Consider the following 57,671-nt stretch of genomic DNA (forward strand, 5'->3'; position numbering starts at 1 on the left):
CAAACAGCTGGGCCATCGGCACGATTTCCTCCCGGCGCTCACGCAGCGGCGGAATGGTCAGCGGCACCACATGCAAGCGGTAGTACAAGTCTTCGCGGAAGCTTTTTTGGGCGACCAGCTGTTTGAGATCTTTGTTCGTCGCGGCCACGATACGGATATTCGCCTTTTTCACTTCAACGCTGCCCACTTTGCGAAACGTATTCTCCTGCAGCACTTCCAACAGCTTGGACTGCACGTGATAGGGCAGCTCGGCGATTTCATCGAGAAAAATCGTACCGCCTTCGGCTGTCTCCAAAAGCCCCCGTTTCCCCTCAGCCTTGCCGCCGGTAAAGGTGCCCGCCTCATAGCCAAACAGCTCCGCTTCGATCAAGCTGTCCGGCAGCGCACCGCAATTCACTGCCACAAACGGCCGCCCGCTTCGGGAGCTAACTTGGTGGATCATCCGTGCCAGCATGGTTTTTCCGACACCCGATTCGCCCAGCAAAAGCACGGTCGAATCAACATTGGCGATCTTGTGTATAATATCAATGATTTTTTTCATTTTTGGCGAGCGAATCAGCGCATTACGTTCAAGCTGAAGCCGATCTTCTTCATTCGGCTCCATCTGGATCATGTCCAGTCTGCTGATGACCAGCAAATAATCAAGCGTCATCACCTGGCGTGGAAGCTTGACGATGGATAAGAGAAGCGTTCGTCCGCTTGGCGTATGCATAACCGTCAAGGTGTTGTTCAGATTGGGAGCAGCCTCGACGACGCGCTCCCACGGCAGCTCCATGACATGCATGCCGACCGTAGCGAACGGTTCCGGCGAAATCCCGAACACGTCTGCCGCTTCCCCTTGCCAGCTCAGCACTTGATTGTGATGGTCGACGTAAATCACCATCATATTCGTTGAATGGACCATTGGCACTCCTGTCCTCTTCTCTCCTGCAGGAATTGATGATTTTTTTCATCTTCGATGATAATTTTCATGAACATTCGCGTAATCATTGATAATCGAGCGCGCAAACTCTATTAAACTACATTTTGATGATTTTTTTCATCGAACAATATGTTCATTGTAGCAAAAAACGTGATGAAATCAATCCTTCTGCTTTTGGCACAGCGCTTGCATTTATGCAAGACAAGCACGATAGACGTAAAAGCACTTTTGTTTCATTCCCACCAAGAAGGAGGTCCATCCATGCGCATCGCCATGGCTCAATTCGCCCCGCACCTCGGGGACAAAGAAGCGAACATTCATCTCATGACCCATTACCTAAACCAAGCCAAAACGCAGCAAGCCGACCTCGTCATTTTTCCTGAACTAGCTCTTACCGGCTATTCGGTCGGCGAGCAGTTGGGTACGATTGCAGAAACGACGGAAGGCCCGTCCCTTGCAACGTTTAAGGAACGGTGTAAAGAACTGGGCATCGCCGCACTCGTCTCCTTTCCCGAGCGAAATGGGAACCGCTTTCATATTTCGAGCGCCTATATTGACGAGGACGGAACAATCGCGGGTGTCTACCGCAAAACCCATCTCTTCAGCTCCGAGCTGGATTATTTTACGCCGGGCGATGAGTGGCCCGTCTTTTCAACCAAGCACGGCAAAATCGGCATGATGATCTGTTACGATCTGGAGTTTCCAGAGGTTGCCCGGCTCCTGCGCTTGAACGGTGCAGAACTGATCCTGGTCAGCACCGCAAACATGGTGCCGTATCAAAACTACCAAAATATCTACATGCAAAGCCGCGCGATGGAGAATGAAGTTCCCCTTGCAATCTGCAATCGGCTTGGCACGGAAGGTGATCTGATCTTTTTCGGCCATAGCATGGCGGTTGACCATGAAGGCAGAATCGTACTGCACATGGGGGATAAAGAAGACGTACAGACAGCGGACATTTCCCTTAACAGCGAGAAAGATACGAAGCTGAATTATGCGGGCAACCTGCACCCGTTGATTCGCCAATCCTTGCTGACCTCTTTGAAACGCACCTAATCTAGGAAAGGATGAGTCTTGATGGAACAGAATCATTCTTCTTCACTCAAGCGGACATTGACTTTGACTCCGCTTGTCTTGTTTGGACTAGCCTATATGGCCCCGATGATCGTTTTTGGCATTTATGGCGTGCTGGCTGAATCAACGCATGGCCTGGTTGCCACCGCCTATGTGATCGCGCTGATCGCGATGCTGGTGACGGCCTACAGCTATGGGCAAATGGTACGAGCCTATCCGGTATCCGGTTCCGCTTACACCTATACGCGCAAGTCAATCCATCCCAACCTCGGCTTCCTAGTCGGCTGGTCCGTCCTGCTCGATTACGTCTTTTTGCCGATGGTCATCTGGCTGATCGGCAGCGTTTATCTGCAGGCCGCGTTTCCTACCGTACCGACCTGGATTTGGATCATCGCCTTTATCGTCATCACCACGGCAATTAATATGATCGGGATTCAAGTCACGGCCAATGTCAACTTTCTCATGATGCTATTTCAATTTCTCGTTATTTTGCTGTTCTTGATTTTCTCGATTTACAGCTTGCTGCACGGAAAAGGAATGGGCACGCTGTTTTCGGCAGATCCGTTCTTCAACGGACAGGTTCCGATTACGACTGTGCTGGCGGGTGCGGCGGTCGCTTGTTATTCCTTCCTTGGCTTTGATGCGGTCTCCACGCTCTCAGAGGAAACGATCGATCCGGAAAAAACCATCCCGCGCGCCATCATGCTGATCGCGCTCTTAGGCGGGGCCATTTTTATCGTCGCCTCGTATTTCAGCTATTTAGTGTTCCCGGATTACACCAAATTCACCGATATCGATTCTGCTGGCTTCGAGATAGCCCGGTTTATCGGCGGCAACCTGTTCAGCGCGCTTTTCATCGCCGGGCTGATCACCGCTCAATTCGCTTCCGGCTTGTCGGCGCAAGCCAGCGCGGCACGCATGCTGTTTGCCATGGGACGCGACTCGGTGCTGCCAAAACGCATCTTCGGCTTTATTTATGAGAAATACAGAACCCCGCTCTTCAATTTGTTCATCATCGCGATTATCGGGTTGCTGGCTTTAGTCATGGACGTCTCCACATCCACGTCCTTCATCAATTTCGGTGCTTTCGTAACGTTTACGTTCGTCAATTTTTCGGTCATCGGGCATTATTACTTCAGGGAACGCCAGCGCGGCGGCGGCAACTTTTTCCGATACTTGCTAATCCCGCTTATCGGCGGCTTGCTCGATTTGTGGCTTTTGGTCAACCTCGATATCCATGCCATCACACTCGGCTGTATCTGGGCGGTAATTGGAATCGTGTATTTGTTCTTCCTGACCGATTTCTTCCGGAAAGAACCGCCAGAGCTTTCGTTTGAAGAGGAAAAGTAAAAGTAGCCCTCCTGTTACACAAGCAGGAGGGCTTTACTATGGTCTTCATTAGTCGTCAGCAACCAAGATCCTAATTATTTCTATTGAAAAAAATTTTAATTCAGTTATACTTTCTTACATACAAATGCATAGCTTTATCCTCATCACGTTCGATGAGGTAGAGGTCGCGGCTTTTATCAGTATGTTGCACGAGGTCCAGAGAAAGATCAGAGACTGCAATAGAAAGGAAACGCCGCCGAAGTCTTGTTTGTCACTCTGGACAAGCGGGCTGGGGCTGTACTCGAAAGGGGCAGAACTGTCACGTTTGCTTTACGCCTGAAGCAAACGTGTTGTGCTATCTTCAGTGAAGGTTTGGTGGGGATTTGTAACGATACCGTTCTATCCTTTGATGACGGTATTTTTTATTGCTCCGGCCTCCTTCTCAGCAACAAAATCTATTTGAGAGGTTGTGACCGTACTCACATGGCAACACCGCAAGCACCACGACATACTACTGGCACCGCACCGCAGCTGAAACGCGGTCTGCAGGCGCGCCACCTGACGATGATTTCGCTGGGAGGCTCCATCGGAACAGGCTTGTTTTTGGCAAGCGGCGCTTCCATTCACGATGCTGGACCGGGCGGCGCGCTCGTCGCATATCTGGCCATCAGCATCATGGTTTACTTTTTGATGACGAGCTTGGGCGAAATGGCGACCTTTATGCCAGTAGCCGGCTCCTTCTCCACCTATGCCACCAAATTCGTCGATCCGTCGCTCGGATTTGCACTCGGCTGGAATTATTGGTACAACTGGGCGATTACGATCGCCGTCGAAATATCAGCAGGCGCACTTATTATGAAATTTTGGTTTCCATCTGTCCCCTCACTCGTCTGGAGCGCTTTGTTTTTGCTTCTGATGTTTGCTTTGAACTACATGTCTGTCAAGGCGTACGGCGAGGCCGAATATTGGTTTGCCCTGATTAAAGTGGTTACTGTCATTGTCTTTATCGTACTGGGCTTGCTGATGATTTTCGGCATCATGGGCGGCGAAGCAGTAGGGTTCAAAAACTTCACCGTTGGCGATGCACCGTTCAACGGCGGCTTTATGGCGATTCTTGGCATCTTTATGGTGGCAGGCTTCTCGTTCCAAGGAACTGAGCTTGTCGGGATCGCCGCAGGGGAAAGTGAAAATCCGCGCCAAAACGTGCCGAAAGCGATTCGCCAAATCTTTTGGCGCATCTTGCTCTTCTATATTCTCGCCATTCTCGTAATTGGTCTCCTGATTCCGTATACGACGGAAAACCTGGTGAATGGAAATATTGAAGACGTGGCGATGAGTCCGTTCACGCTTGTCTTCCAGAAAGCCGGACTCGCGTTCGCCGCTTCCGCTATGAACGCGGTCATTCTTACCTCCGTCCTGTCGGCAGGGAACTCGGGCATGTACGCATCGACTCGCATGCTGTTCGAACTGGCCAAAGACGGCAAGGCACCGAAATGGTTCATGAAGCTGAACCGCGGCGGTGTTCCGATCAACGCGCTTCTCGTCACCACCGTAATCGGCATGGCAGCATTTCTCGCTTCCTTGTTCGGTGACGGCACAGTTTACATCTGGCTCTTGAATGCATCTGGTATGTCCGGCTTCATCGCTTGGCTCGGCATCGCGGTCAGCCACTACCGGTTCCGCAAGGCATATCAGCTGCAAGGACGCAACCTGTCGGCGCTGCCATACCGGGCGAAATGGTTCCCGTTCGGACCGATCTTTGCGTTTATCGTCTGCTGCATCGTCATCATCGGCCAAAACTACACCGCCTTTACCGGCAGTGAAATCGACTGGAACGGCATCCTGGTTTCCTATATCGGACTTCCGCTGTTCCTCTTGACCTGGTTGATTTACAAATGGGTGAAAAAGACGAAAGTGGTCCGATTGGAAGACTGCGAATTTCGCGAATGGAATAACGATTAAAATGAAAGAAGACGACCTGCCAAAAGGTCGTCTTTTTTGTATAGGAGCGTCATTGGCCCTGCTTTTATCCATTTTCTACGTGCGTGCTTCTGATTTGAGCGCGTGTGGCTTGTAACGGAGGATGGCAAACAAATGCGGCAGCTCTTCATACGGGAGCGGCTTGCTCACCAGGCTTCCTTGCATGTAATCACAGCCGAGCGCGCGCAAATAATGGAGCTGCTCGTACGTTTCCACACCAGCGGCCGTCACGGGCAACCCGAGCTTGTGCCCCAGTGTGATCAGCGACTGGATGATCGTGTTGCCAGTTTTGTCTGCTCCGATCTCCCCAATGAAAAGCGGATCGATTTTGAGCCGATGAATAGGTAGCTGCTTCAATGAATGAAGCGATGCATACCCTTTGCCAAAATCGGCTAGACAAAGCGTCACGCCTATCGCCCGCAGCTCCTCCCCCAGCTCGTTGTGTACATCTCCGCCCGTGCACAGCTCATGCTCTCTCACTTCCAACACAAGTGAATCGGGCGTCATCCCGGTTGCCCGCAGTACACGTTTCACTTCTTCCCAAAAGGCCGGCTGCTTGAGTGATTTGAGCGAGATTGGGATTGCGATGACAGAGTGCGGAAGATGCAGCTTCTGGATCTCTCTGTTTTTTTCACATGCCTCTTTGAGCATCCACTCCTCAATCTCCCACATCAACCCGGCATCGGCTGCAATCAGGAGAAGCTCATCTGCCAAAACCGTGCCTGCCTCCGGGTGCTCCCACCGGATCGATGCTGCAAAGCCACGGATGTCTCCGCCAGGCAACGCAAATTGCGGCTGAAAGGATAAGACAAATTCGTTCCGCTGCAAGGCACCGTCGATGTGTTCCTCCAGCATGGCTCTGCGCTTGACCGCCTGGTTCATTTCCTGCGAGTAGTGCAACGCATGATTTCTCCCCGTTTCTTTCGCCTGCAGCAATGCCGTGTCCGCATTCTTCAATAGCTCGATGCTGTTGTCGCCATTGTATGGATAAAGCGCTGTTCCCGCGCTGAACGTCACTTTCACCGGTATTCCTTTGACGAAAAATCCTTTTGAAAAAAGCCCGTAAATGCGCTCCACCAGTCGGGCCAGCTCGTTTTTGCTCGCGACATCTTCAAAAATGATGCCGAATCGGTCCGCTCGGATTCGGCTAACCGTTCCTGCCTCTTTTACATATCGCTGTAAGGTATAGCTGATTTTGCGCAGCAACTCATCTCCAAACAAGCTGCCTCTCGCTTCGTTGATACGTTCAAAATGGTCCAAATCGAGCATGACGACAGCAATGCCCGCATCTTTTCGCCTTGCTTTATAAACCAGTTTGTTCAACTGCTTGACCAGCCGGGTGCGGTTCGGCAATCCCGTCAAAGAATCGCACTGTCCTACGACCTGACAGACTACATACAAAATGACACCTATTACAAGAATGCTCTCGATCATTGTTGCGCCCCCTGAACATATAACTCCCGGCTATCATTATGCATAAGAGGCATTAGAAAAGTTCTGTTAAGAATGTGAGGAATCTATGAAGTTCCTTAACATTTTCCCCGCATATAGGAAAGCGTTTTTGTCCCTCAAATTTTACAATGGGGTCCGCTGTCTTATGCTATGCTGATGATAGATATGATCATTGGACAGTAGGATGGCTAATGTCCGAAACGATGCTTGCCCTCATTCTCAAACGACTTGAAGTGCTGGATGAGCTAAAACAGATCGTCTTCTCACTGCGAGATGGTCAGGAAGAGATTCGAGCGGAAATGGAAGGCCTAGCTGTATCACTTTCGGTAGGGGAAATCGCGGGGAGAGTGACCGCGATCGAGAGTGAGATGCGTGTGATGAAAGCAGATATTGCCGAGCTGAGAACCGATGTCGCGCAGCTCAAACAAGATGTCTCTAACTTGAAAAACGAAGTTGCCGAGCTCAAACAAGACGTCGCCGAGCTGAAAAACGGTCAGCTTCGGCAGAACGACATGCTCGCTACCCTCTCCTATCGTACCCTCGATCATGAAACGCAGCTCCGCAATCTACGCCGAACCGCAAACTAAACCGTTCATTACGAGCAATAAAAAAACAGCGCAGCCATCATCGCAAACTCCCGATGACCACTGCGCTTTTGCTTATCCGAATCGACCAGAAATATAATCTTCCGTACGCTTGTCGACTGGGTTTTGATAGATGCTGGAGGTCCGGTCATATTCGACCAGTTCACCATTTAAAAAGAAACCGGTGGATTGTGAGATGCGCGCCGCCTGCTGCATGTTATGCGTAACGATCACGATCGTATACGACTTTTGCAATTCACCGAGCAGCTCCTCAATTTTGGCTGTCGAAATCGGGTCCAGAGCGGACGTCGGTTCATCCATCAGCAAAATTTCCGGATTGATCGACAAAGCTCTGGCGATACACAGCCGCTGTTGCTGCCCGCCCGATAAGCCATACGCCGGTTTTTTCAGCATATCTTTTACTTCATCCCACAACGCGCCTTTTTTCAGGCTGGTCTCAACGATTTCATCGAGTGTGGAACGCTTCGTGATCCCATGCAACCGTGGCCCGTACGCCACGTTATCATAGATGCTTTTCGGAAATGGATTGGGCTGCTGGAACACCATGCCCACATTTCTCCGCAGCAGCTCTGTGCCGATCTCGGTTTGGTAAATATCCACACCAGAAATTTTCACCTGACCGCTGATCGTGACCCCGGCGATCATGTCGTTCATCCGGTTCAACGTCCGTAAATATGTCGACTTTCCGCACCCTGACGGCCCGATCAAGGCCACAATGCTCCGCTCCTCGATGTCCATCCGGATTTTTTTCAACGCATGATGCTTTCCATAATGTAAGTCCAAATCTCTCACTTCAATGATTGGCACAGTACAAGTCGCTCCTTAGCGCATTTTGAATTTGCGTTCACTGATCCATACCGGAATTCGCAAAAGGAAATTGAGCAGCAGCACGACAAACACCAGGACTGCTGCCGATTTGTCCGCGATTTCCCGCGCGTCCTCGACGATCGCTTCCGATTGGACATACCACAGGTGGACCGCCAGTGTTTCCCCGGGCGAGAACAGGGAGAAATCCCACATCGCCCCGGATGTCGTCGTTCCCGCTGTCAAGATGATCACAGCAGACTCCCCGTACGCTCGACCGGCCACAAGGGAAATCCCCGTGATGATGCCGCTCAGCGCCGCTGGCAGAACGACCGTGCGGATGCACTGAAATTTGGTCGCTCCCATCGCATAGGAAGCCTCACGCAGTTCTTTCGGCACCGCGCGGATCGATTCTTCTGTCACCCGCGTTAGCACGGGCAAATTGAGAAACGCCAAGCTTACAGCACCGCCGATGATGGTGAGGCCGACCTGAAAATAACCAACGAACAGCGCCAAGCCGAACAAGCCGAAGACGATCGACGGTACCGATGCGAGGCTTTCCACGCACATGCGAATGAAGCCCGTGAACCGATTGGAAGGCGCGTATTCCGCCAAGTAAATCCCCGCCCCGATGCCGATCGGCAGCGAGCACAGCAAGGATAGCGCCAAGACATAAAAAGAGTTGAACAAGACAGGTCCGATACCGCCGCCTGCATCAATCTCTTCCGGCAGCTTGATCAAGAAATCCCACGTGATTGTGGGCAAGCCTTTGCTCAAAATCGTATAAAGCAGCCAACCGACCAGCGTGATTGCCCCGATCCCCATCGCCCAGAACAAAATGGTCGCTATGCGGTCAAGAAAGCGGGAAAAGCCGTTTTTGCGAGAAAGCACTTGTTTGCTCATTTACGCAGTCTCTCCTTTAGGGCGAATCAGACGAATGATGGCAATCAACACGAGAGAAAGGAACAAGAGCAAAAAGGCCATCATGTACAACGAATAGTTCCACGTGGAATCAAACGGTACATTGGAAATCTGCATGACAATGTTGCTCGTCAAAACCGATGTAGGCACAAACAAACCCGTCGCCAGCTGCGCCGTATTGCCGATGACCATGACCACAGCCATCGTCTCGCCCAGCGCGCGCGCCATCCCCAAGATGATTGCTGTTACAATCCCTTTTCGCGCCGCCGGCAAGACGACACCAAAAATCATTTGCGTGCGCGTTGCGCCAAGCGCATAGGCTGCGTGGCGATATTTCCCGGGAACGAAGCTGATTGAATCGTCGCTAATCCGCGTGATCGTGGGCAAAACCATGATCGCCAAAACGAGCGCTGCTGCCAAAATCCCGTCCCCCATCTCTTGCCCCGTCACTTCACGGATGAACGGAATCAAGACGGTCAATCCCAAATAGCCATATACGACCGACGGAATCCCGACCAACAGATCGAGTACGGGACGCAGAATGCGTTTGACCCAGGTCGGTGCGATTTCCGACAAAAAGATGGCGATCCCGAGCGATAGCGGCGTCGCGATCAATAAGGTCAGTGCCGTCAGCACCAACGTGCCGAAAATGAAAAGAAATGCACCGAACTGATTGTTTTCCGGCACCCATTCGGCCGAAAACAAAAAGGTCGTGAGCGGTACTTCCTGAAAGGTGAGAAATCCTGTTTTGCCGACGAAATAAATGATTGTAAAAAGCGTGACGCAAAGGATGAATCCGCTCCCCAGGCAAAAGAGCTTAAACAGCTGATCCGAAATGCGGGCGCGGACGGTGCGGTCCAACCACGACGTCTTCTTGCCCTGCTCTAAAGAAAAGGACGATCGCGGGTTCACCGACGCTTTTTCAACTACTTTCTCCATAACCCCTACCTCCTGCTATGTAACCACGCGGGTGACCGCTTGACTTAGAAACGCGATCAGCCCCATGTGCACTACAGGGGCTGATCGTGAACAATCGCTTGCATCGATTTTTGCTTATTTCATGCTGGCAATCGGGATGAATTTCATTTTTTTCAAAGAACCTTGTTGGAAAGCAGCGCTTTGTACGTAATCAATAAATGCTTTTGTGGCACCTGTTGGCTGGCCTTTTGTCATGTAGTAGCCGTAAGCCCAGATTGGGTATTTTTTGTTGATAACGTTATCGACGGTTGGATCAATGCCGTTGAATTTCAGTGCTTTTACATCTGCCTTTACATACACCAGGTCGATATAGCCAATTGCGTTTGGTGTTGTGCTGACCGCTGTGAACATGTCACCACTGGATTTCACTTCTTTGTAGTTCGCACCGCTCTTCATGAATTCTTTGTTGTTCAGCGCTTTGATTTGGTAGTTAACGCGTGTGCCGGAACCGAAAGCGCGGTTCACAACGATGATCGGTGCATTGGCGCCGCCAACGTCTTTCCAGTTGGTGATTTTGCCGGAGTAGATGCCTTGGAGCTGCTCGCTGGTCAGGTTGCTGACCGATACGTTTTTATTTACGATCGTAGCAAATGGGATAACTGCTACTTTGTGGGCAACCAACCCAGGAAACTTTTTGAAGCCAGGTACATCTGTCGACGCATCCCAGTCGCACGCGCCGATGTCTGCGATGCCTTTTTGCACGGATTGTGGGCCTGTTACCGAACCTGCGCCGGAAGCCGGAACCGAAACAGCTGGATTGAGCTTTTTGAATTCAAGCGCCGCCTGTTTGGTCAAGGGCAAGAGAGCTGTAGAACCAGCAACAACTACTTTGCCTGTAGCAGCCGCGTTCGCTTCAGTTGGAGCCAAACCGCCTGCAGAACCGATTAACAGGGCTGCCGTAACAGCCAAAAACGTAAGCTTTTTAAACATTTTCATGGAATAATAACTCCCTTTCTCACACCTATTATTTCGTTACGTCAACAAATTTGCCGCCAGACAAGACTGCAACTTTTTCCCCTGTTGCGGTTGCTTGCGTTACCGCGATTTGCTTGGCATCCGCAGAAACAACAACCTGGATCGTTGCATCCGGTACATCCCATTTCTTCACTTTTACGCCGCTTGCGCCATCCACTTGGTACACTGCTTTTTTGCCCGCTTTATCGGCAGCCAGTACAAACAGGTGGCCATCTGGCGTTCCGATGTTTTGCAGCACGTTTAAGTCAGTCAAAAGGTCTTTTGTTTCTTTTCCGTCCAATGTGACCAATTTCAGTACAGAAGGCTGGTTTTCTTTTTCCATATCTGCGCTGACATAAGCAACGCGCCCGTTGTGCAGCAGCGTGACGAACGATTTGTTATCGGATTTGCTTGTCAGCTGTAACGCTTTGCCATCCTTAACCGTCGTATCAAATACGAAGAGCTGCGGCTCCGTTCCGTCGAGATTCAGTTCCACTTTCGCCTGTTCAACGGATTCCACATTGTTTTCCTTGACCGAATCAGCCGTCAACATGCCATCTTTCTCAACGACGTACACCAATTTGCTGCCATCCTCGGAAACCTGCAGATCGGATTTGTAATTGACTTTGTCATCAAGCACGGCGCTCACTTTTCCGTCGGCAACCGTCAACTGCGCGATTACGTTCGCTTTATCCCCTTGGATAAAGTAGAGCTTGCTTCCGTCCTTGGACCATTGCAGATCAGCCTTGTAGCTCTTGTCCTCGCTTGCTTGCTTTGCAGTGTGAGTCGCCAAATCGACGATGAACACCAGATTGGCGTCATTGGTATACGCCGCGTATTTTCCGTCTGGGGAAACCACCAGATCAGCTGCATCGCTTGTGCCGCCAACGACCGGTGTGTATGTACCTGCTGGAACTTGGACCGTGAAGTCCTGCTTGCTCTCTTCGGTGATGTGTGTGACCAGAAGTGTGCTCGCGCCGATCCAGCGCGGCGTACTGCTGAAGCCTGCTAGCACATTGACAGGCGCAGCAGCTACTGTTTTCACGTTGACAGCTGCTGGCTTGGCCGCTTCGGCAGCATGAACCAATCCCGGGGTGACAACTGGCAAGGAGACTGCCAGCGCAGACGTAAGAATGACACCAGTGACAAAACGTTTCATCGATTCTCCTCCATATGAACAAGCATCATGATTCCATGGCTTTACTGTACAGGGCGAATATTAATGAAAATATTGGTATTTGTTAACAATTGTTAGAATTGTGTAAATCATTTATTGGAAAATACTGCACTTTCTTTAGTCGCCCTTCATATCAGAACCACTCAGATAAAAGCCTTTGTTCGTCACGGTCTTGATCCAAAGCTGTCCGTTCGACGCCTCCCCCAGCTTTTTGCGCAAATTACAAATATGCACGTCGATGACCTTGCTGGTTGCTTGGATACGATTGTCCCAAACGGAATGAATGATTTGCTCCCGGCTTGTGATCTTCTTTTGGCTTTTGACCAAGAGCTCCAACAGCTTGCTCTCAATCCTAGTCAACTGCAAGGAGTACCCTCCCCATTCAAAGGAACGCGCTTCCATATCTAAATGAATGTAAGGGCCTGGAACATGATGGGCTTCCTCCTTACGCTTGAGGATGATACGAATGCGGGTCGCCAGTTCCCGTTCGGAGCATGGCTTCACCTGATAGTCATCCGCCCCGAATGCTAAGGCATTGACCAGATCCTGCTCATCCCGCGAGTTAGTCAGCACCACAATGGAGGCATGCGGATATGCGCGCCGGTACCGAATGACCAATGGAGCTGATGTTGTACCTTGGCTGTCGATAATGATGAAGACGACCTCTGTTCTGCTCTCGGAACCTCTCTCCTTCAGCAGATGAAGGGAGTGAACTTTGAACTGCTCACGAAGCCGTTTGTACGTATTTGCTTGTCCGTCAACATAGATTCCCCTTCTCATCGAGTCCCTCCGAAATAACTTTGCATCAAAGTAAGAGTGTACCGAGAAAAGGTTAAGGTTTTTTAAACGCAGTGTGTAAAGTTTCCATATTTTTGTTAAGACGATGTTCACAATTCCGGCTGATTCTTGAAACGCCTACTTTTTCCTTCATTCGGCCTATTTCTGTAGCATCAATGCCACCTTTGGTAATCAATGGTATAATGGCTTATTAGCGGGAGGTGATATGTCGGGAAAGGATCGACTGTAAAAGAAGAAATGGCACGTTCCCATACCGTATACGAGCGGTATTCATGCATAAATCGGCTCATTGGGTCGCATCGTGCTCCTACCGTACGATCCAATCGCATGCTTTTGAGGGAACACCGCATGTCTGGCAAGACCAGCGGCGGGGAAAATGAAAATGGCAGGTGAAATTTACGTGAAAATGATCAGAATCATAGCACTGTTCGTATGTATGTGTTTATTTGCGCAGCAAGCTGTATTCGCGTATCCTGTGCTTCAACCGGCAGGCGGAGCGAAGGCTGCCGGTTCCTGGGGGAATGGGCTGCTTGCTGACGCCGCTTCCGTGACGAAGATCGCGATCCAGGGCGATTTTCGATATTCATCCTCATCCGTGACACTTAGCGTGAAAGCGTATGACAGCAACAATACCGAGCAATCCATCGGTCCCAACGATGTCACGTGGTCGACATCCGACGCAAACATCGCTGTGGTCGACTCCAAATCCGGTATCGTCTCCTTCAAGGGAAGAAACGGCGTTGTCAAGATTACCGCCAATTATTTGGGAAAAGCGTCCGATTCCGTTTCCACCACGGTAGCCAACACGGGGCTGAACGATCTTCTTTCGATCCAGATCACCGGCACCATCAGAGGCGATGAGACATCTCCAATTGCACTCGGCGCATTGGGTACGTTCAAAAATGAATCCGGTTCGATTCCGCTCTACGCGGTCACATGGACCTCAAGCGATTCCAACATCGCTTCCGTCGATCCATCAGGAGTGGTGACGCTAAATCAGAACGGAAGCGTAACAATTACTGCGGAGTACCAGGGCAAAAATGCGACCTTGAACGTTACCGTCCCTGTCACCTTAACAGCAATCGCAATCAACGAGTCGCTTGCCTACAGCACAACGCCTGTTCAACTGACGGTCCGCGGCACCTACAACAACGGCACGGCACAAAATGTGAGCGGCACAACATGGGCATCGAGCAATCCGAGCGTTGCTTCAGTGGATGGCAATGGCAGAGTCACCTTCACCGGTTTGAACGGGGCCGTCACGATCACCGCTTCCTATCAAGGAAAAACGGATAGCGTATCGACGACGGTGAACAACTCCCTATCGCTTATTTCCATCACGATTGTGCAATCTTTGTCTTACAGCGCCACACCGGTCGCACTCAGCGTTAACGGCTACTATGCAAACGGCAGCTCACAGCCGCTGGTAGGGGCAACATGGACATCGAGCAATCCGTCTGTGGCGACAGTGAACTCACTGGGGCAGGTCACTTTTACAGGAGCAAACGGCGCTGTCACCATCACCGCCTCCTATAACGGGCTGACGAATTCCGTCTCCACCATCGTGGATCGTCCATCGACCGTACAGCTTGTTTCATTGGCGATCAATACGCCATTCGCCTATAGCAATTATCCGGTTCAATTGACGCTGATCGGCGTGTATTCCGATCGTTCCACCCAAACGCTGACCAATGCGTCGTGGGCATCAAGCAGTACCGCTGTCGCCACCGTCGATGCCAACGGACTCGTGACTTTTACCGGCGCGAACGGCTCCGTCACCATCACGGCGACCCACAACGGTCTGAACACTTCCGTTTCAACGACGGTCAACCGCACCCAGGTCAATTTGACCAAAGTGACGATTTTTGGCTCGATTTCCTACAGCTCAACGCCCGAAAAGCTGGTTGCGCTCGGACATTACTCCAACAACACCACCGAGATTTTGCAAAATGCCAACTGGACCTCCAGCAACACGGATGTGGCGACCGTCAATAACAAAGGGGAGGTGACCTTCACCGGAAAGGACGGCTCCGTCACCATCACAGCGGAATACCAAGGCTTCAAGGACTCTGTCAGCACAGTGGTCACCTCGGGGGAAAAACCGACCTCAATCTCGATCACGACGTATTTTGAGTACGATGAAGATCCTTATCCATTAAAGCTGTACGCGACCTACAAAAACGGCAATCGCGTATTGGTCGACAGCAATGCGATCACATGGAGCTCAGACAATACGAGTGTCGCGAAGGTAAGCTCAAACGGCACGGTGACCTTTACCGGAAAAACGGGCCGTGTCATGATTACCGCTTCCTACAAAGGATTGACAGACTCGGTCAGCACCAAAGTCGATTCAGATACGGTGGAAAGCATCTCCATCCGGGAAAATTTCGATTACGACAACGACGACGTGGAGCTAACGGTCCGCGTCAGATACAACGATGGCTCTACAAAGGTGATCAGTTCGTCGAAAGTGACATGGTCCTCCGACAATACACGCGTAGCGAAAGTAAACTCCAAAGGGGTCGTCACCTTCACTGACAAAGAAGGAAAGGTCACCATTACCGCAAAATACGAGGGAAAAACCGATAAAGTCAAAACGACCGTAACCACCTCCGACATCCGGGACAAGGAACGGTCCAGCTCTAGCGGTTCCAGCTCCGGTTCGGGCTCCAGCTCCAGTTCGGGCTCAAGCTCCAACAATTCGAGCCGCAAACCTTTTGCCAGCTCGGTCATTGACTCCTCCTCTGTAGAATGGAACATCTCGACACTTGCGAAAAACATGAACTCGATGCGCGTAAGCGACTTCTCTGACACCGCGTACCACTGGGCACGCAAGGAGATCAAACTGGCGCGCGGCTTGAATTTGACAAAAGGCGAGCCGAACGGCACCTTCAAGCCGGACGCATTCATTACCCGCGAAGAATTCGTTGCGTTGATCTGCCGTGCCTTCCAGATCAATCCCGCATCGTACGGCAACACGTTCCGCGACACCCAAAACAGTTGGGCGAAAGGCTACATCGCCGCACTGGCAGCCAAGGGCGTGGTCAAAGGCAATCAGGACGGCACCTTCAAGCCGGAGAGTAACATCACCCGTGCCGAAATGGTCACCATCATTTCCCGCTTGCTCAATTCGCGGGAGCTACCTGATTACGGCAGCGTCTATTTCTCCGATACGCAAAATCACTGGGCGAAAGATACGATTTCGCAAATCAGCCGCGCTGGCCTGGTGAAGGGAACCGACTACAACCGGTTTGCCCCTGAAGCAAATACGACCCGCGCAGAAGCGATCGTCATTTTGCTGCGGACGCTGCGTTTGAGTCCGTCGATCAATACCGCGATCTCGTCTGTTCTGTAAACCCGACAAGTCCCCTCATTGGGGACTTGTTTTTTTGCATCAAACAAAACAAGCCGCCTCCTGCGAGACGGCTTCCTTCTTATTCATAACGTAAAGCATCGATCGGCTTGAGCTGCGCCGCTTTTCTTGCCGGATACACCCCGAACACGACACCGACGATCATGGATGACATGAACGCATATAAGACAGGTGCAAAGCTGATGGCAATCGTCATGCTGGCCAGCTTTCCGACCAAATACGCCGCTCCGATTCCCACCAAGATACCTACGATGCCGCCCAAAAGACTCAACGTCACCGATTCGATCAAAAACTGCCGTAAAATATCGCTCCGCTTGGCCCCAATCGCTTTGCGAATCCCGATTTCTCGCGTCCGTTCCGTCACGGAGACGAGCATGATGTTCATGATCCCGATGCCGCCAACCACGAGGGAAATCGCTGCGATCCCCGACAACAGCGCCGTCATGATGCTGCTCACGCCTTGCGCGGTCGTCAAGATATCCGTCTGCGATCGGATCTGGAAGTCGTCTTCCTGGCGAGGCCGCAAATTGTGTGCGACGCGTAGCGTATTTTGAATGTCGTACTGCGCTTTCTGCATCATGTCGGAAGACGATGCAGAGACATAGAGGGTACTGATGTTTCTGCCTCCGGTCACACGGCTCATGGCTGTTGTAATCGGAATGATCACTTTGTCGTCATTGTTTGTCATGCCTGAGCTACCCTGGCTTTTCAACACACCGATGATCTCAAACGGAATCTTGTTGATCTGGATCGTTAGACCGATCGGGTTGATGCTACTGTCCCCGAACAGATTGGTGATGATTTCCGAACCGATCACCGCCACATTGGCAAGGCCCTTCACTTCAAAATGGTTAAAAAATCTCCCCTGCTGCACCTCGGCATTGCGCACCTGCGGAAACGATTCATTGGTTCCTTCCAAGGACGTCGAATAGTTTTTACTTTTCCACACGAGCTGTCCCCTGCCATTCACGCTTGGTGCTACGCCTGCGATCGACTCGTTTTTCTCCAATGCTTCGACGTCCGCGAGCTTGAGCGTGTTCATCGAACCTGCGCCCAAGCTGACTCCGCCCTGCTTCGCCTGACCAGCCGTGACAATTAAGAGGTTGCTGCCCAGCCCGTTGATCTGCGAGGCCACATTCGCCTGTGCGCCCTCCCCGATGGAAACCATTGCGATCACAGCGGAAACCCCGATGATAATGCCCAGCATGGTCAAAAATGCGCGCAATTTATTCGTTCTAATGCTTCGCAAGGAAACCCGTATGCTTTCCGCGAAATTCATGTGCTCACTTCCTCAAGATGGGCCCATCGTCTCTGGGTAACCAATTCATTTGCAATAATCTGTCCGTCGCGAAACCGCACGATTCGTTTGGCATATTCCGCAATGTCCGGCTCATGGGTGACGAGAATAATCGTTTTCCCCGCTTCATTCAGCTGCTGGAATATGTTCATGATTTCGATGCTCGTTCGCGTGTCGAGCGCTCCTGTCGGTTCATCCGCGAGCAGGATCACCGGATTGTTGACCAGCGCCCGCGCTATCGATACCCGTTGCTGCTGACCGCCAGAAAGTTCGTTCGGCTTGTTGTGCAGCCGATTGCCCAGTCCCACGCTGACCAGCGAGGCGATCGCCCGCTCGCGCCGCTCTTTTGCGGAGACGCCCCCGTACAACAGGGGCAGCTCCACATTTTCCACAGCGGACGTCCGCGGGAGCAGATTGAAATTTTGAAAGACGAATCCGATTTTCTGATTGCGGATGACCGCCAAATCATCATCATGCGCCTCGGAGACCGGAAAGCCGTCCAAGTAAAACTCGCCCGATGTCGGCTTATCAAGGCAGCCGATCACGTTCATCATCGAGGATTTCCCGGAGCCGGATGGTCCCATGATCGCGACGAAATCGCCTTCTTCAATGGTCAGATTCACGCCGCGCAGCGCCTGGATTTCCTGATCGCCAATCGTGTAGATTTTTTTCAGCTCTTCGATTTCGATGACCGTCTTCATCCTAGTTCCTTCCTCTCGAGCCGCCTCCGCCGCCAAAGTTGCCACCTCCGCCGAAGCCACCTCCGCCAAAGCCTCCGCCTCCGAAACCGCCCATTCCAGGCATGCCGCCTTGGTTTTGGCGCGAGCTTGAGCTAGATGAACTCGAGGTGTTTTCCATCGTCAGCACGACTTGCTGGCCTTCTTCGAGACCTGAGGTGATTTCCACCATATTGGAGCTGTAGTACCCGATTTTCACTTCCTTGAAGCGATACGGGAAGTTTCCGGCTCTGCTGCTTCTGGATTTCCCATTCTCCTGCTGCGTTCCTGTTGTTGATCCATTATTTCCTGTGGCCGTCGTTCCCGTTGATGTATTGGAAAGGTAGACCCCGTCTTTACCATTCTGCGTTTTCAATGCGGCTGCCGGAACAACAAGCACGTCTTTGTGCGTGCCGACCACAATGGTCACATTGGTCGTCATGCCGGTTTTCAGCAAGCCTTCTTTATTGTCGACCGTCAACAGCACTTTGTAGGTTGTGACGTTCGATTCCGTGCTCGCCTCTGGATATACCAGCGTCACTTTTCCTGTGAAAGTCTTGTCCTCATACGTACTGGATGTAAATGTCGCGTCCAATCCTTCCTTCACTTTGCCAATGTCGCTTTCGCTGATTTGCGCAAGCACTTCCATGCTGCCGGAATTGGAGTTGTCCATGATGATGAACGGTTTCGACGGAGCTTCACCCATGTTTCCGTTCACTTGCACGATGACGCCGTCCATCGGTGCGACAATCGACAGCGACTTGAGCGTCGTTTTCTCTTCCTGCAAATTCGCTTCCGCCTGTTCGACCGCTGCTTGCGCCGTCTGAATCGCCGACACTTCCGGACCTTGCTTGGCGTCGTTTAATTCCTGCACCGCCGTCTCGTAATTCGCTTGCGCTTCCTGCAGGCTACTCTTCGCTTGCGCCTGGGTTTGCGTGCTTTGCAGCGTTGTGTTGTCATAATCGATTTTGGCTTGATCCAGGCTTTTCACGGCTTGATCGTATTCGCTTTTGGAAATGATCCCTGCGTCATACAGCTTTTTCTGTGTGTCAAAATTATTTTGCGCATCTTGCAGGTTCGCTTTTGACTTGGTCAGATCATTTTGCGCTTTTTTGATGTCAAAACCGCCCTTCGCCGAGTCGAGTTCCGCCTGCGCCTTGGTGACATTCGCTTGCAGCGCGGCCATCTCGGCAGCGGTTTTGGTTTTTTTGGCGTCATCAAGCTTCGCCTTTGCCGAGAGCAGATTCGCTTCCGCCGCCTTTACCTTCACTTTGCTGTTCGTATCATCCAGCGTCGCGAGAACTTGGCCCGCTTTTACATGGTCGCCGACTTTGACGTTGATTGCGGTGAGAGTTGCCGTCTCATCCGATGGCGAAAGAGAGATCCGCTTGGATGCCTGCACCGTACCTGATGAAGTGACCGACTCCGTCACATCGCCCCGCTTCACCGTGGCAAGCTGCATAAACGTATTGGTCGTTTTCGTTGTCATGATTTGATAAACATAATAGCTCCCTGCTAGAAAAAGGGCGACGCAAATCAGACTGATGATCAGCTTTTTTCGTTTTTTCGATTTTAAAATAGTAGGTAGGTTCCCCCTAATTGCTTCAGCCATCGTTGCTTTCTCCTTCCAACACGCATCTGGTGTATGAATCGTTCTTTATGTAACTGTACGTCAGATTTGTTTCAGGAGAATGTCAAAAAGGGGGGGAATTCCAAAGCAGGGGATTGGCTTTGGTGGAGGTGAGGGGATTCGGGAAAAAAGCGTCGCTGCGCTGTTAGCATGCCTGCTGGGGGTCGGGGTGGCCGGCTCTGCAGAAAAAAAGGAACCGCGCAACAATGCCACTCGCTGCGCGGCGGGAGTATCTCAGGATGTATGCTGCGCGAAAGATGTTCCTTTTTTTCTGCAGAGCCTGGGCGGCATGCTCAAGGCTGCGCACCGCTTTTTTCCCGAATCCCTGGCTGCTGCCCCTACTTTGGAATTTTTCGGGATAGGGATAGGAAAAACAAAAAAGTATAAGATTCAAAGAAAGAAAAAAGACAATATGGTTATAATTGCTCCCATATTGTCTCACTTGCTTTATTCATCTTTTGGCATGCGCAGCATGAATGCCGTGCCTTCTGGTGAGCTTTCTTTCAATTCGAGGGTTCCGCCTAGCGCTTGGGCCATTAATCTGCTGAAGGGCAGGCCTAAGCCGAGGCCGCGGACTTTGTGTTTTTTCTCCTCGCCGCGGAAAAATTTTTCGAAGATCATCGTTTGTTCTTCGGGCGGGATGCCGCGTCCGTTGTCTTGTACATCGATGCAGATTTGCCCATCAGCTTCATAGAGGCGAACCTCGATCTTGCCGTCGTCTTTGGTCGCTTGCTTGGCGTTGTTCAGCAAGTTATACAAAATTTGCTGTACCCGCAGCGCATCTGTTGCTGCAGTAATGTTGGCGGAAGGAATCGATTTTTCCAGCTGAATCGTATTTTCATCCTGCATGATGTGCCATTGGTAGGTGATCTCCTGCACCAATGAGTTGATGTTCAACGTTTCTTTGTGGATGGTAATTTCGCCGACCGCAAATGTGTTGAATTCCAGCAAATCTTCGACCATTTTGCGAAGCTTGTTTGTTTCCTTGGAACATATATCGAGAAATTCCTTTGCCTCATCCCCGGTGACAATATCGTCGCGCACCGCCTGAACCAAGCCGCTGATCGATGTGACCGGCGTTTTCAATTCATGTGTCACGCCAGCCAAAAGCTCGGTCCGCATCATTTCCAGATGCCCCAGTCGATCGGCCATTTCTTTAAAGGAGTGGACAAGCTCAAACAGTTCCTTCTCCTTGCTGTCTTTGTCCAGATGAATATCATAGTTACCCGCCACAATCTGCTTGGCGGCGTTGACCACTTCCTTGATCGGTTTGGCTAGCTTACGCGTCAAAAGGTAAATGACGACCCACCCGAGCAAAGCAAGCGCCCCCAGCATAACAAAAAGCAGCTGATAATCGCCAAGATTGCGCTTGATGTCTTTTTCCGGAGACATCAGCACGACCCACCCGATCGTCTGGTTGTTACTTTCGATTTTGCGCTTAACCACGTACATCTGCTCGCCATGGCGCATCGTGATTTGATCGACAGTCTGGTCGTTCCCCAGTAGTTTATCAATAGTGCCGATTAATTCGTCAGGAAACTTGCGCGGCGGATTGGTCAGCATGACCTGTTTATTTTTATCAAGAACCATCAAAAAGGGCTGTCCATCGAATTGCAAAAAGGCTCGCTGCCTGTCAAAAATCGGCTTTAAAAACGGTCCGACTTCGATTCGGCCGTTTTCGTCAACGATCCGTTCGGAGATTTCGGCTGCCATAAACCGCATGACATCGAGGCGACGCTGTTTTTCACTATAATTGATCCATAAGGTCGCGACGACGCCGAACACAACCAATCCGATGACCAGCGTGATGAGGTAGCGGGTCGTCCAATAGTTTAAGAGAGATGTGCGCTGTTGTTTACTCATAGACACAGAATTTATACCCCAATCCCCGATACGTGCGGATTTCCCCTTCGGAGACGGGCCAGTTTTGCAGCGTTCGTCTGATACGTGTGATCGCCAAATCTACGGCGCGGTCGCTACCCTCGTAATCCATGCCCCATACATTTTCGATCAGCTGCTCGCGAGAAAACATTTGATTTTGATTTTGCGCAAGGAACAAAAACAATGACAGCTCACGCGGATTAAAATTCAATTCGATTCCGTGCAATGTCACCGTGTGTGCGACGAAATCGACCTTCAAGCTGCCGAAATACTTGGTTTCATCGGCCTCCATCACTTGTGTGGAGCGGCGCAGCACAGCTTTTACCCGTGCGACCACCTCTTCTGCGATGAAAGGCTTGGTCATGTAATCGTCGGCGCCTTGGTTCAGCCCGTTCAGCTTTTGGTTAATCTGGCCGAGCGCCGTCAGCATGATGACGGGACAGGCGCTTTTTTCGCGGATATATTGCAAAATGCTCCAGCCGTTTTGCCCGGGGAGCATGACATCGAGCAGCACGAGGCTCGGATTGATCGCATCGAACTTTTGCAAGGCTTCATCACCGGTGAAAGCTTGCTCCACGTGAAAACCTGCCTTTTCCAAATATGCTTTCAGCACACGCGAAATCGTCAGCTCATCTTCGACGATCAAGATGCTTTTCATTAGCTCTCCCCTCATTTCTTACCGCCATTATACACGAAAATCCCCGATATCAATCGAGGATTTCCGGGTGTGTGGTTTCTGTCGCTTTCGTCTTGCCAGGGACCGTTTGCTGATTATTCAGCAGCTTGTTCTTGTGCTGGCGGTTGTGGAATGCTTTGCAGCTTGGTCAGCATTTCAGTCAGCAATTCCTTCACTTTTTCTGCGTCATCCGCAGCAGCCGCATCCTTCACTTGTTTTTCCAGATCGCCGATGCCATTGCCTTTGTGCTCAGGGAATTTGATCCCGAGTTTCTCAATTGCGGCTTTCGCTTCTTCTTTTGTCAGCGTGCCGGCTTTCACCTGTGCTTGGATGTCCTCCAGCTTTTGTTTGGTCGCATCATCGAGATTTTGGCCGAAGAAGCCGTCTTTGTGCTCATGGAATTTGATGCCGAGCTTCTCGATTTCCGCTTTCGCTTCCTCTTTTGTCAGTGTACCTGCTTTTTCTTGGGCTTTGATGTCTTCCAATTTTTGTTTCGTCGCGTCATCCAGCTTTTTGCCGCCGATGTCGCCGTCTTTGCGATCATGGAATGTCACCCCGAGTTTTTCCATTTCCGCTTTCGCTTCTTCTTTTGTCAATGTGCCCGCTTTTTCTTGTGCGCGAATGTCTTCTACTTTTTGTTTGGTTGCGTCATCGAGCTGTTTGCCGCCGAAATCGCCGTCTTTGTGATCATGGAAAGCCACCCCGAGTTTTTCCATTTCCGCTTTCGCTTCTTCTTTTGTCAATGTGCCCGCTTTTTCTTGTGCGCGAATGTCTTCTACTTTTTGTTTGGTCGCATCATCAAGCTGTTTGCCGCCGAAATCGCCGCCTCTATGGCCAAAGAATTTGACGCCCAATTTTTCGATTTCTGCCTGTGCTTCCTCTTTTGTCAGCGTGCCTGCTTCTACCTTCGCTTTGATTTCATCCAGCTTCTGCTTGGTTGCACCGTCCAGCTCTGGACCTTTGCGGTCTTTCAGGCTGTCCATTTTTTCAAAAATCGCTTGGAAGTCTTCAGTCAAATCCGGGCTGTATTTCGCGATGATTTTCAAGAGCTCTTCTTGATTCGCTTTTCTATCTTCAGCTGTTTGTCCAAATTTTTGATGCACAGCTTTCGCTTGTGTGGTTGTCGTTGTATCGTTCGTTGCCGCAAATGAAGATGCGGTTGGTGCCAACGCTGTTAGTACAATTGCTGCTGCCATAATTTTCGAAACTACTTTTTTCATTCTGACCAAACTCCTTTAAGTGTTTTTTAGGAGAAGTGATCTCCTTTACAATTCATAGCCTACATAAGAAATATTTCAGGAAGATGTCAAGGAAAAATTTGATTTTTATTTGTGAGAAAAACTGGTTGCACGTAAAAGAAAAACCCGCATCCCCAACCGGGAAAACGGGTTTTATTCCAAGCGCTTCACAGACTCCCGGATACGCAGCTCTGGCACAAGCACGCTCTTATCCGGCAACCGGTCTGTCCCTTCCAATGTTCCAATGATCTTCTTAGCAGCCAATCGGCCGATTTCCCCAAACGGAATGGCAATGGTGGTCAAGGGAACCCGCAGCAAATGCAAATTCGGGATATTATCGCAGCCGATGAGCGATACATCCTCCGGTATGCGGAGCCCTTCCTGTCTAAGCGCCTCCATTGCGCCGAGCGCCATCAAATCATTTGCGGCAAAAATGGCAGTCGGTCGACGCGGTGATTGCCGCAGCAGCTGCCGTACGCCGTTCAAGCCTGATTGCTGATCGTAATCGCCCTCTACCGCCAGCGATTCGTCGAAAGCAATGCCCGCCTCCGCCAAAGCATCCCGATAGCCGTTTAGCCGCTCCTCCGCCATGCCCAAACCGGGTGTGGCTCCGACAAAGCCGATGCGGATATGCCCCATCTCAAGCAAGTAACGCGTCGCCATGTATCCGCAAAGATGGTTATCGACCGATACCGCTAACGTATGGTCAGTGGTAATCCCGCGAGTGACGACAAGCGAGGGAATGGTGCTCGTTTCGAGCAGGCGGGACAAATCAGCGTCACTTCTCTGTGTGCCGATCAAAATTAAAGCGTCAGCCGATCGGCTCTGGATAATTCTACTGATCGTTTCCTCTTCTTCCTCCACCCGTACAATCGACAGCATCGCATGATAGCCGCGCCCCCCGAGTTCGGTGGCGATCGCGGTCATTACGTCAAACGTAACAGGGTTCGCGATTAGATCGCTAGAAGAAGGCCCACAGACGACGATGCTAACATTACGCGTGCTATTGGTCACCAAGCCTTTAGCGATCGGACTTGGAAAATAATTTAGCTGTCTGGCGGCTTCCATCACGCGCCTCTGCGTCTCAGGCTTTACGCCATATTTGCCGTTTAGCGCATTGGATGCGGTCGAAACAGCAACTCCCGCTAATTTTGCCACATCTTTGATCGTTACCACTCGGTCCTCCCCAAAACAGCGACTCTATTTTTTTCCGCGCTTGCGAAACGTTTTCATATAACCCGATTATAGCACCCTCCCCCAGACCGTCAAATCTACCTCAAGCTTGGTCGCATTTCTCATTTTTTCAAAACTAGTTCATCGCACTGTCCAAGCCAGCTCTTTGCGCATCTAATAGAGAAGCAACAATGAGGAGGTGATTTTCATGGCAGTTCGTCCTCGCCCCACTCGATTGAAAGGCCCTGTGAAACAGATCAGTGTCGCCAAGCTGAAAAACCTGGTTCGCTCTACCCAACGCTTCAGACGGTTCACCGTCGTATGGTGCAATGGGAATGGCGTTCCATTTAACACGACCGGCTTTTTTGCGATCGCGCGCTTTCCGGATGGAACCTTCATCCAAGCCACCCGTTTTGACAGCTTCGGTGTAGCGGTATTCTCCCGCCTTCGCACGCCGCTCCGCTCGCCGATCGTCATTACCACGTTCAACAGCGCTGGCGTTTTGTTCCGCACGCGGAATGTTCCAGCAGGTGTTGCAGCATTCGTTATCATCGGCTAAAAAAGAGCCGGGGTTTTCGCGCCCCGGCTCTTTTTTCTATTGGACCACAAATTTGCTGACTTCTGCCCGCAGATTGCCCGCCAGTTCTTTGAATTCCAGCGAGTTATGGAAAATCGCATCCATGGTGCTGAGCTGTTCATCTGTAATCGTTGCGATTTGCTGGGAACCCGCGGCGGCCTGCTCCATGATGCCCGAAATTTCCTCCACCTGATCCAGCACTACGCGCGAATCGTGATTCAAGGCAGCGTAGATGGAACGCATTTGCTCGACGTCCCGCTCCGTTTGCTCGACATGACGGACGATTTGATGCAGTGCCTCCCCGCCTTTTTCAATCATCTTCACCTGATCATCAATCGAGTGGATATTTTCCTCCATAGCGGAAACGGTCGTACTAATCTCGTTTTGCATCGTATGGATGAGGCCGGCGATCTGTTCGGCAGCCTGCTTCGTCTCCTCAGCCAGATTGCGCACCTCGTCTGCGACCACAGCAAAGCCTTTGCCATGCGATCCGGCCCGTGCCGCCTCGATCGCTGCGTTTAAAGCAAGAAGATTCGTTTGCTTGGAAATCTCCTTGATCGTCGTCACAATGCCGCCGATTTCATTGGACCGCGCCTCAAGCAGCCGGATCGATCGAGAAGACCCGGCGTTCATCTGATTGATCACCATCAAATGGTCGATCGCCACCTTCATCGATCGCATCCCTTCCGTTGCGACAATCGTAGAGGTTTGCGCGCTTGTTACCGTATCCTCCGCTTTTTGAAAGCCCGCCATCACCTTTTGCTGTGTGCCCTCCATTTTACTGTATATATCTGTCGCATGCTCCGATAGCTTGCTAGACCCTGCTGCCATTTCATTCAATGTATAGGCAATTTGCTTGCTCGTTTCATTGGAGTAGCTCGCCCGATCAGACAAAAATGTGGAGAGATCGACGATGCGTCCTTCCTGCGCCAAAATGTGCGAAACGATGATGCGGAGGTTCGCCAAAAAGTCGTTGACGGCTCTCGCCAGCGTTCCTAGCTCATCCTTGCTGTTGATTTGAATCTGGCGGGTGAGGTCGCCACCATTATCGGCAAGCTCGCCCAGCTCCCGCTGCAGCTTTTTCAACGGACGGGTAATTTGCCAGGAGAGCAGGAGGGCCAGGGCTACTCCCACCAAGATCGCCGTCGCCGACAAGATGCTGATCCAAACCACCGCTGATTTGGCGGAAGCCACGGAAGAGCGCGTGGAAGCGTATGCTCCTTTTTCGTTGATGTCGACCAGCTTTTGCACGATTTGGCTGGCTTCCTCCCATTTCGGATGGATCGTAATGTAATCGAGATTGGCAAAAAGCGTATCCCCCAGCTGCGATTTATCAATAATCTCCGGTACTTTGGCGCTGAACTCCGCCCAGTTTTCCCCGAATGACTGATATAGTTTCTTTTGCTCGGCCGTATCCATCATCGTTTCATACTGTTTGCGGTACTTGTCTAGTTGCGTCATGGAAGCTTGCAAAAGCTCCTTTTTGGCGTCGATATGGTCAGGCTGCGATTCGAGCGTGATTTCCAGCACAATGCGGGCGATATTGGAGACTTCCGTTTGAATTTTCCCGAGCACTGACACGCTCGGCACCCATTTCCCTTCGATCACTTTCGCTTGTTCCCCTGCCTTGACGAGAATCAGATAGGAGAGGCTGCTAATCAGAATCAACAGCAGCAAAACAGTAGAAAATCCGATAATGAGCTTGCTCTTTATACTCAAGCGACATGGCCCCCCTTATGTCGAATGCTGGAAGATTTTACTCTCTCCTAAACTTTACTCAATGAAAGCTAGTTTTCTTGTGGAGAGTACGTAAATCTATGGTAAATTTTTCATAGGTCGATGAGCCCCCATCATGCCGCCACGTGCAAAACGAAAAGCGACGCCCGATTGCCAGACGCCGCTTTGCCGCTATTCTCTTTATTCCTGGACCGCGCCTTACGCGAGCCTCCATTGTGCGTACCATTCCTTAATGTCCTCATTCACTTCTGAATCCAGCTCCGTTTGCCATCTGGTCGCAAGCAGTGAATACTGTTCGTCTACAGCCGCTCTGTTGCCCGTCGCATCATACAGCTTCATCAGCGTCGTGTAGCTCTCCTCATCGAGCGGGTAGAATTGCTGAATGCGCAGATGGATGCGGATTGCCTCTTGTAGCATCCTGTGCTCGCGATAAAATCGGCTCAGCTTTTGGGCTAGCTGCAGCCATAGTCGCCGCAATCGTTCCCGTTCATGCTCGGCCCATATATACTCATAGTCACCGTAGTAATCACCTGTATATCGCTCCAACAGCTGTTCGAAAACATGTCGGTTGTCTGTCCTGAGTGTACCTGCCTGTTTGACTGAATGTTCCCATTCTTCCGTTTCGAAGCGCGCCTCATCGACCGTCAGCTTGTAGCCGGTTTCGAGATTTTCGCGATTGATCGAAAGGAAGGATGCCAATCCGCACCGCTTGACCGTTTGCCGAATCAAATAGATCGTCGTGTACAGCTGTGTCATGCCTTTTGCCGCATCACAATCGGGCCAGAACAGTTCGAGCACCGTGTCATTTGCGATCATCCGATTCCGGTGATGGAGCAAGTAGGCGAACAGCTCTCGTGCTTTGGCCGTCCGCCATTTGATGGATTGCGGCTCCGTTCCTGGTACCTGCAGTTCAATGCGGGTGAAGCAATTGATCCTAAGCAGCGGTTCTGGTTCAGCCGGTTTGATTTCCGCTGGTTTCGGCTGAGTGCCTTTGAAGCGTTCTTTTAGCCGCTGTATCGTTTTTTGCAAACGTTTCAACTGAACCGGCTTCATGACATAATCGAGCGCGCAAAGATCGAAGGCATCCACCGCATATTTATCGTAGCCGGTCACGAACACAATCTGAGCAGCAGGTAGCAGCGCCTGAAGACGCTCCCCCACTTCCAAGCCATTCATCTGAGGCATGTTGATGTCCAAAAATACGACATCCGGTTGCAGCGCTTTTGCCCGCTCAAGCGCTATCGAAGGATCGGTGAACGTTTCGATCACATCGATTTCATCCATGTCGCACTCCAACATTCTCTTCAAATGAAGCAATGGCATTTGTTCGTCATCTACCAGCATCGCTCTCATCCAGAATCCCTGCCTCGTTAATCAAATCATTTCCCCGCACTATGGTCCTTTTTTCCTAACCGATCGAGCGTCATTCCTCTCAGTGTACCATCAAATAGCGGTTGCCTCCACCATTCCCTTTTGACCTTGCGAGAAAAAACAGGTAAGCGCAAGCCATCTCGGAACTATGAATGAGGTACCAACATATTTCTCACGATCTCTGCAGAAAGTAAAAAGGTGCCAACATCCTTTTACGAAATGGGAGGTCGCCTTGTGGAAATCGACGATTATATCCCCGTCACCTCGGTATCGAGCGGTCAGGGGGAAGAGGTCGGTCATGATCTGTATTGCTTTTGCATCCAAGTGGTAAACGTCTGCTTTGTCGGCAATCCCGGAAAGCCTGATGGATGGGTCCTCGTGGATACCGGCATGCCGAAATCGGCTGACTTGATACGTTCCGCTGCGGAAGAGCGGTTCGGTCCAAATGCCCGCCCACGGGCGATCATTCTCACCCACGGTCATTTCGATCATATCGGGGCTGTTCGCGAATTGGCCCAGCACTGGGACGTTCCTGTGTATGCCCATGAACTGGAGCTGCCCTATCTCACGGGAAAAGCCGATTATCCAGAACCAGATGCAACCGTTGAGGGCGGCCTCGTCGCTAAGATGTCACCCCTCTTTCCGAATGAAGGAATCGACATCTCCGACCATTTGCAAAAACTGCCTTCCGACGGTAGCATCCCGAATATGCCTGAATGGAGATGGCTGCATACGCCAGGACACGCACCCGGCCACATCTCCTTGTTCCGCGAGAAGGACCGCATGCTCATTGCTGGCGACGCCTTCATCACCGTCAGGCAAGACGCGCTGTTCAAGGTGATCACACAAATGCAGGAAATCAGCGGACCACCGCGGTACCTTACAACCGACTGGCATGCCGCCAAAGAATCGGTCCGGAAACTGCAAGCACTGCTGCCGTCCGCCGCGGTTACAGGACATGGCCCGCCTGTATCGGGCACGACACTTCGAGAAGGCTTAACCGCATTGGCAAACGAATTCGACCGCGTCGCCGTTCCCGATTACGGCCGCTATGTCGGATCGACCTACAGCTGAGACATCGTTCATGGATGTCTCTTTTTTTATGCCTACTACTACCGCTTGCCCTACATTCATCATTCGATCGAGAGCGAATATTCGCCATGCTATAGTGAAACAATCTAGCGAATAGACAGGGGGCTCTCTCATGAAAGCAATCAATTTGATCATACTGAACTTACGCGAAACACGAAGACGTTCCATCAAGTTATGGAGCAGCCTTCCCGACGAGTGGCTGACTTGGCGCCCTGATCAAGGCGCACTATCATTCGGCGAAATGATCCGTCACGTGTGGACAGGCACCTATGACTACCATCAGCTCGTGAAAAACAATGGCATCGTGGTCGAACAGGAAACTCCGCTCTATGAAAAGGAACCGATCGTCTCCGTTGAAGCTGAAATTGAGCGGTCACAGCGCTATTTTGACGACTTTATCGCGTATGTGGAAACATTGGACGATGCGGAGTTGGAAACGAGACTGATCGACCGGTCGGATGTAGGGTATACTAGATTCATGGGGGACATGCTGCTGCGGATCGCCTACCACGATTCCGTCCATGCCGGACAATTTTTGCAATATATGAGAATGGCCGGTTTGGAGCGCCCGCAAATTTGGGACTGAACGGATCCCCTTTGATTGTGAAACGAACGAAATCATACGAAAAGGAGCCGATTACCAATGGGACCATCCACACAAAAAATGACCCCCTTCTTCCTATTTTCCGGACAAGCAGAAGAAGCGATGAATTTTTACACATCGATATTTGATGATTCCGAAATCAATCACATTTCCCACCATGCGGACGGAAAAGTCTTGCAAGCAAGCTTTACCTTGAAAGGCCAACAATTCAAGTGCATCGATAACACGAATGGTGACCGCCACGCCTTCACGCCGGCACTCTCCATCTTTGTGACATGCGACACGGATGATGAAATTGAACATGTCTTTGCGAAACTGTCGGACGGCGGCTTTGTGATGATGCCGCTCGCCTCCTACCCTTTCAGCGAAAAATTCGCTTGGGTTGCGGATCGATTCGGTGTCTCCTGGCAATTGAACCTGGCTAAACAATAAAAACAAAGGCAGCTCGGGACGTTGCGAACACCGTCCCGAGCTGCCTTTTTCCTTTTCTTTTATTTTTGCAGCTGCACCATCGCTGCACTCGCATGTGCTCTGGAGATCCGCATCGCCATTACCGCTGCGACCACACAAACCACACCCGCCGCAACGAACGGAATCGTGTAGCTGCCGAACCATTCGCGCATCAAACCGGCTCCGTATGCCGCGACAGACGCGCCTACTTGGTGAGCCACCACAACCCAGCCAAAAATCATCCCTGCATTTTCTTTACCGAATTCCTGCGCGGCCAGCTTGACTGTCGGGGGAACGGTCGCGATCCAATCGAGACCATAGAAGATCGAGAAAATGAGCAAGGTTGTCGGTCCTGCATCTAGTGCGTAGGGCAGGAAGATCAGTGACAAGCCGCGAAGGCCGTAGTAGATAAACAGCAGCTTGCGACTGTCATATCGGTCGGAAAGCCAGCCGGACAGCGTCGTCCCGACCAGATCGAACAGCCCCATCAAGGCAAGCAAGCCAGCTGCTGTTACCTCAGGGATGCCATGATCCCCGCACGCCGGAATGAGGTGCGTCCCGATCAACCCATTGGTCGAAAATCCGCAGAAAAAGAACGTGCCGGCAAGCAGCCAAAATGTCGTGTTTTTCAGTGCGGAACGCAGCGCTCGCAGTGGCGCCAAAAAGATATTTCCCGTAAACGGAACCGGCTTAACAACTTCGTCGGTGCCATATGGAGCCAAACCTACATCGGACGGGTGATTTCGAAACCAGATCGCTACAATCGCAAGCACGATTACCAATGCCACAACGGCGGTATAAATCGCATAGCGCCAACCCACGTCCACGGTTATTTTTGCCAACAGCGGCAAAAACAGCAGCTGGCCGGTAGCCGCGCTTGCCGTGAGCAGCCCGACCACAAGTCCTTTGCGCTGCACAAACCATTGGTTGCTAACAGTAACGCCCAGCACGTTCGCCATCATCCCAGTGGCTAGCCCGGACACCAAGCCCCACAAAATCTCAAACTGCCACAGCGCTGTCATCAATGGCGTAAGCGCCAAACTGAGTGCCAAAATCCCCAACGATATGACGACAACGCGACGAATTCCGAATTTTTGCAGCATTGCGGCCGAAAAGGGCCCCGTCAGCCCATACAGGAAAATCCCGATGGAAATGACGCTGGAAATACCGGCACGGCTCCAGCCGTATTCATATTCAAACGGCATCATGAGGATACTTGGCATCGACCGGATTCCCGCAGAAACGAGCAGTGTCAAAAAAGTAAGGAAGACAACGATCCATCCATAATGAATACCCGTTGCTTTCGCTTTCACGCTCATGTTTTAATTCCTCTCTCTCCCTTTTGTTTGTTGTACATACATATATCATTTTGGAAAAGTTTACCGCTTCTCCAGTTGTTCACTCATCACTTCCATGTCTTTGGCCATTTGAATGGAGCTTTCAACGCCAAGAATTTCTTGATAACGACGGTAGAAGTTATTGGACGCGGTCCGAATCGTTTGCTCAAGTTCTTTCCCTTTTTCCGTGGGATTCAAATAGACATGCTTTCCTTGCACTTGCCGCTCAACCAGCTGCTTGCTCTCCAGCTTATCGACGAATCGGGTTAGCGTGGAAGGCGTAATATACAATTTTTCCGCGAGATCTTTATGCGGAATGCCCGGATTCCCGTTCACCAGACGAATCAAGTACCCGTACATCGGGGTCAGCCCCGTCATCGCGAATTCCTCCTCCGCCATTTTCGTAATGGCGCGGCTCAAGCGATTCGTCGTAAAAAATAAGCAGTTGTGCAAAAAGCTTTCATCGCTCATCAAGCTTCACCTCTTCGACTTTGTTGTATGTACAACGAATATAAAGGAACCTCCTTTCATTGTCAATCGTTTTATTGCCGTTTTCGTAGAACGAATGATGCACCAAAAGCGAAGCCGATTTCCCTTACGATTAGAAAATCGGCTTCGCTTTTTCGCGCAAACGCTCATTCAGTTCGTGGATCACCCACGGAATATAAGCAGGATCGACAGGCTTGCTGATGTAGTAGCCTTGAATTTCATCGCACTGCTTTTCCTGCAAAAATTGCAGCTGCTCCTTTGTCTCGACGCCTTCCGCAATCACCTTTTTCTTGAGCGTATGCCCCATCGCGATAATCGTGGCAACGATGTCTTGATCGTTGGATGTGTTGGAAATGTCGCGAACGAACGATTGATCGATTTTGAGATGATCGGTGGGAAGTCGTTTCAAATAATTAAGCGAGCTGTAGCCCATGCCAAAATCATCGATCGCGATTTTCACACCTATCGCTTTAAGCTGATGCAGGATCTGTTCTGCCGAATCCATGTTCATCATCATTGACTCTGTAATTTCCAACTCAAGATATTCGGGCTCGAGCCCGGTCTCAACCAAAATCGCCGAGATCATCTCAATTAAGTCAGGTTGGAAAAATTGACGGACGGATAGGTTGACGGAGATGACCATCGGCGGAAGCCCCATCTCCTGCCACTTCATGTTTTGTTTGCATGCTGTCCGCAATACCCATTCTCCGATCGCAACGATCAGCCCTGTTTCTTCCGCCAAGGGAATGAACTTATCCGGCGCAATCATCCCTTCCTTCGCATTGTGCCACCTGATCAATGACTCCACTCCGGTAATCCTTCTGGCTTTTACATCTGCTTGCGGCTGATAGTGCAACACAAATTCACCGCGCTCCAATGCCTTGCGCAGCATCATTTCGGTTTCCAGGTTCGCCTTGGACAGCTGATCGATTTGCTTACTGTACAGCTGAACATTGTTTTTCCCTTGCCGCTTCGCATGGTACATCGAATTGACGGCTCGCTTCATTAAGATTTTAACATCGTCACCATGGGGAGGATACAGGCTGACCCCGATGCTCGCAGTTATGACCAATTCAAGTCCGTTCAAAGCAAACGGCTGTGAAAGCACATCCATCAAGGCTTGCGCCATCCGCTCCGTCCGCTTCTCATTTGTACCGTCGAGCAGGATGATGAATTCGTCGCCGCCATGGCGATAAACCACCCCTTCACCTTCAACCGCTTCCCTCAACCTCTCAGATACCATCTGCAACAACACGTCACCGGCATCGTGCCCTAAGGAATCATTGATTTGCTTAAAGCGGTCCAGATCAAGAAACAGAATCGCAACCTGCCTTCTGGCGTTTTTAGCCTCCGCCACCACAAGGTTGATCTGCTCCTGGAAAAAACGGAAATTCGGCAAACCTGTGAGGGAATCATGATAGGCCAAATAGTGGATTTTGGCGTTTGATTTGCAGTGCTGGATCGCCAGCATGGCCAAGTATGTGGCCCGGTCGATCAAGTCCAGATCGCTTTTTGTGGGAAAACGCGGCCTACGGTAATACATGCCGAATGTGCCTAACAGGTTGTTTTGCGAATCAAGGATCGGCGTCGACCAACACGCTTCCAGCCCATGAAGGATGGCGAGGTTGCGATAGTTCTTCCACAACGGATCATAGGCGATATCGGTGACGATCACTTGTTTTTTCGAATATGCGGCAGCCCCGCACGATCCGGAGCCTGGTCCAATTGCAAGGCCGTCGACTTGCTGATTGAAATGATCAGGCAAACTTGGGGCAGCGCCATTGATCAAATGCGTCTGATCATCATCAGCGAGCAGTATGGAGACAAGCCCGCCTTCTGACAGCTTCTCAATCCATGTAACGATTTCCGTCAGCACGTGCTGCAGCGGGCTGTCTTTCGCAATCATTTCCAAAATGCTGTATTGGCCATCAAGCAAACATTCAGCGCGTTTTTTTGCGGTGATATCTTTTGAAATACAGTGGATTCCGATGATCTGATTTTCAACGACGATGGGAAGTAACGTACCGAATATTTCGATCCGCTCGCCTTGCTTGTTGAAAACGATCGTTTCGCTGTGTAGCGATTCCCCACGTTTCACCTTTTCGAAATTCTCTCGTGCGGCCTCACGTCGTTCGGGTGCGATCAGCGATAGAAAAGGCATGCCGATCAGCTCGTCGGAAGTGAATCCCGAGACGCGCTCGAGTGCATGATTCACATGTTCGAAGCGGCCTTCCAAATCAAAGGATGCGATCGGGTCGATATTTTGCTCAAACAGCGACTTATAGCGCTTTTCGCTTTCACGCAAGCGCTTTTCGGTTTCTTTTTGCCGTGCACGTTCATCGTTACATCCGGTTCGTTCTGAGATGGTGCGCACAATCGCTACGACATGTTTCCGCTTTTCACCCAATGTCAAAACCCGACCGCAGATCTCGATCGGGATTTCTTCTCCCGCTTGTACTACCGCCGATTTCGCAATCACTGGTGCGCCTTCCGAAGATTCTCGAAGCTTGTCCGATAATGCCTGCAAGGACAATGAACCATTCAGCTGAAAAGTAGATAGCTCCAAAAGCTCTTCACGCCTATACCCAACCATTTTGCACCATGCCTCATTCGCATCCACATAACGCTCGGGCATCATCTCCTCCGTCAATGCGACCACAAACAGAGGGTTTGCCTCTCTACGGTAGAGCTCGCAAAAATCGTGTTCCCACGGATCTTGAACGGGATATTTATTTACATCGGCTGGATCACGATTGTCTTCTGGATGCTGCATCATTCTCCTCCTACACTCTTATAGAACCTGAAACAGGAATAATCATCCATTTTCATTTCCCATTATAGTTTGATAGGAGAGTATATTCTACAAAATAATACATTCTTCATAACCATCGCTAAAATTCCGGGATTGTTCCGCAAAATATTAATCGTTCCGGTGTCGAAACATGTTACCGCGAAAACGACTCCGCCGGAAATAAAACATGCCGGCCCCCGTCGACGGAAACCGGCAATGTAATACGGTTGTTTAGTCAGCCGCGTTCTCTGCAAACCACGGGTTTAGATGCACCAAAACTTCTTCGACTTCTTGATGCTCGTTCATTATCGATTTTTTGATTAATCGACTAATATCGTGTCCTTCTTTTACTGTCAATTCATTTGGTACACTCACTCGAATATCCACGATCACATAATGCCCATGTTCTCTTGCCCGAATTCGATCGATACGTTTTACCTGCGGGATCGAAGAAACAATATGTTTAAAATGTAATAACTGGTCCTCCGGCAAGTTCTTTTCCATCAGGATTCCGATTGATTCCTTCCCCATTTCATAAGCTAGCTTCACAACAAAATAAGAAACAATGATTCCCGCGATTGGATCGCCATATTCTGTGAATGGAATCCCGTAATGCTCACCGATCAAGGTCGCCCCAATCCCTACCACAGCAGCGATAGATGCATAAACATCGGCCAAATGATCATTAGCGGTGGCAATCAAACTTTTGCTGTTATGGGCTTTTCCAAGTCGAATGCAATAAACATAAAGGACTTGCTTCCACACCAAGGAGATAAACGCCGCATACAAAGCGATAAGGCTAGCCTCAGCAGCCGGCTCAAAAAGCGCCTCTATTGATTTGTACACCATTACTAGGGCGGCCAAGACTAAAATAATCGAAACAATGGCGGAAGCAATCACTTCTGCCTTCCCATGACCATAAGGATGATCTTCATCAGCTGGCTTTTTTGAAACCATTGAGGACGTAAGGGCGGCAAATGTTGCAATCACATCGCCTGCATTGTGAATCCCATCCGCGATTAGCACTTGGCTGTTAAACAAATAGCCAACGATTATTTTGACAGCAGTCAGCACTATATTGCTAAAAAGGCTAATCCATAGTGCAACGACTGATTTTGAATTCTGCATGTTCAATTGTGCCTCCCAAGTACAAAAAATCACTTTTGCCATTGTACTTGATCAAGTTTAAGTGGGTCTAGAGAAACAGTTTTGACGGATTCTCTAAATGTAAGACATGGGGAAAAGCATTAGACTGTGTAAACTAAGTTGCATGCGTACAAAACTCTCTTTCACCCAACGCGTAAAAAAATCATGCATCCCCCACGGTATGCATGATTTTTTAGGCTTATCTCCTTGTTTCCCCTATAGGCCATAGCCTAAACAACTCCCTGGGTATTCGCATAGAAATATCCTGATTACTTTATTGGGGGAGTTCGTGTGGATAGTCAGGATTTCTTTTGTTCCTCTGAAGATGGCAAAATGGCTGACCATTTTGTAGAACGTTCATTAGAAGAAATTCGTTTTTGGTCAAGAATCATGAAGGAACACTCGCTTTTTTTGAAACTGGGATTCAATTACGACGATACAAAACTGATTCGAGAAGCTGATCGTTTTTACGCTATTTTCGAGGATATTGAAAACAAGTCACATGCTTTAACTGCAAATACGGACCCAGAGTACATGTACAACTTCAACAACGTCGTATATACGGCGGTTTCCCACATTTGGGCGTTTAAACGGAATCTTCTTGGATTGATTATTCAATGCAAGACAGGTGGCAATAACTTTCCGTTATTGGTGGACCACATTAGCCGGGAAGCCAATTACTTTCGGAATCGCCTAAAACAGCTCAATACCGGCACATTAGACCCATTGCCGGATGCGATTGTGAATGAGAATGTTTTCTTCCTCCGAATCATGGCTGACCACGCGAAATTTATCAATCATTTGCTGGACCCCTCGGAACGGAAGCTTGTTGAGCAGGCAAGAGATTTCAGCCACGATTTTGACCAATTGCTCTTCCAGGCGATTGACCTGGATTCCATGCGCCCACAATCGCAAACAGTTCCGCTTCTTGAACAATTTGTGGATCAGAACAGAATCTCGGTTCGTCAGCTCCGCGATTTTAAAAAGGCGGCGCGTGATCTGATCGAAGCCTGCAAGATCAAAAGTATCATTCCCCCGCTTCTCGCGGATCATGTCTTCCGGGAAGCGTCCCATTTCCTTGAAATTCTCGACTCGTTTGAAGCTGCTTTAACGAATGTCAGGTAACTTCGCAAACGATCAACGATCATCCATATCAGTTATTGAAACGCTTCACTGGTCATTCCGGAGTAATAGTGGATGTGCCCATCATCAAAACTGGTTTGTCCTGAAAATTCGTGGTAGTGGCTCCCGTTGGGCAAATATTTCGGCGGGCCGGTCCAGCCGCTGAAATTATGCACATGTCCATCAGCAAACGTAGTCGCGCCTTCGTAATAATGAACATGCTGATTTTCGGCTCCCTGCTGTGTTGACGTTCTTCCCCGTACCTGATGCCTGTGGCCTTGATTAACCGTGGTGGGAGTATCATAAACGTGTATATGAGCAGGGGAATGGCCAAACCTTACAAAGCGTACTGAATGATTGTGATTGTTCTTCATCCTGACACGCTCCTTTTTTCCTTTTCTATAACAGATGCAACTCCACTGGTGCAAGAAAGACTACCCCTGATCGAATTTGGAGTAGTCTTTCCATCTATCTAAAAAAAGTCACGTCTAAAAAACGGAGACTCACGGAAGAAAAACGGTGATTGCCTGAAGAAAAAAGGAGACTCGCGAAAACCTCTGAATTCAGGTGACCCAAATGTTCGAAATCCACCACGGCCACCGCGGAATCCACCGCGGAACGGTGGATCGTCTTGCATCCCACCACTGCACGATGATGGGTAATCGTCATATCTCATATAGCCACTTGATGATGATTCCCTTGCACATTTACATCTGCACCGTCTACGTGACAATGACCATCCCTCCTTTTGTCTATGATCAATCATATGTGTAATTTTGAATTGTGCTTTAGATAGATGACCAATTTAGGTAACAACCGTGTATTGCTAAATAAAACAAAAACGCCGGCTCTCTGCCGACGTTCTCGCTTCCCACTCATTTCTTCACCCATTGATCGCAAAGAGTCCTGGCGTTCCACCTGTATGCCAAAACAACACCTTTTCCCCCGGCCTTACCTTTTCTTTGCGGATATAATCGATACAGCCCGCCATCGCTTTTGCTGTATAGACGTGATCCAACAAAATCGCTTCCTTGCTCGCCAACAAATGAAGTGCTTCCATTCCGCCGTCAGTAGGACAACCGTACCCTTCTCCAATGTATTCGTCATGTAAATAGACGGGTAGATCGTCCAGATGCACTTCTTGATTGTCGCCTTTCCATGCAGTTGCTTCCTCTAAGCAGGATACAATTTTGGCTTTGATGTCAGTCACAGTTTGCCCGGACGATACTCCTACAATCCGGGTAGCGTCTTTGTGCAGGCAGCATCCATAGATCAGCCCCGCGATCGTTCCACCGGAGCCCGCTGAAACAAAAAGCCAGTCGAACTGTACGTTCTGTGCTGCCGCTTGCTCTTTCATCTCGGCATAGGCGTCTACATAACCTAATGACCCCAAACCGTTGGACCCGCCGACCCCAATCACATAAGGATGGAGTCCTTCCGCCTTGATTTTTTCAGCGTGCTGGTTTACTGCCTGCTCCATCTCTTTATGCGTACTCGCTCCCGAAAAAACAACCTCGACACCCATGTAATGATTCAAAAGATAATTCCCTTGTTTGCTCTCCTGTTTTTGGCCACCCAATACAAGAATGGGTTTCAAACCGAGCTGTATGGCCATAGCCGCGGTCGCCCGCGCGTGATTCGAATTGGGCCCTCCGGTCGTTATGACAGTGTCTGCGCCTTTTCGCATCGCGTCTGTCAGCAGGTATCGCAGCTTTCGCTGTTTGTTTCCGACCGTTAACAGATCGCCGTTTGCATCATCGCGTTTGATCCAAATCTCTCGGTCCAGGATGGCGCTAACCCTTGGCAGAAAGTGCAACTGACTTTCTATTTGCTGTTCGCTCATCATGGTATGGTTCGGTGATAGATTATTCATTTTGTAAATTTCCGCTTGCCTCTACTACTTGATTCAAAAACTGCTCAACCTCTTCCCGGCTTTTACCAAGCTTGCTAACAAAGCGGCACAGTTCCTTCCCTTCTTGGAAAGCAATAAAGCTGGGGATTCCGAACACATCGAGCTTCTCTAAAAGCTCAGCAAAATGGTCTCTGTTTACCGCGATCATCTCGATTTTTTCTTGATACGCTTCTTCAACAGATGCCATAAAAGTTTCGACGTGTTGACAGTCTGGGCACCAATCCACATAGAATTTCGCTACGACTGGCTTCGTAGATAGAATCGCCTCATCAAACGCTTGTTGTGTTTTCATCTCTTTCATTTTTATAATCCTCCCTTTATTGTTGTCACCATGTTGAGAAACTGCTCAACCTCTTCCTGGCTTTTTCCGAGCTTGCTTACAAAGCGACTCAGTTCCTTCCCTTCCTGAAAAGCTATAAAGCTGGGGATTCCGAACACATCGAGCTTCTCGAATAGTTCTGGAAAATGGTCACGATTCACTGCGATCAGATCCAGCTTTTCTTTGTATGCTTCTTCCAAGGATGGCAAGAAGGGATCGATACGCTGGCAATCCGGGCACCAATCAGCATAAAATTTTGCAACCACTGGCTTTTCTGATAAAATCGCCTCATCAAACTCTTGCGTTGTTTTGATCTCTTTCATCTGTATAATCCTCCATCTCTATTTCTCTCCACACCACCAAAGACATACTATTATGAATCTTCAGTATAAAGTTGATTAACCACCCCCTTCTCCGACATGCTCTTCCCGCCTATACCAGTGATTCAAGATATCGCTCGCAATCCAGAGCAGCCATGCACCCGCTTCCTGCAGCAGTAATCGCTTGGCGGTATTTGCGATCTTGCACATCCCCGCAGGCGAATACGCCCGGAATATTCGTTTCGGTTGAGCCAGGTTTCACGATAATATAGCCCAGATCATCGGTTTTGATTTGACTGTCTAAAAAAGCTGTGTTCGGCCTATGTCCAATTGCTACAAAAATGCCATCCGTATCCAAAATTTCTTCTTTCCCTGTATCGCCGTTTTTTACTTTCAAGCCAGTAACGCGCTTTTCTCCTGCCATAACCTCTTCCGGAATATGATGTAAGCTCCAGGTGATTTTTGGATTCTTTCGGGCACGGTCTTGCATAATTTTGGAGGCGCGTAGCTCGTTTCTACGGTGAACAACACGAACCTCAGACGCATACTTCGTTAAAAAATTTGCTTCCTCCATTGCTGAATCCCCGCCACCGACCACAATAATTTTTTTCCCGCGAAAAAAGAACCCATCACACGTTGCGCAAGTGCTCACACCTCGTCCGATATTTTCCTTCTCTCCTGGAATGTTCAATAGCTTTGCAGAAGCTCCGGTTGCAATGATCAACGATTGCGTTTTGATTTCCTCTACGCCTTCGAGCGTTATGGTAAATGGGCTACTTGAGAGATCGATTTTTTTCACCCACCCTCGCGTAAACGTCGCTCCAAAATGCGCTGCTTGCTCACGCATGTTCTGCATCAGCTCTCGTCCCATAATCCCATCTGGAAATCCAGGAAAATTCTCAACATCTGTCGTCAATGTCAATTGTCCCCCCGGTTCCGGTCCTTCGATGACCAAAGGACTCATGTTCGCACGCGCAAGATAAATGGCTGCGGTTAACCCGGCAGGACCGGTCCCGAGAATTACGGTCTTATGCATCATTTGCCCCCTCATCATGCATGTTTTATGAACAGAGTTTGTTTAAAAATTGCAATGTGCGTTCATGCTGCGTATGGTCAAAAATTTGTTCGGGTGTCCCTTCTTCGACAATGACGCCTTTATCGATGAATACAACCTTATCCGCTGCCTCGCGGGCAAAGTTCATTTCATGCGTGACAACGACCATCGTCATTCCTTCCTTCGCCAATTCTTTCATCACCTTTAACACTTCACCGACTAACTCAGGATCTAGTGCAGAAGTAGGTTCGTCAAAAAGCAAGACTTCAGGTTCCATGGCCATCGCTCTGGCAATTCCTACGCGTTGCTGTTGTCCACCGGATAGCTGAGCCGGGTAGTGGTTTGCGCGTTCTTTTAACCCTACTTTTTCTAATAGATGCATCGCTTTTTGGCGTGAAGATTCTTTGTTTTGCTTGCGGACAATAACCAAGCCTTCCATGACATTTTCAAGAGCAGTCATATGAGGGAACAAATTATAGCTTTGAAAAACCATACCGGTTTGCTGGCGGAACTTAATGACCGTATCTTTGGGAATATGTTTTTTATCCCCGAAATCCAAGCTGAATTTTCCGAGATTGATGGTTCCTTTTGTCGGCACCTCGAGCAAATTCAAACAGCGTAGCAGCGTTGTTTTGCCTGACCCTGAAGGTCCAATGATGCAAACCGTGTGGCCCTCCTCTATTTTCAGATCAATGCCTTTTAAAATCTCTGTTTGCCCATATTGCTTATGCAGGTTTTTTAACTCGATCACGTACATACCTCCTGAAAAATTATCTCGTCACATAACGATCGAGCCGCTTTTCCAGACGCCCTTGCGCGTCAGAAAGTACGGTACTGAACATCAAATAAATAACGGCGGCTACACAGTATAAAAGCAATGGTTCATAGGTAGTTGATGTGATTTGCTGTGCCACGCGAAACATTTCGGTCACCGTTATGGTAGCGGCCAAGGACGTATCTTTGACCAGGCTGATAAAACTGTTCGATAACGGTGGGACCGAGACTCTGGTTGCTTGCGGAAGAATAATCCGTTTCAATGCTTGGCGATTGCTCATGCCGATCGAATAGCCTGCCTCCCATTGACCTTTTGGAATCGAAAGGATTGCGGCCCGAATCACTTCTGAGTTATAGGCACCGACACTAATCGTAAACCCGATAATAGCCGATGTAAGCGGGTCAATCGTGATCCCGACACTGGGAAGACCGTAAAAGATAATGAACAATTGAACAAGCAAAGGCGTTCCTCGAACCACCCATACATAAAATTTCGCAACAGCGTCGAGCGGTTTAATCCCTGAGATCCGGGCCAATGCTGTGAGCAAGGCTAGAATGAGTCCCAGAAAAAAAGAGATAAGCGTCAATGGGACGGTAAAAATGACCCCTGCCTTAAGCATAGGGAGAAAAGAATGCGCAACGATGTCAATCATTCGCTGAACTCTTTCATCCGTAAACATTCGAACACTCCCTTATTTGGATACGTCAGTTCCAAAGTATTTTTGTGAGATTTCCAAATATTTACCGTCTTTTTTCATGTCGGAGAGTGCTTTATTTAGAGCCTCCACCAATTCTTTGTTGTCTTTTCTGAGCATAATTCCCATAATGGCAGGCTCATCAAGCTCCGCTACAACCTTGACAGGTGCATCCGGCTTTTGCTTGATGAAATCGAGATAAGACAAGCCATCATTTACAACCGCATCCGCACGGCTTGAAGCCAACAGATCGATGGATTGATTAAAGCCTTCTACGCCAACGATCTCCGCTCCCTTGGATACTGCGATTTCTTTATAATTACTGGTAAGTGTCTGCGCTGCTTTTTTTCCTTTTAAATCTGCAAAGTTTTTAATCGAGTCATTGTCTTTTCGCACAATCAAAACGGGTTTGGATACGATATAAGGCTCTGTGAAATCGTATTTTGCTTGACGGTCTGGACGAATTCCGACCTGATTGACAATGATATCGAATCGTTTCGAATCAAGTCCGGCAAACATACCGTCCCATTGGGTTTCGATAAATTCCGGCTTCACACCAAGTCTGCTCGCTACTTCCTCCGCTATCTCAACATCAAAGCCAATTAGCTTTCCTGAAGCATCATGGAAGGTATACGGTGGGTAGGTGCCTTCTGTGCCAATGCGAATTTTTCCGTCCGCTTTGATTTGACCAAGCAGATTATTGCTTCCGGTTGCCTGGTTTTGTGCTGGCGGTTGTTGCGTTTGCGTTTGCGTCGTGCCACAAGCAGGTAATACAAGTGAAACAAGTAAGGAGAAAGCGGCTATCATTGCATTCTTTTTCATGAACTTGCACCTCTTCCTTTTATTTTTATTAATAGAAATTTTCAGATAAATAAAATCAAATTAATAAATGCATTATTCCAACTTGTATTTGTCCAGCTTTCGATATAACGTGGAAAGACTAATCTGCAAGGTTTGTGAAATCTTTTCTTTATCATTTCGATAGGACTCGGCAAAATAAAACGTTTGCAAAATATTTTTCTCATACTCTTCAATCATTTGCTCTAAACTTAATCCCCGTTTCAAGCAAGCAAAATTCTCCTGTTTGTTCAGATAATCGGGCAAGTCATGAAATCCAATCGTATCGGATTCAGCGATATTGACCATATATTCCACCGCATTTTCCAGCTGCCTGATGTTTCCTGGCCAATCATATTGAATCAACCACTGCTCCAAGATTGGATCGATGCCGAGCTCATTGACTTTTAAAATTCGGCAATGCTTTCGAATGAAATAGCGAATCAATAACACAATGTCATCACGTCGTTCCTTGAGAGGCTTGGTGTGAAGCGGTATGACATTGAGACGGTAATACAAATCTTCGCGGAATGTGCCTTTTTCCACCATTTCCTCTAAGTTTCGATGGGTAGCGGCGATGACTCTTACATCGATCGGAATGATTTTTTTCCCACCGATCCGTTCAATGGATCGCTCCTGTAAAACTCGTAATAATTTTGGCTGCAGCGAAATGGGCATATCGCCAATCTCATCGAGAAATAAGGTGCCTTTATTGGCATACTCGAATTTACCGATATTCCCGTCACGTCTAGACCCTGTGAAAGCTCCTCCCTCGTAGCCGAACAATTCGCTTTCCAACAGATTTTCAGGGATAGCGGCGCAATTGATCGCGACAAAAGGATTTTTTCTTCGCGTGCTTTCATAATGAATCGCTTGGGCCAGCAGTTCTTTACCGGTTCCGCTGTCACCCCGAATGAGAACGGTCGATGGACTATTGGTAACGCGCCTTGCCTTTTTGATGACATCTTGCAGTCCGGTATTATGGCCGACAATGCTGTCAAAGGAAACAGGTTTGAAGGCAGCAGCATCCTCATACGCTTCGCACTCTGAGCCTTGGCTTTGCTCAATCAACAACAGTTTGTTCTCAATCAGCGAGCTCATATGATTCAAAAATGTTAGCAGCATCTCCGTATTCCGAATCATTCTCTCTTTCTGTTCAGCCGAAAACCCCGTGATCCCGATAACACCTACAGGTCGATCCCGTTTGAATATGGGAAAACCAATGATGGTGGAAACCTTGCACTGTGAAAGAAATTTACAGTTCATGCATTGTGATTCGTTTTTTATCACATCATGGGTCATGGCGGGTTTGCCCGTTTTCATGATCATCCGGAGCAAGGACCCATCTGGTGACGGTTCGCCAATCGTAATACGGTATACACCCGTTCCGCTGATGCGGATTCCGTTGTCATCAATTACAGTGACATCGAAACCAAGCACCTCATTCATGTTTTCCGAGAATGTTTGGACAAAATTTTGAATGCAGGTAAAGTCTGACATATTGCCCTCCCATGCTTGACATTTTGGATAGTCATTTCAAATAAAAGTGTACATGTTTAATTTTACTGAAATTCTCCATTCTATCCAACGTGTTTTACACGATAGGCGTTATCTATGCCCTGCACAAGAAAGTGACTGCTTCTTTTATTTGATGTACGCTCTTTTCCAATAGAGAGCGTGGACACCCGATGTTCATTCGCATGAATCCTTCTCCGTCTGTTCCAAAAATATGCCCTTCATTCATCGCAACTCTCGCTTTCGTAAGCATAAATGTTGCAAGCTCATCTGCAGCCAGGCCTAATTCTCGGCAATCCAGCCAGACCAAATACGTACTTTCCGGTTGAATCACTTTGATTTGCGGAATGTTCTCTTGGAAGTATCGAACGAGAAAAGCAAGGTTCCCTTGTATATAATCGATCGCTTGCTCCAGCCATTCATCACCGGATCTGTAAGCTATCTCTGTTGCAGTAATCCCGAGCGCATTCGGGGAACCGATCGCCAGACTATTGATTGATTGGTTAAAACGTTCGCGCAATGCTTCGTTCGGAATAATGATGCAGGATGTTTGCAGACCAGCCAGATTAAAGGTTTTGGACGGAGCAATGCACGTAAAGGATTGCTCGGCGAATGCTTCTGAAACAGCGGCAAACGGCGTATGTTTATATCCTTTGTACACAAGGTCGCAATGAATCTCGTCTGAAATCACCAGAATCTTGTTCTTGATGCAAATTTGCCCCAGCATCGTCAACTCTTCACGGCTCCACACCCTTCCTACCGGATTATGAGGATTGCAAAGGACTAAAATTTTGACACCGCCGTCCAGTTTCGCTTCCAAATCCGCGAAATCCATCGTGTATCGTCCGTTTTCAAATTTGAGCGAGTTGTTGACCACTTGACGCCCTAATGACGTGATGATGCGCGCGAAAGGGTGGTAGACTGGCGTTTGAATCATGATTTTATCCCCAGGCTGTGTAAAGGAATTGATAATGACGGATATGGCCGGGAGTATGCCAGGCGTGTGAGCCATCCATTCCCCCTCGATCGACCACTGGTGTCTTCTTTTCACCCATTGAACCAGAGCATCAATGTACGAATCTGGCCGACAAGCATAGCCGTATATGCCGTGCTCAACGCGCTGGGTTAAAGCCTGTATGACGGAAGGAGGCGATTTAAAATCCATATCGGCAACCCACATCGGAATCACGTCATTCACGCCAAAGCGATTCTGAAGATCATCCCACTTTTCACAGGCTGTATTTGCTCGGTCGATCACTTGGTCGAAATCATACTTCACTTCCATAACCTCCTGTTCATCGTTTGCATCTGCGAATCTATATGAGCAAGATCTGTGCCAGTTTTACAACTGCATCAAATCAACGTTTTGAGCGCTTTCAATTTGGCTCATTTGTCAATGTTGCAAATGATGATTGATAAAAACCTGCTTTCCTTAGTCGTTTCGCTTTTGCAAAATTAAAAAAATATTTCCGAGTTTGCTAAACCGGTCCTATTTCTGCTGCTATTATCCCAATGCGCTTTCGAGATCGTTCCAGATGTCCTCAACATCTTCGATTCCAACTGAAAAACGGACGAGTCCATCATGGATACCTGCTTGTTCTCTTTCTTCTTTGGGGATAATCGCATGTGTCATCGAAGCCGGATGTTGAATGAGCGTGCCGACGTCCCCGAGAGAGACGGCTAATGTGCACAGGTTAACAGAATTCATCAGGGTAACACCTGCTTCGTACCCCTCCTTCAAGACAAAAGATATCATGGCTCCCGGCCCTCGCATCTGTTTCTCCATGATTTGTTTATCTTCGAAGCTGGATAGGCCGGGAAAATAAACCCGCTCGATGGCCTTATGGTTTTCCAAGCGTTCAGCCAAAATCTGTGCATTTTCTTGCGCGCGATCCAGACGAACGTGTAAAGTGCGTATACCTTGACTGAGAAGCCATGCATCCATAGGAGCCAAATTTGCACCCATGGTCTTCTGCACTTCTTTTCTCATCGGATCGATGATGTCCTTACGTGAAATCACCAACCCACCAATCAGATAGCCATGGCCCGATAAATATTTGGTTGCGCTGTGTACGACAATATCAATTCCGCATCGGATCGGATTTTGCAAATACGGGGACAAAAATGTATTATCAACAACGGTCAAGACACCCTTTTGCTTGGCAACCGCCGCTACGCTCGTCATATCCACTAAGGAAAGGGTTGGATTGGATGGCGTTTCAAAATAGATCACTTTCGTTCGATCCGTGACGTGTGGCTCCAGCTCTTCTCCTGTTTTAAATGGTGCAAACGTTACGTCGATCCCAAACTTCTTTACGGTTTTGCTTAGAAAAGCATGTGTCGCGCCGTACAGAGCCGTGTGTGCAACAACGTGATCGCCAGCCTGCAAAAGGCCCAGCAAACACCCCGTTATGGCAGCCATCCCAGAGGAGAACGCCAGACACCCTTCACCAAATTCCAATGCCGCCACTTTTTCTTCTAGCTCTCGTACATTTGGATTTCCTAGGCGTGAGTACATAAAACCAGGATCCTCTCCGGCGAAGCGCTTTGCCCCTATTTCCGCATTATCGAAAACAAACGTGGACGTCATGTAAACAGGGGAAATATGTGAGCCGTGTCCAGGATCCTTATTCACTTTCACTAGATTTGAATTATATTTCATCGATTGTTACGCCCCCCACTTTTCGTACTCTGCCATGCTGTTTTTCTTTCTTCCTCCTTCCAGCTGGTTACCGATTTATTACTGCAAAAGGTATGCCAGCTCTGCACCCCTTATAAAAGCTGCTTTTTTTGTGGTTTCAACATTTGCTTTTTTTCATTTTTGCGACTGTCTTTTAGGGAATATCCAAATGACGCCCTTTCCTCTTTTGCAAGGTTGATAATTTTTTCGCAGTGTTGAAAGGAGGGATGATCAGGGGAAAAGAAAGAGGAGCTGCAGTTGCAGCTCCTCCAAAATAGACCAGCGATTATACCAATGGTTCGCTATTCTCGTCTTATCCTACTCGGGCGTGTCACCTCGAATCGACTATATCTGTGGACGATCCTTTTTTCTTACGTATGAAACGTCGGTCGATGAAATAAGCGGTGAGCAAGGACAGTACCGTGAGCAAAACTGGTAAGCCCAACGCTTCAAAGGAGAAGGAGTTGCCTTCCAGCTTCAAGTGGTCGGTGGCACGATATTCGAGCCGCTTGGCGGCAAATTTCGCCGTCTGTATATCCTCCTGCCGAGCCAAATCCTCGAGTGCCGGATCCATTGCAAACCGGCCTGCCGCTTCACTGTGCAAAAACAGCAATTGCGCGCTGTTGCCGTCGTCCTTCCACTGCTTGATATCTTGGGTGGCTGCAGTCTCGGCATCGGACCCGACGACAATCATTTTCGCCAGCTTCGGCACATTTTTGATCTGATAACGCGCGACCAGGTTCAGGCCGTGTTTCGTTACGATCGGTTCATTCGCGCTAGAAACGGTCAACATAGTCGTCGTTCCGGAAGCGGCGTATGTATCGAATGCGGCGGACAAATCCAGTTCATCGACGCCGTTATAGAGCAGCACGCCCGCCTTTACTTTGTTCCATTGATAAGCGTTGTTCAGTATATACGTAATATCGCTCAATCCGGCAGTGAACGGTTCCATTCGCGGGTTTTTCGCATAATCGTAAGAGGGATCGTTCATCTCCTCCGCCACTCTCTTTGCCGCTCCCTCGCCCAACTGCTTAGTGATGACGTAAAGCGTTGCGTCGATTCCCGAGGTGAGACCGGCAGAAGATACGATATGGCCTTGCGGGACATAGCGTTGATCATTCACCCACTGGACTTTCGGATATTGTTTCTTGAGTCGATCGATGTCTCCCCAATGCGTCGCGGCCGATTTGCCGTCCAGCAAACCTGTGTCCGCCAGGTTTTCCGCCCCGTTGCAGATGGAGAGCAGTGTCGTCTTGTCGCCCGAGTGCTTCCGGATCCATTCACGGACTGGCGCATATTTATTCTCGTCCAAAATCGGCATAAACGGAATGACGATAATGTCCGGACTTTTGCCGAGCATTGCGTCCATTTCGTCAAACGAATAATGCGGGACGACATCAAGTCCGCCGGTTAATGATTTGATTTCGCGATCAGGGGCAACTCCGTATACATTGTACGCTTTCGTCATCGCAAACATCTCGTACGGAACGAGAAAATCGAACACTTCCGTCGATTCGTTCGCCAGCAGTACCGCCACTGTTGGTTTGTTCGCATCATATTTCGGTACCTGCACATTCGACAATGCAGGGTCGGCTTTATCGTAAACGGACATTACTTCATTCATTGTATGAATGAATCCGATTGTGCCTGCCCCTCCAACGACTATGACAACCACGATGAAATAAATCATGATGCGCAATACCGTTTTCACGAGCTCACTCTCCTTTAGCAAAATTACCTACCATAAACTGTAACAAAACGTGGTGAATTTATCGTCAGTCTGCAGCTCGATAGAGAGGCGCGTCTAACGTTGGAACGGCTACTGACCCCTAGTCTGTTTCCTTTTTTCGGCATGGCTCGATAGGGCTATACGGTAAATGGATGTGAAGACACTGAATAACGAACGTTTCTCATCCTAGCGAGGCTTTTCAAAGCAAAAAAACATCTGCCCCTTGCAACTTCGGGCAGATGTCTTCGTTACTCGACATTTATTTTTGCATTTGTAATTGCTTCAAAATTAGTTTCTGGATTTTTTACTTTTGCTTCGAAATCATACATTTTCTTTTTATCGGGTTTGAACTTAATCAAGACCTTATAAACACCTTCTTTTTCGTCATATTCCTTGCTTATTTCTGAAACGCCATAATTGTATTCCCTGATGAATTGATCCGATTTTATCCCAAACACTTTATAAGTTAAAAGTAAGTAGATTTCGTCACCAAACTTCATCGTTGCTGTTTGTGGACTTATAGAAGCATTAATTTTTGAATCAGCCGTGACAGTAAACTTTACTACACCATTTCCTACTATTACCTCATTTGTTTCATCATTGTACATATGTAAAAGAAAGAATGGGGTATATACGCCCTCTTTTTTTGGCGTAAAATAACCTGTGGTTATATAAATATTCTTCTTTTGATCATAATAGGTTCTAACTTTCTCTACTTTTTGTGTATTGTCAACTGAATTAAACAAGTAGAATTTGAAATATCCTTCTTCCTTCAACTTTCCCCTATATGGCGTATGTACTGTAAATTTTATTTTTTTTCCTACCTTTAATGTCTTCTCTGGGGAAATAGTAAAGTCTGAATCTACACTTGGCCCTATAATTGGCATTTCATCAACACGGATCAGCTTTTCTGCAGATCCTATCCAGGTCTTATCTTTATCTTTCATGACAATTTTATATAGAACCGAAACATTTTCGATCGTAATCCCAAGATTTTCAGGTTTAAAAGTCGCCTTAGAAACATAATTGTTGCCTATCTTTTTTGTTTCGAGCTGAATGGTTTTCTTCTCTTTAAATACGATCTCTAAAGATGCATCAAAGGTTTCCCCTTCTTTTTTTGTCACAGCCTCTATTTGTATTTCCTCGCTTGGACTATACTTCCCCTTGATCGGACTAATTTTTAAATCAACGGGTACATTTACTTCATCGGATGCAAAAGTCACGTTGGGGATCATGGTTGTAAACAGCATGAAAAAGGTGAGCAACATCCTCGGGAGATGAATTCCAAGTGATCTTATTTTTTTTGTTACATACATTTCCTTCCCCACCTTACAGAGTAATAACAACATTGTAAGTGGTCATCCAAATATTAACAATAATTCTTTTTTCTTAAAATTCCTGTAGTCCATTTTTCGAAATGCTTATTTTTGTTGCGTTGTAGCACTTATTCGATCTGCTCGGATCGGAAATGGCGGTTTTCGGTCAAGGTAAAAAGAAAAAGGAACCGCTTTCGCAGCTCCCCCAAAAAATCATTAAACTGGAATGCTTTTCTCGTCTTATCCAACTCGGATTGCCTACACTGTGCAGGCGCCTTTCAGCACACTTAGCGTTTAATCAGCCGAGTCTCAATACTGTTATACGTATTATTTCCCCATCCCAAAGTAATTCATTCGATGGGAAAGGGCTAATGCGAACTTGTTGATATGAGTCTTGGAATCGCGGCTCTTTCCATATCAAGACCTCACGAAAACGCTCCCCTAAATTCCCTGCTTGCTCGGCAGCCGTTTTTCCGGATGCCCATATCCTTGATGCTCTTTGTTTTTCTCATCTTTGAGCTGATCATCCTTGATCTTATCCACAAATTCCTTGGTGCTCATTTTTTCCAAATCCATTGTCGACCCCTCCTGCCATCTGAAATTTCCTCTTTATTGTGTCCCTCCATCAACGTTGCATTCCCTCCTTGTAACTGGAAACGACAGCATTCTCCCATTCCAAAACAACAAAAACGCCGGCATTCTCTGCCGACATTTTCGTTTTCGTCTCCATCGTTATCCTTGGCCTTCCCGTTTCCCAAAAAACGTCTTCAACGCTTCGAACACTTCGCCCTTTTCGAGAATCACGGAATACATGAACTTGGGATCTTTACATAGACAAAAAATCGAATCTTCAAGAGTCTCTAGTTGATTAGTGATCATCAGGGTTTTTTATGGTCAATGGTCGCATCATGTCATGGTCTTCATGCTCTAATTTATGACAATGCCATACGTATTTTCCGGCATATGGTTTAAATCGCATGATGATTCGAACCGTTTCTAGCGCGTTGACTGTCACAGTATCTTTTAAGCCAAAATCAGTTGGGATTCGTTTCCTTATTTTACCACTATTTTCACGGCGACCAAGGACGAGAAAATTCACTAAGTGGATATGAATGGGATGGCCACCTTCCGTTTTATTTTCCAGTTCCCATATCTCAATCGAATCAAGTAGTGGCGTTTCTGTCACTGGATCATCCCACTCAAATCCATTTAACAAAAGCATAGGACGTCCATATTCATCTTGTGTCTCATCTAGAGTTAAATGTCTTACCTTTTTGACTGCTTTGAGTGGAATACGATCAATTTTACTTAAAATCGACGGAACTTGACTGTGGTCTTTTTCGTTTAGCTGCTTTGTCACCTTGAACGCCATCACGTCACCAATTGGATTGCCTAATTCATACTGGTTTTGTAAGATGATGGTTTCACCCTGCAGTTTAGAGAAATCCACCACGATGTCAATCCGCTCAGCCGAACCAACTTGCAGGCTTTGTACCTCAATCGGATGTTCAAGGAGCCCTCCATCTGTTCCGATTAAGAAAAAAGACTGAGAATTACTAAATTGAAACAGGTATGCGCGAGAGTTAGACGCGTTTAGTAAACGGAATCTGTATTTGCGGGGCTCAACTTCTAAAAAAGGCCAAACTTTCCCATTCACTACCATTGTATCTCCAAAAAAACCATCAACAATCGATGGAAATGGCAAATCTGGTGAGGGATTGCTAGGCTGTGATGGATAAAACAGAGAGCCATCGGGATTAAATGACTTATCCTGAACGATGAGCGGCACTTCATATTCCCCCTTCGGAAGCGGAAGCGCCTTCTCTTCTTCATCGCGTATCAAATAAAGACCGGCAAGACCTGCATACACATTTAACCGGGTGATTCCGAGGGTATGGTCATGGTACCAAAGAGCGGTCGCTCTTTCACGATTGGGGTATTCATAAGTTTGTGTTACAAATTCTGGTCCCGTTTGCCTAAAATTTCTAGTAAACCACGCCTCTGGGTGTCCATCGCTTGCTGGTCTACTCGAACTTCCATGTAAATGCACAACGGTTCGAACTTCAGGGGTATCCATCGCCCCATGAATCGTGGTATCGACGGGCAAAAAATGTTTATTAGGTAATTTATTTTCCCATTTTACGTAAATCGGTTGGTCTTTTTCGACTTCAATCGTTGGACCAGGCACTGTCCCCTGATACGCCCAAACTTTTGTTTTTGGCAAATTTTTGTGAAATCGATGTCGTGCTTGTATCATACGTACAACATATGGGTTATTGTGGGGGTTCTTTTTTAGTTTGATTATGGGCGGAATTGGTAGTTGATCGACAAATTTCTTCAATTCCATTTTTTTCACTCCTTCTTCCATCTCCTCAATCACTATGGCCACACAAACACAAGGGAGTCAACAACATGAAAATTCTACCTATATTTTATTTTATGGATGTAAAACCATGAGTATAACAACACTGGAAGACTCCTCTTTTCATTGAAGAATTTTCAAATGAATATAAAAAGTCGCCTTGTCAATTGTGACAAAGCGACTCTTTTTCGATCCTCATTTGTATTCATTCCAGCCGAAATTTTTTTACGTCTACACTTCCTTTTTCCCAAAAAACGTCTTCAACGCTTTGAATACTTCTCCTTTTTCCCGAATCACGGAGTACATGAACTTGGGATCTTTGACATGCCGGTAGGCTGACATTAATGTGGAATGGCGGTTATATTGGTTGACTTCGCCATATCCAAACATATTGCACCGATCCATCAGTTCCTTCACCAGCTTGACGCAGCGCTCATTGTCAGAAGTCAAATTGTCGCCATCGGAGAAGTGGAATGGGTAGATGTTGTACATGGACGGAGGATACCGTGCATCGATGATCTCCAACGCTTTTCGATACGCGGAGGAGCAAATCGTTCCGCCACTTTCGCCCTTGGAAAAGAAGGCGTCCTCGCTCACTTCCTTGGCGTCCGTATGATGAGCGATGAAGGCAATCTCCACCTTCTCATACTTGGTGCGCAGGAAACGCAGCATCCAAAAGAAGAAGCTGCGGGCGATATACTTTTCAAATACCCCCATCGAGCCCGACGTATCCATCATCGCGATGATCACCGCGTTGGAATGCGGCTTGATGATATCCTCCCATGTTTTAAAGCGAAGATCGTCATTGGTGATGCCAGTCTCCATGTCACTGTAGCCAGCCAGTGCGTTGCGGCGGATGGCGGCGAGCAGCGTGCGCCGCTTATCGATGTTCCCCATCAGCCCTTTTTTGCGCACATCAGTGAACCGAGACTCCTCAATGGTGATCTCATTTTCATCCTTGCGCTGTAGGTTGGGCAGCTCCAGCTCCTCGAAAAGCATTGCCTGGAGCTCTTCGACCGTGATCTCAACCTCATAATAATCTTGGCCGGGTTGGTCGCCGGCGCCTTGCCCTTTCCCTGCCCCTTGGGCCGGGTCTCCGTCCTTGGCAATGACGTCACCGACTTTCGAGTTGCCTTTCCCCTGGCCGCCGTGCTGGCCTTTTTGGAAATTGTAGCGGAATCTGTATTCGTCCAACGAACGAATCGGAATTTTCACAACATCCCGTCCGTTCGACATGATGATGCTTTCCTCACTGACCAAATCAGGCAGATTTTTTTTAATCGCCTCTTTTACTTTTTCTTGATGTCGATTCTGGTCCTGGTGTCCTTTACGATGAAGGCTCCAATCCTCCTTGGAGACGATAAAAGAGTGCGAATCCTCCATACGGTCACCCCCTTATCTGTTTAAGAGACTCCCCACGTAACGGAGCAGCTCATTGGCGCAAATCGGGCAATAACCATGTTCATCAATCAGTCGTTTCGTGACCTCATTGATTTTTTTCAGCTGGGTTTCATCCGGTGTTTTGCTGGAGGTCGTGATTTTCACGACGTCCTTCAGATCCGCGAACAGTTTTTTCTCGATTGCTTCGCGCAAACGGTCGTGCGTGCTGTAGTCGAACCGTTTTCCTTTGCGCGCGTAGGCCGAGATGCGGATGAGAATTTCTTCGCGGAACGCCCGCTTCGCATTTTCCGAGATGCCGATTTGTTCCTCGATGGAACGCATCAAGCGCTCATCGGGATCCATCTCCTCGCCGGTAACAGGGTCACGCATTTTTTGCATGTTGCAAAATGATTCCACATTGTCGAGATAGTTATCCATCATCGTTTTGGCCGACTCTTCAAAGCTGTAGACGAATGCTTTCTGCACTTCTTTCTTCGCCAGTTCATCATACTCTTTGCGTGCCACAGAAATGAAATTCAGGTATCGGTCCCGTTGTTCTTTGGTAATGGACGCATGCTGGTCCAGTCCTTCCTTCAAAGCACGGAGAATGTCGAGCGCATTGATGCACTCGGTATCCCGTCTGATCAGCGCGCTGGAAATCCGGTTGATGACATAGCGCGGGTCAATTCCGGACATCCCTTCATCGCTGTGTTCTGTACGCAGTTCTTCAATATCAGCCCCTTTGAAGCCCTCCACCGATTCGCCATCATAAAGGCGCATTTTCTTGAGCAGATCGGCTCCCTGCTTTTTGGATTCCTTCAACCGCGTCAAAATGGAGAAAATCGCCGCGGCCCGGAATGCGTGCGGAGCGATGTGCACATGGCCGAGATCAGACTGGCCGATCAGCTTGGAGTAAATTTTTTCCTCATCGCTGACCTTCAGGTTGTAAGGGACAGGCATCACGATGATACGCGATTGCAGCGCTTCGTTCTTTTTGTTAGCGATAAACGACTTGTATTCCGATTCGTTCGTATGAGCGACAATCAGCTCATCTGCCGAGATCAGCGCAAAGCGACCGGCTTTGAAATTCCCTTCCTGCGTAAGCGACAGAAGATGCCACAAAAATTTCTCATCGCATTTGAGCATTTCCTGGAATTCCATCAAGCCGCGGTTCGCTTTGTTCAATTCCCCGTCAAAGCGGTAGGCGCGCGGATCGGATTCGGATCCATACTTGGTGATGGTGGCAAAGTCGATGCTACCCGTCAAATCGGCGATATCCTGCGATTTCGGGTCAGACGGACTGAACGTCCCGATTCCGATACGTTCTGCTTCCGAGAACAAAATGCGACGGACAGGGAAATCCTCAATCCGCCCGCCATATTCTGTCTCCAGCCTCATCCGGTTGTACGGGGTCAGCTCGCCTTCGATTTTGATGCCCAGCTCCGCTTCCACCTCAGGGCGCAGCTCACGAGGAACGAGATGAAGTGGTTCTTCTTGCATTGGGCAACCATCCAACGCATAGACGGCTCCATCATCCGTACGGCTGTAGTCCTCCAGACCACGTTTGAGCATCGTCACAATCGTCGATTTACCACCGCTGACCGGCCCCATCAACAGGAGAATCCGCTTGCGCACATCAAGCCTTCTCGCCGCAGAATGGAAATACTCCTCAACCAAGCGCTCAACCGCTCGATCGAGCCCATAGATTTCTCGGCTAAAAAATGTATACGAACGACTTCCATCCTCATTCTCTTCAATCCCTGCGTTCCGAATCATGTTATAGACCCGGGAATGTGCAGTTTGTGCAATGGTTGGATTTTTTCTGACCAGCTCCAGGTATTCCGCAAACGTGCCTTTCCACGCCAATTTTTCTTCACGTGTGCGGTGTTCCGATATTCTTCTTAAGATATCCATGCTGCTCACTCCTCCCTGTACCGCCGCTTTCTTTCGCACGACAATGTACTATCATGTTTATGTTCTGCCTTGAACCTGCATGCCCAAAACAGCCAGTTTACCAAAGGAAACATGCGTGACAACTGATACCTTTCCATATTTTTATGCAGAAACCCAAAATATGTATACCAGCTTGGCGGGAAAAGATTATGGAACGTGAAACCGGGTTGCAACAAAACTGTCATGGATACGCGGTTTGCAAAACGGAGAGGCTAGTTTATAATAAAAACATTATGGTGGAAAAGGGGAGTACATATGGGTACTTTTATCGTTGGACTTGTATTTGCATTATTCGTTTTCTTCATCCTGACCGCCGGATACAACGAGGACAAAACCTGGAATCTGTAAGAGCGGCGAAAAAGAGCAAAGGCAGGAGCCATCGGGCTTCCTGCCTTTTTCTTATAAGCTTTTTACTTGGGATTGGGTTAGCCTCGGCACGCTCCCTGCCTATGCTTTAAGCGAAAATGCCTTCCCTATTCGCCAATGCTTGGTAAAGCTCTTCAATCGTACCGGTCTGATCGATTGGAAACAGCGGTTCCCCGCGATTTTCCACGTAATTGGTAACCAAATACGTTTTCATCCCGATTTTGCTCGCCGCCATATCTTCCTGCATATGATTCCCGATCATGATGCATGCGGACGGCGATACGCCCAGCTTTTCGCAAATTTCACGGTAATACCCCTCATGCGGCTTAGTAAAATGGGATTCTTCATACACTGTAACCAACTCAAAATCATCGGCAGAAAGCCCAATCCAGCTCAAACGGCTATGGATCGCATCTCGCGGAAACACCGGATTTGTCGCGACAGCCAGCCGGTACCCCGCTTGCTTCGCAGCCTCCACGATCTTTTTGGCCCATGGGGAAGGATAGGTGTAATGAGACAGCTGAGGGAACACCTCTTTATAAAAGGCATCGAAGACAGGCCAAATGTCTTCCTTTGTGACACCGCTCTTTCCCAGAAACCGTTCGATGAACACCTGTTCATTCGTTTTATGCGGCTCATCACTTGTGATCATCGCTTTTGTCGCATCCCACACTAGCGCAACAAGCGTTTCGGCATCAAAGCGATCTCCGACATACTTGCTCAATTCTTTCAGGTACGCTTTCACGAACGCTTCCGTATGCATCT

Annotated in this window: 49 protein-coding genes and 1 riboswitch (2 of these 50 only partly in view); of the genes, 10 read left to right on the top strand and 39 right to left on the bottom strand. The window is 48.8% G+C overall.

The annotated features are described in order from the left end of the window. Positions 1–904: the 5' portion of a sigma-54 interaction domain-containing protein gene (locus EDM56_RS12355; RefSeq protein ID WP_122918191.1), read on the bottom strand. 404 nt of this gene lie to the left of the window's left edge; only the first 904 of its 1,308 coding nucleotides appear in the window; it begins with the start codon at positions 902–904; the stop codon falls past the left edge of the window. Positions 905–1,183: 279 nt separating this feature from the next. On the opposite strand from EDM56_RS12355, the gene EDM56_RS12360 reads away from it, so the two are divergent. The 3 genes from EDM56_RS12360 to EDM56_RS12370 all read left to right on the top strand — a co-directional run bounded on the left by EDM56_RS12360 (position 1,184) and on the right by EDM56_RS12370 (position 5,287). Then, positions 1,184–1,978, top strand: a complete 795-nt coding sequence (locus EDM56_RS12360) for a carbon-nitrogen hydrolase family protein (protein ID WP_122918192.1) — start codon at positions 1,184–1,186, stop codon at positions 1,976–1,978. Between the two features lie 21 nt (positions 1,979–1,999). Continuing rightward, a complete protein-coding gene (locus EDM56_RS12365; protein ID WP_122918193.1) occupies positions 2,000–3,346 on the top strand; it encodes an APC family permease in 1,347 nt (448 codons plus the stop codon). A gap of 150 nt (positions 3,347–3,496) precedes the next feature. Then, a riboswitch (Lysine riboswitch) is annotated at positions 3,497–3,691 on the top strand. A 117-nt stretch (positions 3,692–3,808) separates the two neighbouring features. After that, positions 3,809–5,287, top strand: a complete 1,479-nt coding sequence (locus EDM56_RS12370; protein WP_122918194.1) for an amino acid permease — start codon at positions 3,809–3,811, stop codon at positions 5,285–5,287. Between the two features lie 75 nt (positions 5,288–5,362). On the opposite strand, the gene EDM56_RS12375 is transcribed toward EDM56_RS12370, so the two are convergent. Beyond that, on the bottom strand, positions 5,363–6,739 hold the full coding sequence (locus tag EDM56_RS12375) for a putative bifunctional diguanylate cyclase/phosphodiesterase (RefSeq protein WP_122918195.1): 1,377 nt from the start codon (positions 6,737–6,739) through the stop codon (positions 5,363–5,365). Positions 6,740–6,948: 209 nt separating this feature from the next. Between EDM56_RS12375 and EDM56_RS12380 the strand changes: the two genes are divergently transcribed. Next, positions 6,949–7,344, top strand: coding sequence for a hypothetical protein (locus tag EDM56_RS12380; RefSeq protein ID WP_122918196.1), 396 nt, complete (start codon positions 6,949–6,951; stop codon positions 7,342–7,344). A gap of 72 nt (positions 7,345–7,416) precedes the next feature. Here EDM56_RS12380 and pstB read toward each other — a convergent pair whose 3' ends face one another. From pstB to EDM56_RS12410, 6 genes are all read right to left on the bottom strand, one after another. Further along, entirely contained in the window at positions 7,417–8,169 is a 753-nt protein-coding gene (gene pstB / locus EDM56_RS12385; protein WP_122918197.1) for a phosphate ABC transporter ATP-binding protein PstB, read from the bottom strand. A 15-nt stretch (positions 8,170–8,184) separates the two neighbouring features. Continuing rightward, complete coding sequence (pstA, locus tag EDM56_RS12390; RefSeq protein ID WP_122918198.1) at positions 8,185–9,069, bottom strand: phosphate ABC transporter permease PstA; 885 nt, start codon at positions 9,067–9,069, stop codon at positions 8,185–8,187. Further along, complete coding sequence (pstC, locus tag EDM56_RS12395; RefSeq protein WP_122918199.1) at positions 9,070–10,026, bottom strand: phosphate ABC transporter permease subunit PstC; 957 nt, start codon at positions 10,024–10,026, stop codon at positions 9,070–9,072. A gap of 114 nt (positions 10,027–10,140) precedes the next feature. After that, positions 10,141–11,001: a phosphate ABC transporter substrate-binding protein gene (locus EDM56_RS12400; RefSeq protein ID WP_122918200.1), complete on the bottom strand. Its 861-nt coding sequence runs from the start codon at positions 10,999–11,001 to the stop codon at positions 10,141–10,143. A 28-nt stretch (positions 11,002–11,029) separates the two neighbouring features. After that, the gene (locus tag EDM56_RS12405) at positions 11,030–12,178 is read right to left on the bottom strand and encodes an alpha/beta hydrolase (RefSeq protein ID WP_122918201.1); all 1,149 of its coding nucleotides are present in this window, start codon (positions 12,176–12,178) and stop codon (positions 11,030–11,032) included. A gap of 135 nt (positions 12,179–12,313) precedes the next feature. Next, positions 12,314–12,976: a response regulator transcription factor gene (locus EDM56_RS12410; protein ID WP_122918202.1), complete on the bottom strand. Its 663-nt coding sequence runs from the start codon at positions 12,974–12,976 to the stop codon at positions 12,314–12,316. Between the two features lie 424 nt (positions 12,977–13,400). On the opposite strand from EDM56_RS12410, the gene EDM56_RS12415 reads away from it, so the two are divergent. Then, on the top strand, positions 13,401–16,349 hold the full coding sequence (locus EDM56_RS12415) for an S-layer homology domain-containing protein (RefSeq protein WP_246009365.1): 2,949 nt from the start codon (positions 13,401–13,403) through the stop codon (positions 16,347–16,349). Between the two features lie 79 nt (positions 16,350–16,428). Here EDM56_RS12415 and EDM56_RS12420 read toward each other — a convergent pair whose 3' ends face one another. From EDM56_RS12420 to EDM56_RS12450, 7 genes are all read right to left on the bottom strand, one after another. Then, positions 16,429–17,646, bottom strand: a complete 1,218-nt coding sequence (locus EDM56_RS12420) for an ABC transporter permease (protein WP_122918204.1) — start codon at positions 17,644–17,646, stop codon at positions 16,429–16,431. Next, entirely contained in the window at positions 17,643–18,365 is a 723-nt protein-coding gene (locus EDM56_RS12425; RefSeq protein WP_122918205.1) for an ABC transporter ATP-binding protein, read from the bottom strand. Before EDM56_RS12425 ends, EDM56_RS12420 begins: the two co-directional genes overlap by 4 nt. Before the next feature lies 1 nt (position 18,366). Beyond that, a complete protein-coding gene (locus tag EDM56_RS12430; RefSeq protein ID WP_122918206.1) occupies positions 18,367–19,992 on the bottom strand; it encodes an efflux RND transporter periplasmic adaptor subunit in 1,626 nt (541 codons plus the stop codon). A gap of 465 nt (positions 19,993–20,457) precedes the next feature. After that, a complete protein-coding gene (locus tag EDM56_RS12435) occupies positions 20,458–21,873 on the bottom strand; it encodes a HAMP domain-containing sensor histidine kinase (protein ID WP_122918207.1) in 1,416 nt (471 codons plus the stop codon). Then, the gene (locus EDM56_RS12440) at positions 21,866–22,549 is read right to left on the bottom strand and encodes a response regulator transcription factor (RefSeq protein ID WP_122918208.1); all 684 of its coding nucleotides are present in this window, start codon (positions 22,547–22,549) and stop codon (positions 21,866–21,868) included. Before EDM56_RS12440 ends, EDM56_RS12435 begins: the two co-directional genes overlap by 8 nt. A gap of 113 nt (positions 22,550–22,662) precedes the next feature. After that, positions 22,663–23,787, bottom strand: a complete 1,125-nt coding sequence (locus EDM56_RS12445; protein ID WP_122918209.1) for a hypothetical protein — start codon at positions 23,785–23,787, stop codon at positions 22,663–22,665. Positions 23,788–23,958: 171 nt separating this feature from the next. After that, the gene (locus tag EDM56_RS12450) at positions 23,959–24,981 is read right to left on the bottom strand and encodes a LacI family DNA-binding transcriptional regulator (RefSeq protein WP_122918210.1); all 1,023 of its coding nucleotides are present in this window, start codon (positions 24,979–24,981) and stop codon (positions 23,959–23,961) included. 205 nt (positions 24,982–25,186) lie between these two features. On the opposite strand from EDM56_RS12450, the gene EDM56_RS12455 reads away from it, so the two are divergent. Beyond that, positions 25,187–25,537, top strand: a complete 351-nt coding sequence (locus EDM56_RS12455) for a hypothetical protein (protein WP_122918211.1) — start codon at positions 25,187–25,189, stop codon at positions 25,535–25,537. A 36-nt stretch (positions 25,538–25,573) separates the two neighbouring features. On the opposite strand, the gene EDM56_RS12460 is transcribed toward EDM56_RS12455, so the two are convergent. Beyond that, positions 25,574–27,274, bottom strand: coding sequence for a HAMP domain-containing methyl-accepting chemotaxis protein (locus tag EDM56_RS12460; protein ID WP_122918212.1), 1,701 nt, complete (start codon positions 27,272–27,274; stop codon positions 25,574–25,576). Positions 27,275–27,490: 216 nt separating this feature from the next. Then, a complete protein-coding gene (locus tag EDM56_RS12465) occupies positions 27,491–28,645 on the bottom strand; it encodes a response regulator (RefSeq protein WP_122918213.1) in 1,155 nt (384 codons plus the stop codon). A gap of 252 nt (positions 28,646–28,897) precedes the next feature. Here EDM56_RS12465 and EDM56_RS12470 point away from each other — a divergent pair, with 252 nt between their 5' ends. The 3 genes from EDM56_RS12470 to EDM56_RS12480 all read left to right on the top strand — a co-directional run bounded on the left by EDM56_RS12470 (position 28,898) and on the right by EDM56_RS12480 (position 30,791). Then, positions 28,898–29,737 carry an MBL fold metallo-hydrolase gene (locus tag EDM56_RS12470; RefSeq protein WP_425456299.1) on the top strand — a complete coding sequence of 280 codons (840 nt, stop codon included), beginning with the start codon at positions 28,898–28,900 and terminating at the stop codon, positions 29,735–29,737. Positions 29,738–29,867: 130 nt separating this feature from the next. Next, on the top strand, positions 29,868–30,341 hold the full coding sequence (locus EDM56_RS12475; protein WP_122918214.1) for a DinB family protein: 474 nt from the start codon (positions 29,868–29,870) through the stop codon (positions 30,339–30,341). A gap of 57 nt (positions 30,342–30,398) precedes the next feature. Continuing rightward, positions 30,399–30,791 (top strand): VOC family protein, encoded by a 393-nt coding sequence (locus tag EDM56_RS12480; RefSeq protein WP_122918215.1) that lies wholly within the window; start codon positions 30,399–30,401, stop codon positions 30,789–30,791. A gap of 59 nt (positions 30,792–30,850) precedes the next feature. On the opposite strand, the gene EDM56_RS12485 is transcribed toward EDM56_RS12480, so the two are convergent. The 4 genes from EDM56_RS12485 to EDM56_RS12500 all read right to left on the bottom strand — a co-directional run bounded on the left by EDM56_RS12485 (position 30,851) and on the right by EDM56_RS12500 (position 36,560). Next, the gene (locus tag EDM56_RS12485; RefSeq protein WP_122918216.1) at positions 30,851–32,128 is read right to left on the bottom strand and encodes an MFS transporter; all 1,278 of its coding nucleotides are present in this window, start codon (positions 32,126–32,128) and stop codon (positions 30,851–30,853) included. 60 nt (positions 32,129–32,188) lie between these two features. Then, complete coding sequence (locus EDM56_RS12490; protein WP_122918217.1) at positions 32,189–32,617, bottom strand: MarR family winged helix-turn-helix transcriptional regulator; 429 nt, start codon at positions 32,615–32,617, stop codon at positions 32,189–32,191. 130 nt (positions 32,618–32,747) lie between these two features. Continuing rightward, the gene (locus EDM56_RS12495; protein ID WP_183192408.1) at positions 32,748–35,408 is read right to left on the bottom strand and encodes a bifunctional diguanylate cyclase/phosphodiesterase; all 2,661 of its coding nucleotides are present in this window, start codon (positions 35,406–35,408) and stop codon (positions 32,748–32,750) included. 249 nt (positions 35,409–35,657) lie between these two features. After that, positions 35,658–36,560, bottom strand: coding sequence for a cation diffusion facilitator family transporter (locus tag EDM56_RS12500; protein ID WP_425456300.1), 903 nt, complete (start codon positions 36,558–36,560; stop codon positions 35,658–35,660). 345 nt (positions 36,561–36,905) lie between these two features. Between EDM56_RS12500 and EDM56_RS12505 the strand changes: the two genes are divergently transcribed. Continuing rightward, entirely contained in the window at positions 36,906–37,697 is a 792-nt protein-coding gene (locus tag EDM56_RS12505; RefSeq protein WP_122918301.1) for a DUF2935 domain-containing protein, read from the top strand. Between the two features lie 32 nt (positions 37,698–37,729). Here EDM56_RS12505 and EDM56_RS12510 read toward each other — a convergent pair whose 3' ends face one another. From EDM56_RS12510 to EDM56_RS12595, 18 genes are all read right to left on the bottom strand, one after another. Then, a complete protein-coding gene (locus EDM56_RS12510) occupies positions 37,730–38,068 on the bottom strand; it encodes a YmaF family protein (protein ID WP_122918220.1) in 339 nt (112 codons plus the stop codon). A 509-nt stretch (positions 38,069–38,577) separates the two neighbouring features. Further along, positions 38,578–39,567, bottom strand: a complete 990-nt coding sequence (locus EDM56_RS12515) for a 1-aminocyclopropane-1-carboxylate deaminase/D-cysteine desulfhydrase (protein ID WP_122918221.1) — start codon at positions 39,565–39,567, stop codon at positions 38,578–38,580. Further along, positions 39,560–39,907: a thioredoxin family protein gene (locus EDM56_RS12520; protein WP_122918222.1), complete on the bottom strand. Its 348-nt coding sequence runs from the start codon at positions 39,905–39,907 to the stop codon at positions 39,560–39,562. Before EDM56_RS12520 ends, EDM56_RS12515 begins: the two co-directional genes overlap by 8 nt. A 2-nt stretch (positions 39,908–39,909) precedes the next feature. Further along, positions 39,910–40,248: a thioredoxin family protein gene (locus EDM56_RS12525; protein WP_122918223.1), complete on the bottom strand. Its 339-nt coding sequence runs from the start codon at positions 40,246–40,248 to the stop codon at positions 39,910–39,912. A gap of 109 nt (positions 40,249–40,357) precedes the next feature. Continuing rightward, complete coding sequence (gene trxB, locus EDM56_RS12530; RefSeq protein ID WP_122918224.1) at positions 40,358–41,281, bottom strand: thioredoxin-disulfide reductase; 924 nt, start codon at positions 41,279–41,281, stop codon at positions 40,358–40,360. 25 nt (positions 41,282–41,306) lie between these two features. Further along, positions 41,307–42,050: an amino acid ABC transporter ATP-binding protein gene (locus EDM56_RS12535; RefSeq protein ID WP_122918225.1), complete on the bottom strand. Its 744-nt coding sequence runs from the start codon at positions 42,048–42,050 to the stop codon at positions 41,307–41,309. Positions 42,051–42,069: 19 nt separating this feature from the next. Beyond that, on the bottom strand, positions 42,070–42,726 hold the full coding sequence (locus EDM56_RS12540; protein WP_425456301.1) for an amino acid ABC transporter permease: 657 nt from the start codon (positions 42,724–42,726) through the stop codon (positions 42,070–42,072). 39 nt (positions 42,727–42,765) lie between these two features. Continuing rightward, positions 42,766–43,590, bottom strand: a complete 825-nt coding sequence (locus tag EDM56_RS12545; protein ID WP_122918227.1) for an amino acid ABC transporter substrate-binding protein — start codon at positions 43,588–43,590, stop codon at positions 42,766–42,768. Between the two features lie 72 nt (positions 43,591–43,662). After that, positions 43,663–45,105, bottom strand: coding sequence for a sigma-54 interaction domain-containing protein (locus EDM56_RS12550; protein WP_122918228.1), 1,443 nt, complete (start codon positions 45,103–45,105; stop codon positions 43,663–43,665). A 112-nt stretch (positions 45,106–45,217) separates the two neighbouring features. Next, positions 45,218–46,405, bottom strand: a complete 1,188-nt coding sequence (locus EDM56_RS12555; RefSeq protein ID WP_342772385.1) for a MalY/PatB family protein — start codon at positions 46,403–46,405, stop codon at positions 45,218–45,220. 219 nt (positions 46,406–46,624) lie between these two features. Beyond that, positions 46,625–47,782, bottom strand: coding sequence for a trans-sulfuration enzyme family protein (locus EDM56_RS12560; protein WP_122918230.1), 1,158 nt, complete (start codon positions 47,780–47,782; stop codon positions 46,625–46,627). A 349-nt stretch (positions 47,783–48,131) separates the two neighbouring features. Beyond that, positions 48,132–49,511: a DJ-1/PfpI family protein gene (locus tag EDM56_RS12565; RefSeq protein WP_122918231.1), complete on the bottom strand. Its 1,380-nt coding sequence runs from the start codon at positions 49,509–49,511 to the stop codon at positions 48,132–48,134. A 266-nt stretch (positions 49,512–49,777) separates the two neighbouring features. Beyond that, positions 49,778–50,845, bottom strand: a complete 1,068-nt coding sequence (locus EDM56_RS12570) for a hypothetical protein (RefSeq protein ID WP_122918232.1) — start codon at positions 50,843–50,845, stop codon at positions 49,778–49,780. A 441-nt stretch (positions 50,846–51,286) separates the two neighbouring features. Then, complete coding sequence (locus EDM56_RS12575) at positions 51,287–51,421, bottom strand: DUF4023 domain-containing protein (protein ID WP_122918233.1); 135 nt, start codon at positions 51,419–51,421, stop codon at positions 51,287–51,289. Positions 51,422–51,713: 292 nt separating this feature from the next. Continuing rightward, positions 51,714–53,192, bottom strand: coding sequence for a multicopper oxidase family protein (locus tag EDM56_RS12580; protein WP_122918234.1), 1,479 nt, complete (start codon positions 53,190–53,192; stop codon positions 51,714–51,716). Between the two features lie 246 nt (positions 53,193–53,438). After that, a complete protein-coding gene (gene yhbH, locus EDM56_RS12585) occupies positions 53,439–54,590 on the bottom strand; it encodes a sporulation protein YhbH (RefSeq protein WP_122918235.1) in 1,152 nt (383 codons plus the stop codon). Positions 54,591–54,602: 12 nt separating this feature from the next. Further along, positions 54,603–56,501, bottom strand: coding sequence for a PrkA family serine protein kinase (locus EDM56_RS12590; protein ID WP_122918236.1), 1,899 nt, complete (start codon positions 56,499–56,501; stop codon positions 54,603–54,605). 493 nt (positions 56,502–56,994) lie between these two features. Then, positions 56,995–57,671, bottom strand: the 3' portion of a protein-coding gene (locus tag EDM56_RS12595; protein WP_122918237.1) for an HAD family hydrolase. The gene runs 49 nt beyond the window's last position; 677 of the gene's 726 nt are visible here — the last part of the coding sequence; its start codon lies off the right edge, out of view; it ends in the stop codon at positions 56,995–56,997.

The organism is Brevibacillus fluminis (genome assembly GCF_003710825.1).
Lineage (GTDB): Bacteria > Bacillota > Bacilli > Brevibacillales > Brevibacillaceae > Brevibacillus_D > Brevibacillus_D fluminis.

Coding starts and splice junctions, on each gene's coding strand:
- EDM56_RS12440 (WP_122918208.1), bottom strand. CDS start 22,549: ATGAAAAGCATCTTGATCGTCGAAGATGAGCTGACGATTTCGCGTGTG.
- EDM56_RS12465 (WP_122918213.1), bottom strand. CDS start 28,645: ATGAGAGCGATGCTGGTAGATGACGAACAAATGCCATTGCTTCATTTG.
- EDM56_RS12480 (WP_122918215.1), top strand. CDS start 30,399: ATGGGACCATCCACACAAAAAATGACCCCCTTCTTCCTATTTTCCGGA.
- EDM56_RS12410 (WP_122918202.1), bottom strand. CDS start 12,976: ATGAGAAGGGGAATCTATGTTGACGGACAAGCAAATACGTACAAACGG.
- EDM56_RS12510 (WP_122918220.1), bottom strand. CDS start 38,068: ATGAAGAACAATCACAATCATTCAGTACGCTTTGTAAGGTTTGGCCAT.
- EDM56_RS12360 (WP_122918192.1), top strand. CDS start 1,184: ATGCGCATCGCCATGGCTCAATTCGCCCCGCACCTCGGGGACAAAGAA.
- EDM56_RS12505 (WP_122918301.1), top strand. CDS start 36,906: ATGGCTGACCATTTTGTAGAACGTTCATTAGAAGAAATTCGTTTTTGG.
- pstA (WP_122918198.1), bottom strand. CDS start 9,069: ATGAGCAAACAAGTGCTTTCTCGCAAAAACGGCTTTTCCCGCTTTCTT.
- EDM56_RS12405 (WP_122918201.1), bottom strand. CDS start 12,178: ATGAAACGTTTTGTCACTGGTGTCATTCTTACGTCTGCGCTGGCAGTC.
- EDM56_RS12520 (WP_122918222.1), bottom strand. CDS start 39,907: ATGAAAGAGATGAAAACACAACAAGCGTTTGATGAGGCGATTCTATCT.
- EDM56_RS12375 (WP_122918195.1), bottom strand. CDS start 6,739: ATGATCGAGAGCATTCTTGTAATAGGTGTCATTTTGTATGTAGTCTGT.
- EDM56_RS12370 (WP_122918194.1), top strand. CDS start 3,809: ATGGCAACACCGCAAGCACCACGACATACTACTGGCACCGCACCGCAG.
- trxB (WP_122918224.1), bottom strand. CDS start 41,281: ATGCATAAGACCGTAATTCTCGGGACCGGTCCTGCCGGGTTAACCGCA.
- EDM56_RS12490 (WP_122918217.1), bottom strand. CDS start 32,617: ATGAGCGATGAAAGCTTTTTGCACAACTGCTTATTTTTTACGACGAAT.
- EDM56_RS12560 (WP_122918230.1), bottom strand. CDS start 47,782: ATGAAATATAATTCAAATCTAGTGAAAGTGAATAAGGATCCTGGACAC.
- EDM56_RS12415 (WP_246009365.1), top strand. CDS start 13,401: ATGATCAGAATCATAGCACTGTTCGTATGTATGTGTTTATTTGCGCAG.
- EDM56_RS12445 (WP_122918209.1), bottom strand. CDS start 23,787: ATGAAAAAAGTAGTTTCGAAAATTATGGCAGCAGCAATTGTACTAACA.
- EDM56_RS12435 (WP_122918207.1), bottom strand. CDS start 21,873: ATGAGTAAACAACAGCGCACATCTCTCTTAAACTATTGGACGACCCGC.
- EDM56_RS12425 (WP_122918205.1), bottom strand. CDS start 18,365: ATGAAGACGGTCATCGAAATCGAAGAGCTGAAAAAAATCTACACGATT.
- EDM56_RS12580 (WP_122918234.1), bottom strand. CDS start 53,192: ATGGAATTGAAGAAATTTGTCGATCAACTACCAATTCCGCCCATAATC.
- EDM56_RS12430 (WP_122918206.1), bottom strand. CDS start 19,992: ATGGCTGAAGCAATTAGGGGGAACCTACCTACTATTTTAAAATCGAAA.
- EDM56_RS12515 (WP_122918221.1), bottom strand. CDS start 39,567: ATGAATAATCTATCACCGAACCATACCATGATGAGCGAACAGCAAATA.
- EDM56_RS12540 (WP_425456301.1), bottom strand. CDS start 42,726: ATGATTGACATCGTTGCGCATTCTTTTCTCCCTATGCTTAAGGCAGGG.
- EDM56_RS12525 (WP_122918223.1), bottom strand. CDS start 40,248: ATGAAAGAGATCAAAACAACGCAAGAGTTTGATGAGGCGATTTTATCA.
- EDM56_RS12455 (WP_122918211.1), top strand. CDS start 25,187: ATGGCAGTTCGTCCTCGCCCCACTCGATTGAAAGGCCCTGTGAAACAG.
- EDM56_RS12380 (WP_122918196.1), top strand. CDS start 6,949: ATGTCCGAAACGATGCTTGCCCTCATTCTCAAACGACTTGAAGTGCTG.
- EDM56_RS12545 (WP_122918227.1), bottom strand. CDS start 43,590: ATGAAAAAGAATGCAATGATAGCCGCTTTCTCCTTACTTGTTTCACTT.
- EDM56_RS12575 (WP_122918233.1), bottom strand. CDS start 51,421: ATGGATTTGGAAAAAATGAGCACCAAGGAATTTGTGGATAAGATCAAG.
- EDM56_RS12590 (WP_122918236.1), bottom strand. CDS start 56,501: ATGGATATCTTAAGAAGAATATCGGAACACCGCACACGTGAAGAAAAA.
- EDM56_RS12420 (WP_122918204.1), bottom strand. CDS start 17,646: ATGAATTTCGCGGAAAGCATACGGGTTTCCTTGCGAAGCATTAGAACG.
- EDM56_RS12365 (WP_122918193.1), top strand. CDS start 2,000: ATGGAACAGAATCATTCTTCTTCACTCAAGCGGACATTGACTTTGACT.
- EDM56_RS12475 (WP_122918214.1), top strand. CDS start 29,868: ATGAAAGCAATCAATTTGATCATACTGAACTTACGCGAAACACGAAGA.
- EDM56_RS12495 (WP_183192408.1), bottom strand. CDS start 35,408: ATGCAGCATCCAGAAGACAATCGTGATCCAGCCGATGTAAATAAATAT.
- pstC (WP_122918199.1), bottom strand. CDS start 10,026: ATGGAGAAAGTAGTTGAAAAAGCGTCGGTGAACCCGCGATCGTCCTTT.
- EDM56_RS12555 (WP_342772385.1), bottom strand. CDS start 46,405: ATGGAAGTGAAGTATGATTTCGACCAAGTGATCGACCGAGCAAATACA.
- EDM56_RS12570 (WP_122918232.1), bottom strand. CDS start 50,845: ATGTATGTAACAAAAAAAATAAGATCACTTGGAATTCATCTCCCGAGG.
- yhbH (WP_122918235.1), bottom strand. CDS start 54,590: ATGGAGGATTCGCACTCTTTTATCGTCTCCAAGGAGGATTGGAGCCTT.
- EDM56_RS12485 (WP_122918216.1), bottom strand. CDS start 32,128: ATGAGCGTGAAAGCGAAAGCAACGGGTATTCATTATGGATGGATCGTT.
- EDM56_RS12400 (WP_122918200.1), bottom strand. CDS start 11,001: ATGAAAATGTTTAAAAAGCTTACGTTTTTGGCTGTTACGGCAGCCCTG.
- EDM56_RS12550 (WP_122918228.1), bottom strand. CDS start 45,105: ATGTCAGACTTTACCTGCATTCAAAATTTTGTCCAAACATTCTCGGAA.